Annotated in this window: 45 protein-coding genes (1 of these 45 running past the window's edge); 9 read left to right on the top strand and 36 right to left on the bottom strand. The window is 62.7% G+C overall.

Going from position 1 to position 57,671, the window contains the following annotated elements; genetic code table 11:
• Both BMZ17_RS21090 and BMZ17_RS21215 read right to left on the bottom strand, forming a co-directional pair.
• Window positions 1–716: the 5' portion of an MvdC/MvdD family ATP grasp protein gene (locus BMZ17_RS21090; protein ID WP_139203035.1), read on the bottom strand. 388 nt of this gene lie to the left of the window's left edge; 716 of the gene's 1,104 nt are visible here — the first part of the coding sequence; its start codon is at window positions 714–716; its stop codon lies beyond the left edge, outside the window.
• A 77-nt stretch (window positions 717–793) separates the two neighbouring features.
• Window positions 794–970 (bottom strand): hypothetical protein, encoded by a 177-nt coding sequence (locus BMZ17_RS21215; RefSeq protein WP_175485708.1) that lies wholly within the window; start codon window positions 968–970, stop codon window positions 794–796.
• A gap of 1,010 nt (window positions 971–1,980) precedes the next feature.
• On the opposite strand from BMZ17_RS21215, the gene BMZ17_RS21085 reads away from it, so the two are divergent.
• From BMZ17_RS21085 to BMZ17_RS21080, 3 genes are all read left to right on the top strand, one after another.
• On the top strand, window positions 1,981–2,889 hold the full coding sequence (locus tag BMZ17_RS21085; protein WP_139203033.1) for a hypothetical protein: 909 nt from the start codon (window positions 1,981–1,983) through the stop codon (window positions 2,887–2,889).
• A gap of 83 nt (window positions 2,890–2,972) precedes the next feature.
• Complete coding sequence (locus tag BMZ17_RS21210) at window positions 2,973–3,140, top strand: hypothetical protein (RefSeq protein ID WP_175485707.1); 168 nt, start codon at window positions 2,973–2,975, stop codon at window positions 3,138–3,140.
• A 104-nt stretch (window positions 3,141–3,244) separates the two neighbouring features.
• Window positions 3,245–4,351 carry an MvdC/MvdD family ATP grasp protein gene (locus BMZ17_RS21080; protein WP_139203031.1) on the top strand — a complete coding sequence of 369 codons (1,107 nt, stop codon included), beginning with the start codon at window positions 3,245–3,247 and terminating at the stop codon, window positions 4,349–4,351.
• Window positions 4,352–4,717: 366 nt separating this feature from the next.
• On the opposite strand, the gene radC is transcribed toward BMZ17_RS21080, so the two are convergent.
• Window positions 4,718–5,227, bottom strand: coding sequence for a RadC family protein (gene radC, locus BMZ17_RS20515; RefSeq protein ID WP_093144357.1), 510 nt, complete (start codon window positions 5,225–5,227; stop codon window positions 4,718–4,720).
• A 682-nt stretch (window positions 5,228–5,909) separates the two neighbouring features.
• Here radC and BMZ17_RS20510 point away from each other — a divergent pair.
• Window positions 5,910–6,179: a helix-turn-helix transcriptional regulator gene (locus tag BMZ17_RS20510; protein ID WP_093144355.1), complete on the top strand. Its 270-nt coding sequence runs from the start codon at window positions 5,910–5,912 to the stop codon at window positions 6,177–6,179.
• 1,157 nt (window positions 6,180–7,336) lie between these two features.
• Here BMZ17_RS20510 and BMZ17_RS21075 read toward each other — a convergent pair.
• The 8 genes from BMZ17_RS21075 to BMZ17_RS20465 all read right to left on the bottom strand — a co-directional run bounded on the left by BMZ17_RS21075 (window position 7,337) and on the right by BMZ17_RS20465 (window position 22,393).
• Entirely contained in the window at window positions 7,337–8,266 is a 930-nt protein-coding gene (locus BMZ17_RS21075; protein WP_139203029.1) for a hypothetical protein, read from the bottom strand.
• Between the two features lie 420 nt (window positions 8,267–8,686).
• Window positions 8,687–9,958 carry a three-Cys-motif partner protein TcmP gene (locus BMZ17_RS20505; protein ID WP_093144353.1) on the bottom strand — a complete coding sequence of 424 codons (1,272 nt, stop codon included), beginning with the start codon at window positions 9,956–9,958 and terminating at the stop codon, window positions 8,687–8,689.
• Between the two features lie 12 nt (window positions 9,959–9,970).
• The gene (locus BMZ17_RS20500; RefSeq protein ID WP_093144350.1) at window positions 9,971–10,714 is read right to left on the bottom strand and encodes a DUF5131 family protein; all 744 of its coding nucleotides are present in this window, start codon (window positions 10,712–10,714) and stop codon (window positions 9,971–9,973) included.
• 462 nt (window positions 10,715–11,176) lie between these two features.
• Window positions 11,177–12,007 carry a three-Cys-motif partner protein TcmP gene (tcmP, locus tag BMZ17_RS20490; protein WP_093144346.1) on the bottom strand — a complete coding sequence of 277 codons (831 nt, stop codon included), beginning with the start codon at window positions 12,005–12,007 and terminating at the stop codon, window positions 11,177–11,179.
• Between the two features lie 245 nt (window positions 12,008–12,252).
• On the bottom strand, window positions 12,253–15,249 hold the full coding sequence (locus BMZ17_RS20485; protein WP_093144344.1) for a type III restriction-modification system endonuclease: 2,997 nt from the start codon (window positions 15,247–15,249) through the stop codon (window positions 12,253–12,255).
• Window positions 15,250–16,458: 1,209 nt separating this feature from the next.
• Window positions 16,459–18,378 carry a site-specific DNA-methyltransferase gene (locus BMZ17_RS20475; protein ID WP_093144340.1) on the bottom strand — a complete coding sequence of 640 codons (1,920 nt, stop codon included), beginning with the start codon at window positions 18,376–18,378 and terminating at the stop codon, window positions 16,459–16,461.
• A gap of 23 nt (window positions 18,379–18,401) precedes the next feature.
• Window positions 18,402–19,199 (bottom strand): DUF4391 domain-containing protein, encoded by a 798-nt coding sequence (locus BMZ17_RS20470; protein ID WP_254775506.1) that lies wholly within the window; start codon window positions 19,197–19,199, stop codon window positions 18,402–18,404.
• The gene (locus BMZ17_RS20465; protein ID WP_093144338.1) at window positions 19,196–22,393 is read right to left on the bottom strand and encodes a helicase-related protein; all 3,198 of its coding nucleotides are present in this window, start codon (window positions 22,391–22,393) and stop codon (window positions 19,196–19,198) included. Before BMZ17_RS20465 ends, BMZ17_RS20470 begins: the two co-directional genes overlap by 4 nt.
• 816 nt (window positions 22,394–23,209) lie before the next feature.
• Between BMZ17_RS20465 and BMZ17_RS20460 the strand changes: the two genes are divergently transcribed.
• On the top strand, window positions 23,210–25,426 hold the full coding sequence (locus tag BMZ17_RS20460) for an AAA family ATPase (protein WP_093144335.1): 2,217 nt from the start codon (window positions 23,210–23,212) through the stop codon (window positions 25,424–25,426).
• Window positions 25,427–25,439: 13 nt separating this feature from the next.
• Here BMZ17_RS20460 and BMZ17_RS20455 read toward each other — a convergent pair whose 3' ends face one another.
• The 7 genes from BMZ17_RS20455 to BMZ17_RS20425 form a co-directional block, all read right to left on the bottom strand.
• Window positions 25,440–25,928 (bottom strand): hypothetical protein, encoded by a 489-nt coding sequence (locus tag BMZ17_RS20455; RefSeq protein WP_254775504.1) that lies wholly within the window; start codon window positions 25,926–25,928, stop codon window positions 25,440–25,442.
• Between the two features lie 5 nt (window positions 25,929–25,933).
• Window positions 25,934–26,659, bottom strand: a complete 726-nt coding sequence (locus tag BMZ17_RS20450) for an HAD family hydrolase (RefSeq protein ID WP_093144333.1) — start codon at window positions 26,657–26,659, stop codon at window positions 25,934–25,936.
• Between the two features lie 224 nt (window positions 26,660–26,883).
• The gene (locus BMZ17_RS20445) at window positions 26,884–27,171 is read right to left on the bottom strand and encodes a hypothetical protein (RefSeq protein ID WP_093144330.1); all 288 of its coding nucleotides are present in this window, start codon (window positions 27,169–27,171) and stop codon (window positions 26,884–26,886) included.
• A gap of 201 nt (window positions 27,172–27,372) precedes the next feature.
• Entirely contained in the window at window positions 27,373–27,732 is a 360-nt protein-coding gene (locus BMZ17_RS20440) for an EF-hand domain-containing protein (protein WP_093144328.1), read from the bottom strand.
• Between the two features lie 241 nt (window positions 27,733–27,973).
• Window positions 27,974–28,345: a hypothetical protein gene (locus BMZ17_RS20435; RefSeq protein WP_093144326.1), complete on the bottom strand. Its 372-nt coding sequence runs from the start codon at window positions 28,343–28,345 to the stop codon at window positions 27,974–27,976.
• Window positions 28,346–28,414: 69 nt separating this feature from the next.
• On the bottom strand, window positions 28,415–28,603 hold the full coding sequence (locus BMZ17_RS20430; protein WP_093144324.1) for a CPXCG motif-containing cysteine-rich protein: 189 nt from the start codon (window positions 28,601–28,603) through the stop codon (window positions 28,415–28,417).
• Between the two features lie 57 nt (window positions 28,604–28,660).
• A complete protein-coding gene (locus BMZ17_RS20425; protein WP_093144322.1) occupies window positions 28,661–29,188 on the bottom strand; it encodes a CcdC protein domain-containing protein in 528 nt (175 codons plus the stop codon).
• A gap of 269 nt (window positions 29,189–29,457) precedes the next feature.
• Between BMZ17_RS20425 and BMZ17_RS20420 the strand changes: the two genes are divergently transcribed.
• Window positions 29,458–30,579, top strand: a complete 1,122-nt coding sequence (locus BMZ17_RS20420) for a PQQ-dependent sugar dehydrogenase (protein ID WP_093144383.1) — start codon at window positions 29,458–29,460, stop codon at window positions 30,577–30,579.
• On the opposite strand, the gene BMZ17_RS20415 is transcribed toward BMZ17_RS20420, so the two are convergent.
• The 5 genes from BMZ17_RS20415 to BMZ17_RS20395 form a co-directional block, all read right to left on the bottom strand.
• Entirely contained in the window at window positions 30,563–31,366 is an 804-nt protein-coding gene (locus BMZ17_RS20415) for a lytic transglycosylase domain-containing protein (protein ID WP_093144320.1), read from the bottom strand. The two genes, BMZ17_RS20420 and BMZ17_RS20415, sit on opposite strands and share 17 nt — an antisense overlap.
• Before the next feature lie 27 nt (window positions 31,367–31,393).
• Window positions 31,394–32,710 carry a PQQ-dependent sugar dehydrogenase gene (locus BMZ17_RS20410; RefSeq protein ID WP_093144318.1) on the bottom strand — a complete coding sequence of 439 codons (1,317 nt, stop codon included), beginning with the start codon at window positions 32,708–32,710 and terminating at the stop codon, window positions 31,394–31,396.
• A gap of 36 nt (window positions 32,711–32,746) precedes the next feature.
• Entirely contained in the window at window positions 32,747–33,652 is a 906-nt protein-coding gene (gene gnd, locus BMZ17_RS20405; RefSeq protein WP_093144316.1) for a phosphogluconate dehydrogenase (NAD(+)-dependent, decarboxylating), read from the bottom strand.
• A 111-nt stretch (window positions 33,653–33,763) separates the two neighbouring features.
• A complete protein-coding gene (locus BMZ17_RS20400; RefSeq protein ID WP_093144314.1) occupies window positions 33,764–33,967 on the bottom strand; it encodes a hypothetical protein in 204 nt (67 codons plus the stop codon).
• 170 nt (window positions 33,968–34,137) lie between these two features.
• Complete coding sequence (locus BMZ17_RS20395; protein WP_175485704.1) at window positions 34,138–34,866, bottom strand: DUF2242 domain-containing protein; 729 nt, start codon at window positions 34,864–34,866, stop codon at window positions 34,138–34,140.
• Window positions 34,867–35,081: 215 nt separating this feature from the next.
• On the opposite strand from BMZ17_RS20395, the gene BMZ17_RS20390 reads away from it, so the two are divergent.
• On the top strand, window positions 35,082–35,978 hold the full coding sequence (locus BMZ17_RS20390) for a TIGR01777 family oxidoreductase (protein WP_093144312.1): 897 nt from the start codon (window positions 35,082–35,084) through the stop codon (window positions 35,976–35,978).
• Between the two features lie 3 nt (window positions 35,979–35,981).
• Here BMZ17_RS20390 and BMZ17_RS20385 read toward each other — a convergent pair whose 3' ends face one another.
• The 11 genes from BMZ17_RS20385 to BMZ17_RS20335 form a co-directional block, all read right to left on the bottom strand.
• Window positions 35,982–37,535, bottom strand: a complete 1,554-nt coding sequence (locus BMZ17_RS20385) for a cryptochrome/photolyase family protein (protein ID WP_093144309.1) — start codon at window positions 37,533–37,535, stop codon at window positions 35,982–35,984.
• A 10-nt stretch (window positions 37,536–37,545) separates the two neighbouring features.
• On the bottom strand, window positions 37,546–39,660 hold the full coding sequence (gene glgX, locus BMZ17_RS20380) for a glycogen debranching protein GlgX (protein WP_093144377.1): 2,115 nt from the start codon (window positions 39,658–39,660) through the stop codon (window positions 37,546–37,548).
• 71 nt (window positions 39,661–39,731) lie between these two features.
• Window positions 39,732–39,929: a DUF2934 domain-containing protein gene (locus BMZ17_RS20375; protein ID WP_093144306.1), complete on the bottom strand. Its 198-nt coding sequence runs from the start codon at window positions 39,927–39,929 to the stop codon at window positions 39,732–39,734.
• Between the two features lie 23 nt (window positions 39,930–39,952).
• On the bottom strand, window positions 39,953–42,562 hold the full coding sequence (treY, locus tag BMZ17_RS20370; RefSeq protein ID WP_093144304.1) for a malto-oligosyltrehalose synthase: 2,610 nt from the start codon (window positions 42,560–42,562) through the stop codon (window positions 39,953–39,955).
• Window positions 42,559–44,481, bottom strand: a complete 1,923-nt coding sequence (locus tag BMZ17_RS20365) for a 4-alpha-glucanotransferase (protein ID WP_093144301.1) — start codon at window positions 44,479–44,481, stop codon at window positions 42,559–42,561. The genes treY and BMZ17_RS20365 overlap by 4 nt, the downstream gene beginning before the upstream one ends.
• Window positions 44,478–46,244: a malto-oligosyltrehalose trehalohydrolase gene (gene treZ, locus BMZ17_RS20360; RefSeq protein WP_093144298.1), complete on the bottom strand. Its 1,767-nt coding sequence runs from the start codon at window positions 46,242–46,244 to the stop codon at window positions 44,478–44,480. The genes BMZ17_RS20365 and treZ overlap by 4 nt, the downstream gene beginning before the upstream one ends.
• Entirely contained in the window at window positions 46,244–48,403 is a 2,160-nt protein-coding gene (glgB, locus tag BMZ17_RS20355; RefSeq protein ID WP_254775501.1) for a 1,4-alpha-glucan branching protein GlgB, read from the bottom strand. Before glgB ends, treZ begins: the two co-directional genes overlap by 1 nt.
• An 89-nt stretch (window positions 48,404–48,492) precedes the next feature.
• Window positions 48,493–50,013, bottom strand: coding sequence for a glycogen synthase GlgA (gene glgA, locus BMZ17_RS20350; RefSeq protein WP_254775508.1), 1,521 nt, complete (start codon window positions 50,011–50,013; stop codon window positions 48,493–48,495).
• A gap of 500 nt (window positions 50,014–50,513) precedes the next feature.
• The gene (locus tag BMZ17_RS20345; protein WP_093144293.1) at window positions 50,514–52,400 is read right to left on the bottom strand and encodes a DUF1302 domain-containing protein; all 1,887 of its coding nucleotides are present in this window, start codon (window positions 52,398–52,400) and stop codon (window positions 50,514–50,516) included.
• Between the two features lie 160 nt (window positions 52,401–52,560).
• Window positions 52,561–53,196, bottom strand: a complete 636-nt coding sequence (locus BMZ17_RS20340) for a Rossmann-fold NAD(P)-binding domain-containing protein (RefSeq protein ID WP_093144373.1) — start codon at window positions 53,194–53,196, stop codon at window positions 52,561–52,563.
• A 77-nt stretch (window positions 53,197–53,273) separates the two neighbouring features.
• Window positions 53,274–54,260 (bottom strand): acrylyl-CoA reductase (NADPH), encoded by a 987-nt coding sequence (locus tag BMZ17_RS20335; protein WP_093144290.1) that lies wholly within the window; start codon window positions 54,258–54,260, stop codon window positions 53,274–53,276.
• Between the two features lie 105 nt (window positions 54,261–54,365).
• Between BMZ17_RS20335 and BMZ17_RS20330 the strand changes: the two genes are divergently transcribed.
• Window positions 54,366–54,767 carry a winged helix-turn-helix transcriptional regulator gene (locus BMZ17_RS20330; RefSeq protein WP_093144287.1) on the top strand — a complete coding sequence of 134 codons (402 nt, stop codon included), beginning with the start codon at window positions 54,366–54,368 and terminating at the stop codon, window positions 54,765–54,767.
• A gap of 113 nt (window positions 54,768–54,880) precedes the next feature.
• Window positions 54,881–55,585, top strand: coding sequence for a DUF998 domain-containing protein (locus BMZ17_RS20325; protein ID WP_175485702.1), 705 nt, complete (start codon window positions 54,881–54,883; stop codon window positions 55,583–55,585).
• 40 nt (window positions 55,586–55,625) lie between these two features.
• Here the strand turns inward: BMZ17_RS20325 and BMZ17_RS20320 are convergent, their stop codons facing one another.
• Entirely contained in the window at window positions 55,626–56,549 is a 924-nt protein-coding gene (locus tag BMZ17_RS20320; protein WP_093144281.1) for a DUF808 domain-containing protein, read from the bottom strand.
• 271 nt (window positions 56,550–56,820) lie between these two features.
• Entirely contained in the window at window positions 56,821–57,177 is a 357-nt protein-coding gene (locus tag BMZ17_RS20315) for a glycine zipper 2TM domain-containing protein (RefSeq protein ID WP_093144278.1), read from the bottom strand.
• Window positions 57,178–57,671: the final 494 nt, after the last annotated feature.

Raw genomic sequence — 57,671 nt, 5'->3', positions numbered from 1 at the left:
ACGAATCCTGCACCGGAGCGGCTATCGATTTTCGCAGCGTAGATCCTGTCGCCGATGATTGTGACTCTGAGTTCGTATTGCTTATCTATGAACTCTTGGTAGATGCAAGGCGTTGCTTCGATTGAATCCCTATTAAAGCTCGCCAAGCTTTCGACCAGACTGGTTTGAACATAGCGACTACTAGAACCGTCGCGGCGTAACCAGTAGTGCGGGGCAAAGTGCTTCACAGCAAGACGATCATGGCCGCTTGCAAATTCCATAATCTGATCGTACTGGTTTGAAATGATCGTTCGTGGAGTCTTAAATCCACATTTCTGAGCCACTAAGAGCTGATATCCCTTGGCGGACGGAACTCGATTCTCAATTTTTCCAACGATAAATGATGCTCTCTCATTGAGAACAGCAGCTGCTGAGACGTAGGCTTCTTTAAGCTCAGTCTCAACAAATGGCTTCGCATCTTGGCTGATTTGAGGATTAACCCGGTAGGGCACGGGACGCCGATACCAAACCGAATTCACGCGATTGACCGTTACGTCGCCTATTCGAACAGAAGCGCCATCGCTGTCGCTCCATAGCGAAATGCCATCCTCCGCAGAAGATCCTATGCCATCCCAAATACTTGCCTGCCGACCGGCTCTTAACAGCGCCCAGAGAACGGCATTTGCGTGGTAGTCATCGGAATTTCCGATAATAAAATTGAGCCCTGGATCTTCCATGACGCACCTCTGAGTTCATCGATCACTTGCAGCTATGACCGAGGCCTCTGTTGGGAGGCCTCGGTTTATCGCTCTACTTACCAGTCCGCGTCGATATGGACTTCACCATCCGGTCGGCCAGTAGACACGCTGATGCTGCCACCAGCAGTTCCCTTGGAGGCAGCCACGCCGCCGCCAACGCTGTTCATCTCATCCAGGGTGAGTTCGCGGGCCAATTCAAAGCCCAGCGGAGACACGGTGTCGTTGTTGTTCATCTTCAATTCCTTTCGATTGTGGATGGTGCGGAACAAAGCTACTTCTCTCATGCAGCGCTGCATGACTATCGCTTACCGCAAGCGATAATTTCCCGATCGGATTAGTCTCCGTCGAAGCCTCGAGCGCAACCCGCTTTATAGCGATCGTTCGCGCCTCAACAACTCCATCAAACGCTACGGGCTTCATGGTTGCAAGCACGCGTGCGCGGTGATGCGACATCGAGGACGATCGTTGTCGTGCTCATGCGACAAGCGCTATGCATCGAGATATACAGTCGCACTCTCGAGCAGAGTTACCACATTAACGAGCACAGAGACTGGCACATGCTTGGACACGCTCATCAAGCGCTCTTCCAGCTCATGCCTCGTGTTGGGTCGTGTAGCTGCACTCGTGGCCTGCTGCTCATTTCGACCCACAAGCCACGCTACTCCCACGTCAAGCTCATGACTAAGCGCAAGCAAATGATCGAGGCTTGGAACAAAGCTCGGGTCACTTTCCCAACGTCCAAGCGTCGCTCTGTGAATTCCAAGTCGCTTGGAAAGATGCTCTTGAGACATCGCTAACTCTTTTCGCGCGGCGCGAATGCGCGCGCCGGTGTTACTGACTTCCATGCCACTTCCTCAAATCAAAACACGGCGAAACCATCCAAGCCCGGGCGTTCTTGGCGCAGGCTCTTCGACCGTGAGGTATCCCCATCCACTTCACATTACCCTACTTGGTAGTTCACTAATAGGACTTCGGCCGTCTATTTATCGTTTAGATTGTGTAAAAAATTAGCTAATTCCCACGATGGCACCAATAGTCACCCGGGAGAGAACATCGCTCACCCCGTTGACTAGCAGCTCAACACTGCAAAGCAACGAACCTCTTCCAACGCCTAATGACGACGCTCAGAACATCCTCTTTGTCTTCTTGCCAAATTTGGTGACGTCGACCAATGCGCTATGCAAGGTTGACGCTTCGACCAATCGGGAGAACATTGACTAATTGCTTAGCCAGGAAATAAAAAATGAAAAAAGAAATCAGAGCGACAAGAAATTTTTTCCTAAGACTCGGCATATGCGTTTCGCTCTGTGCGCTTACTGCATTTAGTGCAAGCGCAGTTTCTCGAGGCCAATCGGCTGAAGATCGATGCCTATTCAACCAGCCCCAAGTCTTTGGCTCTTGGAGCAGCGAGGGGCTAGCTAAGGCGATTAGTCATATCGACTGTGTTTGGTCCGAACGCCCAGTGCTTCTTATCGGAGAAACGCACGGGACGGACGAGACACTTGCGCTGGTGACAAGTCTTCTCGAACAGCAGCCGATCACAAGCAAGATAGCGGTTGGCTTAGAAGTCCCGTCTTCGGAAGATGCGCGCATTAGTGAATTTCTGAAATCCTCGCCCACCAAAGAGGCAACTGACAGGCTTCTCAACAGCGATTTCTGGTCCTACAAAGATGGAAGAGCCAGCCAAGCACTATTGAGATTTCTAACGAAAATTAGCGCACTGAACGAGAACGGGCACGATATCGAAGTGTTTGGAATTGAGGATGTTCAAAGCGGGCGGAGAAGCAAAAATCCTATCGCGAATAAAGAACTCGGCATGTCAGCGATTTTGAAGAAGAGAGCCGGGCTTGGACAAAAGTTGATTGCCGTAGGTGGAAATTTCCACATAAGAATCGAGAGCCCGCCGAGCGCCAACTCGACTACAGTTCCTAACCAACTGCGGTCCTTCTCACCGTATGTTCTTTTGCCTACTTCTAGCTATGGCGAGGCTTGGACATGCCTGTCGATGAGCGACTGCGCGGTCCACCAACGGCCACAGGGCGCGAAGTCTTCGAGCGATGACGCGGTGATCAAGCCAGAAGAGGAGAACGGCATTTATGCCGAGATCCTTGAGCTTCCAGTCCTAACAGCCTCCCCGCCTGCAAAAAAATAGGGGCTGTTCGATCAACCAATTCAAGCGAAATTTGCGCTGAATGCGTTACGCGGCCGCTTGCCCGCGCTCCTAAAGGAATAGTAATGAATAATCAGTTCAAGCCCGAAGGCGAAGAGAAGATCCGAGTGCTGGGCCAGCAGAAGGCCCGCATGCTCTCGGAAGAAGAGCTCAATGCAGTTGCGGGCGGCGTTATGTATACCAATTGCAATGATCCGACCACCCCGGGCGGCGCTCTGGCCGACGATTTCTGATCGAGCCATAAGCTGAAATTAGCTCGAAATAGCAATACATAGTGTACTGGGGAGGGGCCGCCCCCTCCCCATCTCTTACCAAAACGATTGATAGGTCGTTCTTAATGTTTATCATTATTAGTCGATATGAGGATGCACATGCCCTCGCAGTGAAGTGGGCATTAGAAAGGTCAGGAGTTGAATGTAAGATCCTAGACTTCTTCGAAATCGTCCAGGACGGATGGGCTTCTCTAGAAGATGACTTATCCTCATTCCGTTGGTGGGACCCTAAAGAAGGGCGAGAAGATTCACTGCGCTTCAAGGACGTATCCTGCGTATGGAAGCGGCGCACCACTCGCATATTCAACATGGGATCTATCCACGAAGACGACGCGATCCCGGTCCAGCGAGAGTTGCTCTCTTTCGTGGCATCAGTCGAGGCGCTTCTCTCTTATCACGCAGGAAGCAACGTCAACCCAGCGCGCATCAAGGGCGCCGGCGATCAAAAAACCGTGCAACTTGCTGCTGCGGCCGCAGCTGGGCTGAAAGCTCCAAGGACCATCGTCTCTAACGAGCCCTCGGCCATCCGATCTTTCTATGATGGCGTCTCAAAATGTCTGATGAAGCCGTATAACCAGAACACCTGGATTACGAACGGCCAACACTTCACCCAGCACGCGGTTACTTTGGACGCGGCCGATCTCTCTAACGATCGAGCGCTCAGAAATTGCCCCGCAATCTACCAAGAGTATTCTGAGAAATCCTTTGAGCTTCGCGTCATTGTGTTTGGCGACATTGTTCGTGCTATCAAGCTTGACTCTCAGTCGGTCGAGACTGCTCTAGTAGATTGGAGAGATGACTACTTGGGAAAAATGTCCGTCGAGGAAGTCCCACTGCCACCAAAGTTGGTAGCGAACATCCTCAAGATGATGCGCTCGTTAGATCTCAGGTTCGGATGTCTAGACATGATCTGCGAGCCCGATGGCTCTTACACTTTTCTAGAGATCAACGAGCAGGGCCAATTCCTATGGCTTGAGGAAAAAAATCCGTCGCTAGATCTTCTGAAGAGCTTCATCGAATTCATGTCGGCTGAGGCTGGAATAGATCACGAGATAGCAGATGTGAGCTTGTCTCGGTATTACGCGGACAGCACCTATCGAATTGACACCGACTATGTCCAGCTAAGAAGTGAGATCAGATGTAACGATAAGAATCGGCAACCAGCCCTGTGATCGGCGGGTCTAAGGCGCCAGTCTCTGCGCTGTCAGTGCGCTCTCCATGCGCCGAGTCCTGCGCCACGCACCAGCGACATCAGACGCGAGCGCGACTTCGATGTGACAAAGCCAAGGCAGCCAAGCAGACGCCGCTCGGGCAGTGGCGAGCTCTTGAGAACACGTGCACCAGACTGAGCCGTTCATTCAAACAGCTCGTGGAGAGATTGCAATACCGGCTGCACCAGCGTTGCTTCGGCTAGAACCGACATCACGCGTGAGCGACGGCATATAGCCAGAAGACAACCCGCCTTGCTCCAAGCCCTTGCAACGCTTATCCCGCCGCCCATGGCGCAGCAAAAAAGGGGCCCGAAGGCCCCGTGTGACTCACATCAGCCCCCGCTCTGCGAAGGACGTCGTCCTCTGCCCAGCCACCACGATGTGATCCAGCGTGCGCACATCCATCAGCATCAATGCCGTCTTGAGTTGCAGCGTCAGCACCCGGTCCGCACTGCTCGGCTCCGGGTCCCCGCTCGGGTGGTTGTGCGCCAGGATCACTGCCGCCGCATTGACCCGCAAGGCTTCCTTGACCACCTCGCGCGGGTGCACCGAGGCGCTGTCGATCGTGCCGCGGAACATCTCCTGGTAGGCGATCAGCCGATGCTGGGTATCCAGGAACAGGACCGCGAAGACCTCATGCTCGAACCCGCCCAGCTTGACCTGCAGGCAGCTCCTGACCGTTGCCGGCGAGTCGAACTTGATCCCCCGCTGCATCTTCTGGTCGATGGCATCGCGCGCCGCTTCCAGGATCTGCTCAGGCGACGCCAGCAGGTAATGGCCCTTGCTGTCGCGAACGTGGAGCAGGGACTCGAAGGAGGAAAAGGACAGTTGCGACATGATCGTGCTCCGGTTGCTCGGGCGGAATTGCCCGGAACCGGCCCTTCACGGCGCAGCGCAAGCCGTCACAGGGTCCAGCGGACGGCCATGGCCGCAAGCGTGCCGCGCACGCGCAGCCCTTGACGGCGAGAACGCCGTGATACGGTGAAAGGGACAGCAAGCACCGCCACCCATGCCTCATCCGGCAAGACCGGCAAGCGGAGCGCGCAGGCATCAGGGATCGCCGCCGCATGGCCGCGACCAACAGGCGCGGGCGCAGCCCAAGAGCCCGTCAAGATGCACACGCCCACGAACCGATACGCACGCTGGCGATCGGCCGCAGCAACCAAAGCAGGCAACAAAAGAGGCGAGCCAAAGACAGCTCGCGCTGGCCCGGCCAGCGCCTTGTCTTCGACGCAGAAAGGCTCCGACGAACGCTCGCCCATCGGGCGAGCCGTTCCCGGCGATAACTCAGACAGCAAGTCAGTCGCGAGCTACCGGCCCAACCGGTTACTCAAGGCGATCTGCGCTGCCTTCCTAGACAACGCAGGCGTCAAAGACACTGGACCGATCGCTCGCAGGCCCATCTTACTGGCCCGCCATGGCCGTTCGGTCACAGGGAGCCAATACCCGCCTCAGATGTATTTGCGATTTACCCGCATCAGGAGTAAGCCGCGAATACAACCCTGAGGAGTGCCCAACGATGGCCACCATCGCCCTGCTCAAACCTGCCCAACTGAGCGAGATCATCAAGGGTGCACGCCGGGCCAAGGGCATGACCCAGGTTGAACTTGCCCAGCGCCTGCAGGTCAGCCAGCAGCGCATCTCCTCCATGGAGAACGATCCATCGAGCATGACCCTGGAGCAGGCGCTGAAGTTGTGCGCCTTCCTCGACCTCGAGCTGGCCATCAGCACGACGACGCGCCAGAAGAAACCCACCACACCAACAAGCCGCGCCATCGGGGACTGGTGAGATGGGCAGGCGATCGCACAGCCGCGCCCTTTCCCTTTGGGTCGACGGCGTCCACCTGGCGCAATGGATCCTGCGCCCAGGCGGGAAGATGGAACTGCGCTATGCCGACAGTTTTAGCAGCCGGCTGTTGTTGCCGATTATTTAAATAAAAACACTGTATCAACCGCACTCGTGTAGTGCAGTCAAGACCATATGAACATCGACTCCTCGGAGTCGATAGATCCAAGAGCCAGTATAAATTACATCCAAAAAGCCAAGGCCAATAAAAGGCCTTGGCTCATAATTAATAAAACCTATTGCTCTTGAGTCTTCGGCTTAAAAGGTATTCGCTGCGTGTTTTGAGATGCAAAAACCCAATTCGTCCCATCGAATCTCATAACCGTTACAGTGATGTCGCAGTAACCAAAGAAAGCACTGCAAGATGCGAAGCTAGTCGTTAATGTATCGCCAGCATTTGCCGCCATAGCGGGCAGCGTCACCAATGAAAGAATGCCAAGCGCGAAGCCGGCCCGAACCCTCCTTAGAAAACTATTCATCACTGTTCCTTCCTGTAATCTGGATTAGGCACAACCTTTGTTGACGAGCTGTAGAGCCATGTTCCGTCCGCCTGCAAGGTCGCAGTGGTGGTTATTACGGTGCAGGATGCGCCCGAACAGTTTCGGATCACATAAACCATTACGTCCCCCGTGGCTGCGCATACAGAACTGATCCCCAGGGATCCCAGCGCAATCGCCACCAATAAAACGGCTCTTTTAATCACGTAATTTACCTTCCTGGTAATACAACATTGGGAAACGAACAATCATCGCTCTTGAGTGAAACACTTGTCACGGTAATCTCGTGCTTGTACATACCTCCCTGACCATACATGCCTTCAGATGAAACATTTGCGTTAACTTCTATCGCCGAACCAGGCCGTAATCCTAACCTAGCGAGCTCCGCCCTAACAAAACCCGGATTATTTACCCAATACATTAGCAACGGCCCTTGACACCCAACTAGTTCGTTGCGCTCAAACTCAGAAAAAAAGTGCCCCGACAACTTCTGACCACCTCTAGCAATATCTTTTTGATTGGAACAAGCCGACATCATGGCCAGAATAATTAGAATATGAATTTTTCTTTTCATCTTTTCGCTCTCGAAATGTCGTCTTTGCATTAAAACAATAAACAATCTTCCGCCCGCTTATCAAACGAAAAATATTTGTTTGTAGAAAACGCATCCATATTGGGCGGATTTCCGTGCCAACCCCTTTCAATATCCACTGGAAAGCCTCCCAACTCCCTCGGCGTAACATTATTTTTATTTTTCCTTAAATTAAGCGCCGCACTACTTATTTCAGCGGGGATCTGAGATCCATTTGCAACAGCCACATCGTAAATAGATAAAAATAATTCATTATTTTCTAGATGAAAGGGCGGACTGAGATTGGATATCTCCTCAGGCGCATAGACATAAAGAAGGGTCGGAATATCATCCAAATTTTTCTTTCTAAGCATCCTGTCGACATACGCTGCCGACCTATTTCGGTAGTCTTGCCAACGCTCTAGATTTTTTATGAATTCTTGCTTATCAAGAAGAGGGTTAAAAAGAATAGACCTCTCATCAAATCCATCTCCCAAAGCAAGCAGCTGATAGTCATAAGCAGAGCTTTTAAGAGCCGCAGGGATTGAAGAGCACTCTTCTTTGGATACCTCTACTGTCTCTTGCATAGACACGATAGTATCGATCTGAGAATCCCCAATCGCGGTTCCCAGGGGGGCTAGAGCTTGAGCCATTACGGCGGATGCTTTATCAATACCCTGCCGCCCAATGCATTTCCCCAAGGTGACGGCAACTTCACATGCAGCCCTACTATCCCCCTGTTTTGCCTTGACTGCCATAGCCTCAAATGCTGTCCCGCTAGGCGAACTAACAGCCCCCCCGGAATTCACCTGATCCAAGGGCGATAAATTGACCGTGACAGCCTGAGCTAGCACCGCCCGCTGCTGACCTTGTTCATTAGTACTTTTAAAGACGATTATTAAAGATCCAACGACGCAATAAATAGTTAATGAGACCAGCGCCAGTCTTTTTAAATTAGCCATTGAATAATCTTGACCTCCTTTCCAGAAAAACTATGGACATTGCCCTGCAGGCTGACTCGCTTCGATTATTTGCACCTTTCCAGAGCATCCCTTCAAAAAGTACATACATTTGGCACAAGACCCCACTTAATTCGAGAGTTTCAACCTCTAAAACAGCTTGGCTGGGGTTAAAATAACTTCATAGCATATCTTCAGCCACCTTGGCTGTCATACCGTACGCAACTTGCTTGTCGACGCCCGGCAGCAACATTGTCAGCCGAGCCCTAGCTTGGTCTTGCTCCCCTATCAGTCGAACTGTAGGCCCCAATGGGCCCGAGTGATTTCACTTAGGAATTAGCACCATTGGAGCAACTGTTCCCAAACGCCTTGACGTCGGCAGGAGGCTTAGAGCTCAACGTCCGTGTGGCGCCTCAGAAAATCCTAGGAAAACAGGAAATATTTCTGCTGTGACACTGACAATACGTCGGCACCGCTGATGGTCGAAGCTCGGTATCGCCGTGCTCCAGATGCGGACGTCGCCACCACCTCCTTGTGCCCGATCAAGCGCTCCAAAGCTTGTCGGTACTTCTGGCTATCCGCTGGTGAACTGTTGCAGTGAGTCGCAAAGATCTCTGCAAACGTGACGCCCTCGGGACGAGCGTGAATCAAAGGAGAGAGCTGGTTTGCTAGCGCCGTGACGCTGGCCTCACCGGCCACCTCATCAAAGCAAAAGCCAAGTGCACTTTGGCCAGTAAAGCTCGCATCATCCCGAGCGGTGTATCCCAGGGTTCGAAACATGTCCAAACCGGCGCCTCCGTAATGGATGAAGTGATTGTTCTTGTTCCAATGCACCTCCGTCATGACATCACGGGCTTTAGGGTGCTGTGACAAATGGACAAGCCAATAGTCGCCGTGACCGGTAGTCCTGATGAAGAACACGGTGAAGAACTTTGCACCACACTGCTCGACGAGCGCCTTGTAAAAGCAGCTCTGGATGTACAGTCGGAAGTCCTTCTCTTCTCTTTTGATCTCTTCGAATGTTCTGCCACGCAGAACATCAGGGAGATCAATTTTTCCGAGGACTCGCTGCGTGGCGGCGCTGTCGCTAGCAAAGTTGATGAAAGCATCGACAGCAAAGGTGAGGATCACTTCTGCAGTCGGCAGCTTTTGGAAGATCGCTCGTATCTGAGAGACAGGAACCTGCGAGTACCCGTACTGATCAAGCAGGAAAATTGAACGCCCTTTCCTGGGGCTTTTAGCTTGGACAGCTTTCATGAGCTGTTCCGAGTTCGCCTCAAACGATCCTTCGATCAGATGGATATCCCTGCCGATCCGCTCACCGTAGCCTCGCTCACCTAGCGAAACACGGAGGTGCTGCCTCGCATTTAAGTTCTTCTCAACAAAGTAGTAGTCGAGGTTCCAAGCTAACGGCTTCTTGCGGCCGATCGCTACAAGCGCAGCCGCTTCTTGGGCGGCCTCAAGGAAGATGAAAGGTGAACCCAGCACCAGTTCCTTGGTGTCTTGATGAACGTAGACGCCACCACCTGCGAAGCCATCCACCAGGGTGACGTTCAACGCCTCCTGTGCCGGTGTGACAATCAAGGTCTGCAAGTACGCGACCAAGTATTCACGCAAGACATCGTGCTTGGCGATGCTGTGTTGCTGGATGATCGCGGGACGCCCATCGTCCCATCGGTACGGCGATAGCGTCATCTTGCTTCCGCTCTACATCGGTGCGTGGGCTGGCATCTCGTCCCAGGTGCGGCCGTTCAGAAGTCGACCATTTTTAGCTTTGGCACGGCGCTTCCCGTCAGCGCCCCAGCCTCCCCACTGTTTGAAGAAGAAAGCAACGTCTTGTTCTGCACATTGGATCCTGACGGCTTCAGCCCACTCAGGCTTCATCGGGCGTGCCTTGGGTCCGGACTCTCCTCCAACAATGACCCAATGGATGTCAGTCAGGTCCACCTTCCCAACATTCTCGAGCAAAGGCTCCACTGATAGAAACCGGATCTTGGCTTCCACGGTTCGAAGGTAGTCGATTCGGGGCACGCCATGCCGTCTGTTCTCAACTGAAACGCCAAGCCAGACATTGTCTGGCACAGGGCGGTTCTTGAAATGGCGCGCCATGCGCGCGGCTCGCTTAGTCAGGATCTGGTAGCTATGCCACGGGGTCTGGGCGATCACATCCATCACCCGATCTATGTACTCAGAGGGGACCTTTTCGTGGAACAGGTCAGACATCGAGTTGACGAAATAGATGGTTGGCTTTTTGCGCTTGAGAGGGTCTCCCAGACGCTCCTCAATGAGGCGTAGGGCAAAGCCATTCTCATAGCCAGGCGTCCCCATCGCCTGAAGCCTGCGCGCCATGAGCTCGGCATAGCAATGTTTGCATCCAGCAGAGATCTTTGTGCAACCCACGATCGGGTTCCAGGTCTGCTCGGTCCACTCAATGCGGGACGTCGTGGTCATTGCGAAGCCTCTGCGGTTTCGCGCATGTTACCTGCCGGCCTTGGCACCCCGTTGCCGCGCCAACCATGCGCATAATTGATGCAGTATATGCGCATGCAAAAGCTCCTAGCTACTGTCGCGATATCCCGCGGTCAGGCCGAGGACGTAGGCCGGCGAATCGAAGCCTGGCGGATAGACTCCGGCATGACACGTGCTGATCTGCAAAGGATCTCAGAGGTCTCCCAAGGTCAGGTCAGCCGTATCATCTCAGGGCAGTTCACTAAGGCCGGACCAGCGATACACCGCTTGTGCCGCGCCGCTGGCATTGACATCTCGAGCATCGCGCAGATGCCTGGGCGAGCAGATCGCCCGAACCAAACTCCATGGGGAGCTCGACAAAGCTTGGGATGCAACCCTGGAACACGCGGAGTTGCTCACGGAGCTGCTGCGTGTAGCAAGACGTCTTAGCAGCAGAGGCCAGCTTTAGAAGAGTCTTTGCTGAGCCGTAACGTTGCTCACCTCGCCCCAAAATTTTGTGCCAAGTGCATTCCTAGAGGCGAGGACTAACCAGTAAAGAGGCTGGTTCTTATCGCCGGACACGAGTTCAACCTTTTCGCTCACATCCTCATAGCCAAGTCCGCGAATGAGGTTGCACCAGTGCTGAACTACACAGCGGACCGCGATGTCGTTTCGATCAGCAGGATTGGCATGTGCTTTCCAGCCAGGAGCAAACTGATCTAACTCTCCGTTGGCCATGATGCGCTTAACGTTACGAGTTAGATCCATCGCACTGAGATGGATCAATAGATCCATCCTTGGAGCTTGAGCTAACGTGCTTATCACCGCGAACGGCAGAGTGAGAACGTTGTAAGGATCCAGAAACGCAAAGTGCAAACCAGATGGACTGAGCTTGGATACAACCTGCTTGGCCGTCTGCTCGGCGGTGCCTACGTAAGAATGAAGTGGGCCGAGCCTGTCGCGCTCCAATCTGGTTTTACATGCGTGCACGTTGACCGGATCCAGATCGGCGAGATGAATCTGCCCGAAGGGCACCGACCGGGCAGCCTCTGTGGCGGCGACCAACGTACCCCCTTGCAGAACAATCTCTGTATCTCTTATTCGCGCGCGACCCGGACCGCAATACAGGTCAATGAAGCTCGAGTTCCCATCGAACTTGCGCCTAGCGGCTCTACTGATGTTTACGTAGTGAGCCAGACGAAGATGTTTTTCTCTCGCCCAGCTACCCACTAGCTCACGGCTTAGTCCATCAACGGGATCGATCTCGTAACGGTCTTCCTTGGACCTCTTCGGCATTTCTTCCCCTGTGGCATTGGCGTCCCCGACGCAGAGCTGCGTATCTCTAGCAGTTAAAAATCAACATGCAAGAGCTCTTTGACCCGCGCCGCCGCGGAAACGAAGGCACGAGGCGAGCTGGACGCCCCGTCTCGTGTTCCCAGGTATCAACCGACCAGAGGAGTGCAAGCTGCGTTCCGCCTGTGCGTGACGGCGAGCCTTGGCAACCTTGGCAGTCGCTACGCAGCCCCTAGCGTTAGGTTTCATCATTCAACCTTATTCAGCACATCTTGGAACGAACTCGCAAACATGTAACGCGCGGGATTCTCGCCAACCCCTAGCGCTTCAAAGTGAGCGCTACCACATTTGATCTTCGCATATTCTTTGCTACGGAGATCATCCGTGAAAAGGCTGCCTTTAGTCTCGACCACGAAGTACAGCCGCTGCGTGCCTTCCTGGTCAAATAGGATAGCCCAATCGGGATTGTAGGGTCCGAGTGGAGTAGGCACCTTGAACCAGCTTGGCAGCTTGGCGTAGAGCACAACACCTTCGTTCATTTCCAGCGCTTCGGCGAATTCTCGTTCGGTGTTCGAGTCGAAAATCACATGCTCATAAATGGAGCGCTTCGTGTCCAATAGCATGTTGCGCAGATAACCGGTCAGCTCCTCCTCGGCGAATAGCTCCTGTGCATAGAAATGCTCGTCGCCAATCTTCTGATACTTGATCCCGTGCACCAGCGCGAGGCGCTTGCACCGATTGATTATTTCTGCAGTCTGCTCGATGAACTGCTGAGGATTACGCTTGAAGTCGTCTAATCGGCCGCTCTCGGTCAGAATAGTGATGATGCTGCGGCGCGTGAGCTGGGTGCGGCCCTGCAAATCGGTTAACAGATCCGGCAGCTCGATGTCCGTCTCATTGATGATCACCGGCGCTAGAACGCTCGTCGCCACAGCCCGCAACCCGGCCTTGCCGATGGCAATATCAGCTTTGCGCCACTGCAGTCGCGCCTTGGCGATGGCCGGTGCCTTCTGCAGCCCAGCAATGCAATCCTGTAGCAGCCTCACGTTATCGAACTGCACCCGGTAGGTCGTTTGATACTTGATACGGTCCCACAACGCCTTGAAGTCTTCAGACAAGTAGAGGGCCTTGCCATCTTTGCCTTTTCGCAACGGCACTGCCTTGCGCTCGTCGGCATTCTTAATCTCCAGCCGACCTGAAACCTTGCGTAGTATTTCGATAATTAGGCCGCGCTGAGCCTCGAAGGAAGCTGGCAACGCTAGCGTGCCGCTCTTCAAAGCCAGCTTCAACGAATCCTGCACCCTCCCTTTAGCATCGACATGCCCGGCTGCTCTAAAGTGATTCCATAGCGCCGTTGACTGGTCCACGCCCAGCAGCGTTAGCGTGTCATCGTCCGCCTTGATGGCGATGCCAGCGAATTGGTGCTGCTCCAGAACGCCAAAGCGAATGCCCGTGTCGGCCTCGATTTCCTTCTGGAGGTTCTCGGCGAACTGTTCGTACGACTCGGTCGCGATGACAGTTAGCCGGTTTATCTCAAAGCCACGCACACGCTCGCCGTTCTGGTCCACGCAGAGCCTCAGTCCCCGACCAATAGTTTGCCGGCGCTCGCGCTCGGTACCCATCTCCCGCAGCGTGCAAATTTGGAAAACGTTGGGATTGTCCCAACCCTCCTTCAGTGCTGAATGCGAGAAAATAAATTTCAGCGGCGTCTTAATGTCAAGCAGCTTCTCCTTGTCCTTCATGATCAAGTTATAGGCTCGCTCAGCGTTGTCGCGGTTTCCGGCGTTGTTTTCAGCCGTGTCCGACCAGTTGCCCTTCTTGTCGATAGAGAAGTAGCCGTTATGTACGTCCTCGACGGCGCTAGCCAGATCTATTTCGGCAAACAAGCTTTGATAGGCCGGAAGCTTGGCCGCACGCCGATACTCTTCTTCGAAAATGCGGGCGTAGTCGCCCTTCACCGGGTTACCGTCCTTGTCGTACTGACGGTAACGTTCCACGGTGTCGATGAAGAACAGTGACAGCACCTTGATTTTTTTCGGCCCGAGCAGCTTTTCCTTGTCAAGATGTTCGCGAATCGTGCGGCGAATCATTTCGCGCTTCAGAGCCAGCGCGTCGACATCGCCGTAGGCTTGACCTATGGCAAGCAGTACCTCTCCGCCCGGGTAGCGCAGCTCCAAGAATTCTTCGCTCTTTTTGGTGTTAATCTCGCCTACGATAAAATCAGCGTAAATTTCGCGCCCCTCGGCGGACTGCTGCAGGTCATCGTTGTGGTTTACCTCCACCACTTTCGGCTCTACCCCTCTTGCTTTCTTCAAGTGAAGCTCGACCTTGGCACTGATTGCCCCGCGCTTGTTGCTGACCGAAACAAGCCTCACGTAGGGTTTGTTGTAAGCATCTTCGATGGTGGCTGCCGCCACTTCGATTTGTTTGACCAGCTTGCGTTCGTAGGCGTCCAACGCATCAAGCCGAAACACCATGTGATGTTTGTCGGCGTGCGTGGCGGAATAGCGCAGCGTGCAAAGCGGATTCATTGCATCAAGCGCAGTCTTACCGGCCCCGGTCAGGCCCCCGTCAACGCTCTGCGGCTCGTCCACGATGACGATGGGCCGAGTCGCTTTGATGAGGTCAATCGGTTTCTCGCCACCCGTCTTCTCGCTGTCCTTATAGAGGTTGTTCACGTCCTTTTTGTTGATGGCGCCGACCGTGACCACCATCACCTGGATGTTGGAACTGGTGGCGAAGTTGCGCACCTGCCCCAACTTGCCGGAGTCGTATAAGAAGAAGTCCACCGGCACGCCGGCGTAGATGCCCTTAAAGTGCTCTTCGGTGATCTGCAGTGACTTGTAGACGCCTTCCTTGATGGCAACCGAGGGCACGACAATGACGAACTTGGTGAAGCCGTAGCGCTTGTTCAGCTCGAAAATCGTGCGCAGATAGACGTAAGTCTTCCCAGTGCCGGTCTCCATCTCCACGGTGAAGTCACCCGAGGCCAATACGCTGGAGGGAGCCAGGCCGCCGCGCAACTGAACGTCGCGCAGGTTGTGCAATATTTGGTCGTCTAGCAGCGTGAGACGGTTGCCAACTCCAAGGTCAGTTTCGGCCACTCCAAGCGTCAACTGATGGTCAGGCAGCTTCATCGTGACCGTGAACTCGGTGCGGCAGATCTCTTGCCCTCGGAACAGGTCGCAGACCGCATCGATGGCCTGAAGCTGGTAGTCGAGACGTGGCTCAAAGTGAAGTTTCATGGGCTATTTCTCAATCTCGTCATATTGTCGGCAACTCGTCCCCCTGATTGACCACAGCCCCTAGTACCAACCATATGGACGTGTCGTCGTTCTACCCCATGTTCCCAACATTGCCGATCGACCAATGATTTCTCTTGCATCGGCACCAGGCCTAAGCAGGCGTATTCTAAGCAACGCACCGCCAGCCGGGCCTTTTTCAACAATTGCAACTCCATCTTTGTGCGCTCTTGCCCAAGCAATTCCAGGCACATCATTCGGTATATTCAGACGAAACATGCTGTTTTGGGCGTAATACTTATACTGCATTGAGCGCGTACTCTCATCATCAGGGCAATAGACATCAATCCTCCCGTCACCGTGAGCATGTGCTGAGACCAATTGTCGAACTACCTGGCCAGCTCCTTTAGGAAATTCGAGTTGAAATCTATACTGCCCAGTAAATGATTGAAGTCCAGCCCAGGCAGCCACTGCGAATTCCGTCCCCATTGCGGGCATTGCAGGCGGCTGTAGGGCCCCAAGGTCAATATCGCCTACCGGTGCCACGTCTCCATCACTGACACCCAGGTCGGCAAGCTCGGCAATTGACCTAATTCGAGAGCGCTCGGCAAACCGCGCTGCATAGTTTCTGAGATCAGCATCGGTAGCGGGACGGGCAGCTTTCCAAATCTCTGCGAAAGCCAGAGAAGCTGACTCTAGGCAGCCCTCGGAGCTTGCGATGAAGCCGCATTCGACATTTGAAGTTAGGCCGCCCTTCGTAAGATTTGAGGACCCAACATAAACGGTAGACAGATTCGATACTCCGCCGTTCCGAGCGAACCTATCACCGGCAATCATCAACTTGGGATGAAAGATTCCGCCGGCTGATTTACCCAGGCGCAGGTCCCAGCCTTGCTCTCGCGCAGCGAAAAGTGCCTGAGGGTGCGTTACAGCATTATCAGTGCCCGCAACTAGGCGGCACGCTGGTTCGCCACAAGCTCGCAGTATGCGAATGAGCTGTCGGACGCCTTCGGTTGAAACAAAAGCCGCGGCTATACCGACGACAGCAGGTCTCGCACCGGAAAGCGATTGCTGAAACTTCTCCCTGAAGCTCTCCTTACCGGTGCCGCTCAACGTGATCTCTTGCGCCAACTTACAATCCTCTTGCGTCGCAGTCGTAAAAATTGATTTCAAACAATGGCGCGATCAAGTTAACTCAACAGCCTTGACCTCCTAAAGACTGTGAACATTCGCCATTCCGCTTTGCTCAAGAATTGCGGCCATATTGACCTTAACCACATCATCAGAAAAGGCACCATCTCTGAATATGCACGTGGCCTCACCCACCGGGCTGAGCTCTTGGTGCCACTGAACGATGCCGCGGGCCAATTGCTCAACGTCTTCGCTAGAAATCTCTTCACTCAAACAAGCAATAAGAACACCGCCACCGACGGCATACACGTCTTTCGATGCTATTTTTCTAACTTCCATCGGCACGCACAAATCCAGCCCCCGCTTTAAAATAAGCTCGTAAAGTACATCTCGCTGAGTTCTGCCAGCCTGAATATTTTCCTCATGATCTAGCAGCGTCTTGACAAGATCTGTTCGATCCGGACTCCATGCGCGGATATTTGTGGCACCCAACTTGAACGCTCGAAAGCCAAGATCTCCACCAAATATAGGATTTTCGTCCTGTATCTTCTTGCCGACTCTCCTTAAACGCTCCTTGGTGATTTCGGCGATGCTAAGCGGGCGATGAATTTGCGCGCAGTAGTCAGCAGCAGCCTTTTGAAGTTTATCTCCTTGATCGAGAGGCTCAGGAACTTGGACGAGTATGTAACGACGCGTTCCACCATCGATCGCGTTCTGGGACAGCACCGCCTGCCCGGTAGTCCCAGAACCCGCAAAGAAATCCAATATAATGGAATCCTTGTCGCTTCCATGCTCAATAACTCTATTGATCAACTGCACTGGTTTTGGGTTGTCAAATACCTTTTCACCCAATATTTTCTTCAGATCCCTTGTGCCATCATCTGTGTTCCCGGCATAGGTGTGCTCCCACAAATTTATTGGAGTAATATCCCTTGCGTCCGAGAGAAACATCTTGATCGCAGGCAATGGTTGCTTACCATCAATCCCCCAGTAGAGCCTTCCTTCCGACTGAAGCCTTTCAAATTCCGAACGAGACCTTCTCCACGCATTTGTGCTTGGATTTGTTACTTGACCGGTATTCGGATTTTTTATCGGATAGCAAAGATTGGGGCGTTGTTGGGGCGTCGCGGGATTAAGAATCGAAGCACCCTTCCATGGTCCGCGAGGATCTTTGTCAGGGTTGGTATATCGAGCATCAGCATCTTTTGTTCTATCGAGCAAGTTGACTGAAAAACTCTCGCTTCTGGAATACACGAGAATATGCTCAACAACCGTAGTGAAGTCGACAGTGTTGTTACTGCGCGTATATCTTTTTTGCCAACTGATGTTTGCTTGAAAGTTCTCTTCGCCAAAAATTTCACTCAAGAGACATTGCAAATTTGCAAGCTCCGTATCGTCAATGCTAACGAAAATCACCCCATCTTCCCTGAGCAGCGCTCTCGCGAGCTTTAGCCGCGGGTACATCATGTTTAGCCAGTCAGTGTGAAAACGCCCTCCAGCCTCGCTATTGCTGGAGATCTTCCGCGCATTTTCGAGCTGCCCAGTAATTTCAAGGTAATTCTTGATGTTGTCTCGAAAATCATCTGGATATACGAAATCACTACCGGTATTGTAAGGAGGGTCGATGTAGATGAGCTTGACTTTACCGGCGTAACTTTTCTGCAAAAGCTTCAACGCTTCCAGATTGTCGCCTTCGATTACCACATTCTGGGTAGTGTCCCAATCGACACTTTCATCTGGGCATGGGCGCAGTGTTCCAGTGCTGGGCGTCAGCGCCAGCGTTCGTGCTTGGCGTTTCCCATGCCAATTGAGGCCGTACTTCTCATCGGCATCGGTTGCCGTTTTGTCGCCTACAAGCGACTTAAGTACGTCCACATTAACGATCACGCCGCTCGACCCCTCGGTGATCAACTCGGGAAACAGCACTTTGAGCTGCTCTATATTGGCCGCCGTCAGGTCAACTGATTGCGCCTCCGCACTGGTTGCGACGATCTTCTGCATCGTGTGCTCCGGTATCTGTTTGTTCAAAGTTGTTCTCGAGCCATTGCCAGGTCAGCCTGCAGGCGCTTGAGCGCGAGGTTCAGGTCTACCTGTTTGGCCATCTGCTTTTCCTTAGCCGCTAGCGCGCGCAATCGAGCGCCCTCCAGCTCCAGCCGTTGGCAGGTGCGCAGAGCTTCGCGGCGTGCAGCAGTCTGCGCCGGTGTGGTGGCGGCGGTGAAGGTGCCAGTAACTTTGGCCGCCTGCCAGTCGGTCAGGCAGTCCATCCAGCCCTGGTAGAGGACCAGCAGGTTGGCCTGGGGCTGGCGGGCCAGGGCCAGAGCCTGCACAAATGGGTGTTCGGCCGTTATATCAAGTGCCAGGTCCACTGTAGCCGGCTCGCCATCCAGCACTACTTTGCCAGCCTCGTTCTGCGCCCAACGCTTGTGCGCCAGAGACAGAAACAGGCCCTGAGGTGCGGCCAGCAGCAGCAGCGCGGGGTAAGGCACAGCCCGATGCAACAACTCGGCCAGGCGGGTGATATTGGGCGACCTGGTGGCGTTGCCGCCTTCGCCCTGCGGTGCATGCCTTGCGGTGACACACAACACTGCCACTTCTAGATACTCGCGTTCGCCGTCAAGGTAGTCGGCTACGCCCACGGTGTTTGGCTTCAGAGCGGCAAGCCACTGGACTTCTTCAACACAGTCGTTGATTAGTCGTCTGTCTGCGCTGGTGGGCGCGCCATTTTCGACCAGCATCTTCTTCGGGACGCGCTGATCCACCCGACAACTGGCGGGCAAGCCAAGTGCCGAGACTACAAAGCTCGTGGGCGCGCGCAACGTCACGCAGCAACTCCTGGGAGCACCACCATGAAGGCAGCCACCTCGAAGTCGTTACTGCCGGCGAACTCGCCTTTCAGCGCATGGGTGCCGCCAGGCGAGAACAGACTAGCCACGGCGCGCTCTTCGCTCTTTCCTACAATAGACGCCACGGCAGCGGCAAGCAGCTTCTGTGCTTGCTGCATGTCCTCGCCTCGCTTGGTGTGCTTGTCGAACGTGGCGCAGGCGGCGGCGTCTGGCAGCTCGCGCCCGAGCGCCAGCCGCTTAAGCCTGTCCAGGATGCGCTTTGCCTGCGGGTAGGGAAGCAACACAGCTCCGTCATTACCAACATGGGCCAAGTAAATAGGGGCTAGCGGGTAATCAGACTGTTGCCCATTGGCTGCCGCGGTACCTTCGGCCCGCAAGCAGAAAATGATGCCGGGCTCAATGTCGGCTTCAATGCTAGTGGTGACGGCATAGCTGCCCAGCGGGAGGGCGTCGAGTTCACCTGGGTTTTCTTTTAGGTATTGCGCCAGGTCGATGCGGAAATCCGTCAACGTCAGGTCGGTAATGGACACACCGTTGCTCAGATCTTCCATGTCGATGACCGTGTCTTGCAGTTTGAGCAGTTGCTTGCGCCTATATTCAAGGTCATTCATCGGGTCGCCCGACTGCTGCTCGATCAGGTTTTCCTCGCCGGTAGCCGAGACGTCTAGAAGCACCATGCGTCCGCTAACGCGCTGCTCCAGGCCGATGTACTCCTCAAGCTCCATGTTGGGCCAGAAGTTCACCAGTTGGATGCTTTGGTTCGGTGAGCCGATGCGATCGATACGACCGAAGCGCTGGATGATCCGAACCGGATTCCAGTGGATGTCGTAGTTGACCAACCAGTCGCAGTCCTGCAGGTTCTGGCCTTCAGAGATACAGTCGGTGGCAATAAGCAAGTCAATCTCGCCCTCGTCCGCCATGTCGACCGGGCGCTCTTTGGCGCGCGGCGCGAAGGCCGATAGCACGCTGCTCATGCTTTTGCGCAGACCTGGCAACGTGGTCTGGATGCCAGCACTGCCGGTGACCAAGCCAACGTCGATACCGAGCGTTGCCTTGGCCCAGAATGCGAGATTGGCGTAGAGATATTGCGCGGTGTCCGAGAACGCCGTGAATACGATAATTTTGCGGTTACCGGCGTTGATAGGCTGGCGGCACTTCTGCTCGACCATGTCGCGTAGCTTGGCCAACTTGGCGTCGCGCGCCGCGTCCACCTGCTGTGCAGCGGCCAGTAGCGTAGCTAGTCGGTTACGATCCTCGATGAGGTCTTGCTTCCAGCGGATGAGGTCCACGTCAGTCAGCAAGACCTTGACCTTGCGGCCGACCAATAGGGACTCGAACGCCGGATCGTCGATGTCCACGTCGGCGATGTCAATTTCTTCGATGCCTTCGTGGTGGGCTTCGATATGTGCCAGCACCGCTTCCACGTCCTTGAGCTGTCGTTGAATTGTCAGCGCGAACGAAGACACGGCGCTCTCCATGCGCTTGAGCACGTTGACCCGCAGCAGATGGATCAGGCTTTCTTCACGGTCGGTCTGCCGGAAGAAACTTTCGCCGCCCCGGATTTCGGTGCTGTACTTGGCGTCGTAGGCCGCCTGTTTGTGCGGCAGCACATAACGGAGTGGGGCATAGCTGGCCAAGTTAAGGCGCCGAATCTCGAGGTTGATGTCCTTAATTGCGCGGAACTGACCTGCCAAGTCCACGTCTGCTTTGATGTTGATAGGGGGCAGGCGCCCAGGAAATTTACCAGTCTCGGAGGTGCCGTAATACTTCTCTACGTGCCGGCGTGAGCGCGCGATGGTCAGGTGATCCAGGAGCGTGAAGTAGTCAAAGCCCAGCATTTCAACAAGGTGGCCGGGCGTGCGCTCGGCCTCGTCCATAGCCAACCAGCGATTGAACTGGATTTGGGCCTTACGAGTCGTCTGCTCGATGCTGTCGATACCATGTGCGACCAACGCAGTGTCTTCGCCCTCGGTAACGAACGCGATCTGGTTCTTCAGGTCGGCCAAGCGATTGTTCACTGGCGTTGCCGACAACATCAGCACACGCGTCTTGACGCCATCCTTGATGATCTTGCGCATGAGCCGGTCGTAGCGGGTTTCAGTGCCCTGACGCGGCGACTTCTTATTGCGAAAGTTATGGCTCTCATCGATGACAACAAGGTCGTAGTTGCCCCAGTTCACTTGGGCTAGGTCGATGTCCCCGGAACTACCGCCATCACGCGACAGGTCGGTGTGGTTCAGCACGTCGTAGTTGTAGCGGTCCGCTGCCAGCACGTTACGCTTGTCGTTGGACTTGTAGAGCGTCCAGTTGTCGCGCAGGCGCTTGGGTGCTAACACCAGCACGCGGTCGTTGCGAAGCTCGTGGTACTTGATCACCGCCAAAGCTTCGAAGGTCTTACCGAGACCGACGCTGTCCGCGATGATGCACCCTCCAAAACGGGCCAGCTTGTCGATGGCGCCGACGACACCATCACGCTGAAACTTGAACAGTTTCTTCCATACGACGGTATTACGAATGCCCGTTGCAGACTTGACGATCCGCTCTTCGTCCATCTCGTCGCCTCGACTCCCGAACAGATGGTTCAAGATGGCGGCGTAGAGGGTAGATGGTGCGCGGTGCTGGCCCATGCCGCGCAGAGCTTCGATCAGCGGTAGCCGACTGTCGGGCTGCCCCTGCAGTGCTGCCCATTGCTGTTCAAGCCAGCGAGCGAGCTGCGCAGCCTCTTCAGCAGACTCCGATGCTTGGATCAGGCTTAGTGGGTTCCCAGGCGTCAAGCCGAGGCCGTCCGTACTGAAGGCGAACGAACCCATTACTACTTGGTCGGCCGTGCCGTCCGACGCATGCACAATAGCCGCACCTTGCGGCACCCGGCCGCGTGCCCGGCGTACTTCGACGTTACCGTCGAGCCACTTTGCACACTCGTTTGCCAGCCATCGAGCCTGCAATTTATTACGCGCGGCACGATCAGCCTCTACACCAAGGAAATCGAGTGCGTCATCGACCGGGGGCAAGATCAGCTGCACACGATCCAATCCAGCAAGCGCTTCCTGCAGTTCCTGGAAGGCGAACAATGAAAGCGCTGGCGTCATGCACCCTAGCTGTTTGCCAGATTTCAGGAATGGGCCTAGCAAATCGACGACACGGTCCGTGCCACTGTTTTTGACGAGCCTCATGCTCTTCTTTGCTCCTCAGTTGCCTTGATCGCGCCGTGTGGCTTCATCACTTCCACCTGTCTAACGACGCGGCATGCATTTTTTCGAGAAGCATAGCTTCAGGCCGAAACAGTATTTCTGTCACTCTTTCTGTGGCCATGCAGACAGCATGCTTAAGCCTGCGTCACCTTTCCCCGCTCCCGGAAGCGCGCACCGTCCGATGTAGTCTCCGCCTGGCGGATCACCTACAGCGGGGTGCGGTGGTGGTCTGCGCAGTCTGTCCTCAACAGAAGCACCCCATCCGGCACTGTCCTGACCAGCGCTCTAAAGCTTCGCCCGATAACCAGAATTCCAGCGAACCCAGCGCGCGGCATTGCCGAAGTGACGGCATTTTCGCTCATGTTCAGCGGCACGCTACGGAAACGTGACAAGCAACTGATCTAGCTTTCGCCAATCGCCGTGCGCGCAACTTGCAGCTCCTAGCCCTTCTGCATCAGACGCTCATGGCGGTCAAACGCCCCGGTTCAATACACAAGGCGCTGAACCCAATTGCACAAAAAATGCACACGAACAAACGCAAGCAATTGTTTTATATGACAATTATTCCCGCTCCATCATCGGCGCGACTTGAATCAAGGGGTGGGTCATCGGCGGGCACGGAAGCGACGCGTCGTGTGACGGGCCGCGGCGGGAAACGGGAAGGCCGCCATTATGCCCGCTTGCCGCGCGCGGCCTTGCGACCGGCGTCCCTGCGCGCGACTGGCGCGCTTGCACGTGTCACCGGCACGTCCTATACCGGCTGCTGCGCGCCGGCATGGTGCGGGCGCTGGAACTTGCATGGATCGCACGACGCCCTCCTCCCGCGCCGCCGCGCACGCACAGGACCTCAAGGCCACCGAGGCCGAACTGCTGGCCTTCTCGCGCGGCATCGACCGCGTGCTGCGGCGCCAGTTCGCCACCCGCCAGATGCGCGCGCTGCTGCAGCCACCGCGCTCGGGCGCTGAACGCGGACGCCCGGCGCCGGCCTGGCAGGTGTCCTGGTGGACGGTACTGGTCGCCGCCTCCGGGCTGGGCTGGGTCTGGCATATCGGTCTGAAACAGCCGTGGCTGGCGTACGCGCCGGTGCTGCTGCCGCTGGTTGCCGCGTGGTGGCTGGAAACCTGGCTGCGGCCGCGTCTGTCGCTGGCCGGCCATCGCTTCCGCCTGATGCGCCTGGAGAGTACCGACGGCAGCGGCCTGCACCCGGATGCGTATCTGGTCGCGCCCTCGCCCGACACGACCAGCGGGTTCGGCAAGGTCTACTGGCGCCGCGCACTGGGCGTGGAGGATGGTGACATCGTGGTGTCGATCAGCGCGCGCGGCGAACGCGGCGTGGCGATCATCCCGCTGCGCACCGAAGGCCGGCTGCCGGTCAGCGTGTGGGACCGCGAGCTGCACCAGGACAACGTGTTGCCGCCGCTGCGCGAGGCCACGCACACGCTCGCCCATGCCTTCGACGAAGCCTGCGATCGCTACCTGGCCAACGCCGCGGCGCTGGAACGCAGCCGCGTACTGCGCTCGACCCGGCGCGATCGCGCGGCGGTCGATCCGGAGATTGCCTGGGCCGGGCTGCATGTGCCCGCCGTCGTGCGGCTGCGCGTGCAGTCGCTGGCGGCCCACTTCGACGCCGGCAGCGCCTCGGCCACGCGCGGCCTGCTGTTGTACGGGCCGCCCGGCACCGGCAAGACGCGCGTGGCGCGCGCCCTGGCCGACAGCATGGGCTGTGCGTTCTTCCCGCTGTCGTTGCCCGACCTGAAAGCCGGCCATATCGGCCAAAGTTCCGAGCGCGTGCGCGAGCTGTGGGATCGCGCCCTGGCCGAGCCGCGCGCGGTGATCTTCGTCGACGAATGCGACGGCGTATTCGCACGGCGCGGCGCGGTCAATACTGATGGATTCGTCGAGGACATCGTCAACGCGTTCCTGGCGCGCTGGGATGGGTTTTCTCAGCGGGTAAATGTGTGGGTGATCGGGGCGACCAACCGCCGCGACCTGCTGGATGCAGCTGTGCTGTCGCGCTTCGACGAACAGATCGAACTGGGCCTACCCGACCGCGACGCGCGCCTGCAGATCTTGCAGGACGAACTGCAGACGCTGGGTGCCGCGCACGTCCTGCCGCCGAACACGGCACAGTTCACCCAGGGCCTGTCCGGGCGCGAGCTGTCCAGCCTGGCCCGGCGCCTGCATCGCGAACACGAGGGGCCGCTCACCGATGCGGTGCTGGACGCATTCACCAGTCGCAGTCGCGCACAAGGCTCGACTGCGACCGATGCCAGTGCACGCTGGTCATCGTTGGTACTCCCCGCAGAAACGCTGCAAGCGCTGCAGACCACTGCAGGTCTGCTCAGGGATGCCGAAACCTTCGCCGCGCGTGGCATCAGCGTGCCGCGTGGGCTGCTGCTCTACGGACCGCCCGGCACCGGCAAGACCCAGATCGCGCGCACCCTGGCCAACGAGACCGGGCTGCGTTTCATCGCCGCTTCCACGGCGGAATTGAAGCAGGGCTTTGTCGGCCAAAGCGGGCAGAAGGTGCGCGAGCTGTTCGAGCGCGCGCGCGAATCGGCGCCGTCGCTGCTGTTCCTGGACGAGCTGGATATCGTCGCCGGCGCGCGTGGCGGCGACGGCGACAGCTTCACCGCCGAGATCGTCGGCCAGCTGCTGCAGGAGCTCGATGGCTTCGCCGCGCATGGGCAGCATGTGTTTGTGCTGGCGGCGACCAACCGCGTCGATCAGGTGGATGCTGCGGTGCTGTCGCGCTTCCCGCGCCGGATGGAGATTCCGCTGCCCGATGCCAACGCGCGCGTGCAGCTGCTGCGGGTGCTGCTGCAGGGCAAGCCGCTGGGCTTCGTGCTGGACGATGCTGCGAACGTGCTCGCCCACCACAGCGAAGGCGCTAGCGGTCGCGACCTGCGCAGCTGGGTCGAACAGGCCGAGCAGCGCGCGGTCATTCGCGCGGTGCAGGCCGGCGATGCGGCTTCGGTGCAACTGCAGCTGGAGGACTTCCGCACCGCATCGTGATGCGGCGGCGGCTTCAGTTCAGCGGACGATCCCAGTGCGCGTAACTCGTGCGCAGCAGCTCACGCAGCGCACGCGTCGGTATCGGCTTGCCCGTACCTGCAACGCGGCTGGCCACGCCTTTCCAGCCATCTTCCGCGTCCTGCGAACGGGCGCGCACCACGACCCGGCACGGCTGCGCCAGCACCTTGCCCAGTGCGCAGGCGTAATAGACATCGCCCGGCGACCAGCCCGGCTGCTGGCCGAGCGCGACCACATAGCCGCGCGGCACATCCAGATAGCGCGCGATCTCATCGACGAACGCATCGGGGTAGCGCGGCGCGTAGGCGTTGAGATCCTTCAATCGCGCATCGATCCAGGCATCGCCGCTATTGGCGTCATATGGCGGCGGGGCTGGCGGACCGGCCGGCACCGGTGCATCAGCCTGCGCCGATTGCCACGCGAACACCGACGACACCGGCAGCACGACCAGCGCCAGCAGCAGTAGTCCCGCAGCGTGGCGCATAGGCCTCATGCATCCACCACCGTGGCTTCGATCTTTGCCAACGCAGTGGGCAGTTCCGACGCCGCCTCGACCTGCAGCAGGCGCGGCGTGTTGTCGGCCAGATCGTGTTCGGCCTCGTGCGCCCAGGTTACGTGGTAGGGCATGTGGATGCCCCAACCGCCCAGGCCGACGATCGGCGCGATGTCCGAACGCAGCGAGTTGCCGATCATGGCGAAGTGTTCGGGCACCACGTCCAGCTCGCGCAGCACGCGGGTGTAGGTCGGCGTGTCCTTCTCCGACACCACCTCGATGCGGTGGAACAGATCCGACAGCCCGGACTGCACGATCTTGGCTTCCTGGTGGAACAGGTCGCCCTTGGTGATCAGCACGATGTTGTGCGCGGCGGCGATCGCGGCGACGGCTTCGCGGATGCCTTCGATCAGTTCGACCGGATGGTCCAGCGTGGCCCGTCCGATGGCGATGATGTCCTGCACGTGGCGGGCGCTGATACGCTCCTCGGTCAGCTCGATCGCCGACTCGATCATCGACAGCATCATGCCCTTGGCGCCGTAGCCGAAGATGCGTAGGTTGCGCCGCTCCACGGCCAGCAGGTGCTGCGCCGTGCGCTTGTCCGACAGGTCGATGTAGTGGCCGACGATCTGCTCGAAGGCGGCCTCGGCGGCGCGGTAGTAGTCCTCGCTTTTCCACAGCGTGTCGTCGCCGTCGAAACCCACCCAGTCGATCTTGCTCATGGTTCTTTCCATCTGCCCAGACCGGCCAGCATACCGGCCACGCATGCACCGGTCGCGCATGAAAGAATGGCAGGACAGCCGCTTTTCGCGGCAGCGCCACCTGAAGACCGAAGGGTGGCGCACCAGGATGTGCGCTATGAAAAAAAGGGCGGCCCGTGAGGGCCGCCCTTTCGGTTCCGCGCGGCGCCGCGATGTTCCGCGGCGCCAGCAGACCGGTCAGTCGATTACGACTTGGCCGGTTCGGAAGCCGGGGCTTCGGTCGACGGCGGGGTCGATTCAGCCGGAGCGGTGGACTCCATCGACGGCGGGGTCGATTCCATCGGGGCGGCTTCGGTGGTCGGCGGGGTGGTTTCAGCCGGAGCTTCGGTGGCCGGCGGAGCAGCTTCAGCCGGAGCTTCCGAGGCAGCCGGAGCAGCTTCTTCAGCCTTCGGGCCGCAGGCCGACAGCATCAGCGAGCCGGTCAGAACGACGGCCAGCGCGGCCGGTGCCATAAACGTGTTGCGAATCTTCATCAGATGCTCCTTGTTGCTTGATGGGTCTGCGCGGTCAGGCGAAGACGGGACATGGGGTAGACAGCAGTGTGGGTGGTCGCAATGCAAGGCACCGCAACCGGCATGCCCTGCCCGCATGAAACGATGTCCTGCGGTTGCGGTCAAGTGAAAGCCTTGCGCCAGATCAAGTTCCGCGCGGCTGTTCCCCACCGGCTGCCGGGTTTACTGCCCCGACGACTGACCGGCGCCGCCGCCATAGTTCTTGACCACGAAGGCCTTGTATTCCTCCTGGGTCAACTTGCCATCGCCATCGCCATCGGCCTGGCTGAAGATCTGCGACAGGCCCGGGTTGGCCGTGGATTCGGACTTGCTGATCGCGCCGTCCTTGTCGGTATCCAGATCATTCCAGCCCTGCTGGCCCTGGCCGGAGCTGGTCGCGCCCGACTGGGTCGGCGCACCGGTGGCCGGCGCGGCGGCATCGGCCTGCGGGTCCTGCTGCATCTGCTGGGCAAAGGCCGGCGCGGCGAGGGCAGCGCTCAGGGCGATCATGGCCAACAGCGGCTTGCGATTGAGGGTCTTCATTGGTGGAGGTACTCCTGTGATGTCCATGCGGGTCGATGCGCAACTGCAGCGCACGACGCCACCTTGGCGCGGCCTGCCTGAATGCTCTTTTCCCGCTGGAAGCACGCGCAACGGACTGTTAACCCACGCCAAGCGAAGAGCCGCTAGGCCCGCCGTTAGCGTTGCGTGGCGACGATGTCAGGCCCTCGTTGGGCGTGTGACACGCTTGCGGATTCCAGCGCGCATCAGCGCCTTGCGCGACTCAGGCCACGTCTTCGGCGCGGGAACGCGGGCTGAATGCAAGCCGCGACAGGATCACGCCGACCACCGCGCCGACCGCTTCGAGAATGACGCGCGCGCCCAGGCCTTCCGGATCGTGGATCTTCTGCAGGGCGATGCGCGCATAGACCGGCGACTCCAGCTTGACCATGCCCAGGTAGAACATGTTCCACAGGTCGATGCCGCCGGCGATGGCCACGGCCATCAGGCAACTCCAGCCGATGGCATGCGCATGGTGGATGCCGGCACGCGCCGCCACCCAGTGCCACACCGCGTAGACCAGCAAACCGATCAGGAATGCGATCGCGCCGGCTTCAAGTGCGCCGAGCAGGCCGAAATGCAGCGGGAGATTCATGCGGAAGCGACTCGTGGGAATGCATCGAGGCGATGCAGGCCACTACTGTAGCGCAGCGACGCGCATGGCCTAGGCGTCGTTCTCGGCGCGCGCGATGACGTGGGCGAATTCGTCCTCGTCCAGGGTCACGCTCATGTTGATCGGGCGACAGCACACCTGGCAGTCCTCGATGTACTGCTGGTCGCCGGCCGAGACATCCACGGCGATCTCCAGCGGCTCGCCGCAGTACGGGCAATGGATGGTCTGAAAATCAAGCATGCGGGCGAGCTTCCACCTGCGGCCGTGAGCGTGCGGTCACGTGCGCGAGGAGGCCGGTCAGGCCACCGTCGCCGGCGGCACGGTCGGCGGACGCAGCTGGCGCATACGCAGCCACAGCCCGCCGACGTGCACCAGCGAATACACCACCAGCGCCGCGGCGATGCCCAGGGTCAGCGGGCTGGCGTTCTGGCCGTTGCCGGCCGCGCCCATCGAAAACGCCCCCTGCGAATAGCGCCAGACCAGGCGACCCAGCAGCACCGCGCTGAGCGCGCCGCCGATCCACGGATTGGGCGTGTACCAGCCGCTGCCATCGGCCCATTCCGACTGCGTGTGCCGCAGCGAGAACAAGCCCAGACCCGCACCCAGCACCGCACCGACCGCCACGCCCGGCGCGACATGCGGCAGGAAGCACGCCGCCAGCACCAGCATCGCGAAGGCCAGGGCCAGCACCGACAAACGAATCACTGCGCGGGTCGGCTTCCACTGCTGGCGGCCGAAACTGCGGCGGATGCGCCGGTAATAGATGAAGGCGAAGGCCGCCATCGACAGGTACGGGGTCAACGGCGAAATGGCGTGGGCGGGCATGGCGTGGGTCCTTGTCTGTCAGGCGACAGACGCAGAGTGAAACGGCCCGGCCGCGCGCACAAGGTGCCAAGTGTCACCTCTTGCGATGACACCGGCCGATGGCGGTGGCTGACGATGCCGTCAGAACGACGTGGCCTGAACAACTGCGGCGGCGCCAGCCGCTACAACCGCTGGCGTTGCCGCGATCGCGCGGCCCATCCCATCAGGAGTGTCCCGTGTCCCAGCCCAAGCGTCGTGTCCTCGCCGTCCTGCTGCCCGCCCTGCTTGCGATGGCCGCCTGCAGCAATGCGGCCGCGCCCCAGGCCGATGCGCCGGCCGCCGGGGCCAAGGCGGAAAGCGGCCTGCCGTTCGCGGTAACGCCGGTGCATGCCTTCGCCGAGCCCTGGGCGATGACCTTCCTGCCCGACGGCCGCCTGCTGGTCACCGAGAAGCGCGGCCACCTACAGCTCTACGACTTCAAGACCGGCAAGGCGGGCGAGATCACCGGCGTGCCGAAGGTGGCCTACGGCGGCCAGGGTGGCTTTGGCGATGTGATCCTGCATCCGGACTTTGCGAAGAACCAGGTGGTCTACGTCAGCTATGCCGAGGCCGGCGATGGCGACGACACGCGCGGCGGTGCGGTCGCCCGCGCGACCCTGGCGCTGGATGCAGCCGGCGGCGGCGCGCTGCAGGACCTCAAGGTGATCTGGCGCCAGGTGCCCAAGGTCAGCGGCCAGGGCCATTACGGCCATCGCCTGGCGTTCGACAGCGCCGGCAAGCTGTGGATCAGCTCCAGCGAACGGCAGAAGTTCGACCCGGCCCAGGACATGGCCAGCAACCTGGGCAAGATCGTGCGGCTCAACGACGACGGCAGCGTACCGGCCGACAACCCGTTCGCGTCGCAGGGCGGCGTGGCCGCGCAGGTGTGGTCGCTCGGCCATCGCAACGTGCTGGGCATCGCCTTCGATGCGCAGGGCCGGCTGTGGGCGCAGGAGATGGGCCCCAAGGGTGGCGACGAACTCAACCTGATCGAGCGCGGCGCCAACTACGGCTATCCGATCGTCTCCAACGGCGACCATTACGACGGCCGCGAGATCCCCGACCACGACACCCGCCCGGAATTCGCCGCGCCCAAGATCACCTGGAATCCGGTGATCTCGCCGGCCGGGTTGATGATCTATTCGGGCAGCCAGTTCCCGGATTGGAAGGGCGATGCCTTCATCGGCGGTCTGTCGTCGGAAAGCCTGGTGCGGATCGAATTCGACGGCACCAACGCCAAGGAAGCGGCGCGCTACGACATGGGCCAGCGCATCCGCGAGATCGAGCAAGGCCCCGATGGCGCGCTGTACCTGCTGGAAGACGGCGAAGGTCGCGACGCCGGCCGCCTGCTCAAGCTCACACCGGCGGCGTAACCGCACCGGCAGGTGCGACCGGCACGCTGTCGGCCGGTCGCAGCGGCGCAGTGCCCAGCGCCTGTCGATAGCGCGCCAGCAACGCTTCGACCTTGTCGACGTAGGCGCGCGTTTCCGCATACGGCGGCACGCCGTCGAAGCGTTCCACCGCGCCGACGCCGGCGTTGTAGGCGGCGACCACGCGGGTGCGGTCGCCCTGGTAGCGCGCCATCAGCCAGTGCAGGTGGCGCGCGCCGGCGGCAATGGACTGGCTGGCGGAAAACGGATCGGCCACGCCGTACTCGCGCGCGGTCTGCGGCATCAACTGCATCACGCCCTGCGCGCCCTTGGACGACACCGCCTTGTCGTTGAAGCCGCTTTCGGCATGCGCGATCGCGCGTAGCAGCGCGTCCTCGACCTGGTTGCGTTTGGCGGCGGCGGCGAACAGCTTGGGCCAGGCATCGAGACGCGGCGTGCCCACCTGGCCCAGACCTTCATGCGCGGGTTCGCCCGGCGGCGTGGTCACTGTGAAACGCAGGTACGGCACCGAACCCGGCAGGTTGCGCGTGCTGTAGACCTTGGCGCCGTCCTGCTCGCGTTCGTACAAGGTGCCGCTGAAGATACCCATGCGACCCCACAGGTCCGGGGTCTGCGGCGCGTTGTCGTCCAGCTGCACCGCCTCGCACTTCGAACCCGGCTCGGGCGCGGTGGCCAGACTCAGGGTTCCGGCGCGCACGCAGCGGTACACCGTGCGCGCGGGCGCCGGCAGGGCGATCAACAGCGAGGGCAGCAACAGGAAGGCGCGCATGGCGCGCGGACCTTCCTTGATCCGGCGTCAGCGCGGCGTGTTGGCCGCGCCCGGGCTGACCCGCCAGATCGCATTGCCTACGTCGTCGGCCACCAGCAGGCCGCCACGCGCGTCGAAGGCCACGCCGACCGGGCGCCCCTGCGCCTGTTCGTCCTTGTCCAGGAAACCGGTCAGCACATCGACCGGCGCGCCCTGTGGCTTGCCGCCGCGGAACGGCACGAAGACCACCTTGTAGCCGCTGCGCGGCTTGCGGTTCCAGGAGCCGTGCTCGCCGACGAACGCGCCTTCGCTGAAGGGCGCCGGCCAGGCGCCCTGAGTCGGCGTGAACGTCAGGCCCAGCGCCGCTACATGGGCGCCCAGCGCGTAGTCCGGCGCGATCGCCTTGGCGACCAGGTCAGGCCGCTGTGGCTTGGGCCGCGGGTCCACGTGCTGGCCCCAGTAGCTGTACGGCCAGCCGTAGAAACCGCCGCGCTTGACCGAGGTCAGGTAGTCCGGGACGAGGTCGTCGCCGATTTCGTCGCGCTCGTTGGCCACCAGCCACAGCGCCTTGGTGCGCGGCTCCCAGGCCAGGCCGACCGGGTTGCGCAGGCCGTTGGCGAACACGCGCTTGGCGCCGGTGGCGGTGTCGATCTCCAGCACGGCGGCGCGGTCGACCTCCTCGTCCATGCCGTTCTCGCCGACGTTGCTGTTGGAGCCCACGCCGACATACAGGTGCTGGCCATCGGCACTGGCCAGCAGGCTCTTGGTCCAGTGGTGGTTGCGTGGACCACCGGGCAACGTCGCCAGCTGCGTGGGCTTGGCGTCGATGGTCTTGTCGCCCGGCTTGAACGGCACCCACACCATCGCGTCGGCATTGGCGATGTAGAGCCGGCCGCCGACCAGCGCCATGCCGAACGGCGAGCGCAGCCCATCGAGCAACACCGCGCGCACGTCGGCATGGCCGTCGCCGTCGGTGTCGCGCAGCAGGGTGATGCGGTTGGGGCTGTCCCCGCCGGCGCCGGCATTGGCCATCACCTTGCCCGCCACCCAGGCCTTGAAGCCGCGATCGCCTGGCTTGGGCGGCGCATTGGTTTCGGCCACCAGCACATCGCCATTGGGCAGCACGTACAGCCAGCGCGGATGGTTGAGGCCCTCGGCGAACGCGCCCACCGCCAGGCCCTTGGCCGCAACCGGCTTGGCGCCCTGCTTCCAGCCCACCGCCTTGGCCGTGTTGACCGTGGGGATGGTCTGCACGTCCGGCGGCGGCAGTTGCGGATCGGGGCCGGTGTGGACCTGCGCCAATCCATTGCCGCCACAGGCGACCAGCAACACGCTGCTCAATGCGATCCAGGTGGAACGATGCATGGCTTGCTCCCAGTGGCGCCGCGCGCGGCGCGGTGCTTATTCCTTGGTGATCTTGTGGCCGCCAAAGCCATTGCGCATGGCCGACAGCAGCTTGTCGGCGTAGGAATCCTTCTCGCGCGAGCGCAGGCGTTCCAGCAGCGACAGGGTGATCACCGGCGCGGACACGTTGAGGTCGATCGATTCGGCCACCGTCCAGCGGCCCTCGCCCGAATCCTCCACGTACGGCGCGATGCCGGCCATGGTCGGGTTGTCCTTCAGCGCATCGGCGGTGATGTCCAGCAACCACGAGCGCACTACGCTGCCGGTCTGCCAGACCTGCGCGACTTGGTGCAGGTCGAGCTTGAAGTCTTCCTTGCGCTCCAGGATCGCAAAGCCCTCGGCGTAGGCCTGCATCATTCCGTACTCGATGCCGTTGTGGACCATCTTGGTGAAGTGGCCCGAGCCCACCGGTCCGACATGGCCCCAGCCGGTGGTCGGCGACGGCGCCAGGGTTTCGAACAGCGGCTTGAGGTGGGCCATCGCCGTGTCGCCGCCGCCGACCATCATGCTGTAGCCCTCGGTCAGGCCCCAGACACCGCCGCTGGTGCCGCAGTCGACGAAGGCGATGCCGCTGGCGTCCAGGCGCGCGGCGCGCGCCACGCTGTCCTTGTAGTAGGAGTTGCCGCCGTCGATGACGATGTCGCCGGCCGAGAGCATCGGCAGCAGCACATCCAGCGTGTCATCGACGATCTTGCCGGCCGGCACCATCAGCCAGACCACGCGCGGCGTGGGCAGCGCGGCGACCAGCGCCTGCAGCGACTCGGCCGGGGTAATGCCGTGGGTGGCCGCACGCGCGCGCGCTTCGGGCGACGGGTCGAAACCGCCGACCGTGTGTCCGCCCTGCGCCAACCGCTGGGCCATGTTCGCGCCCATGCGTCCCAACCCCACCATGCCCAGTTCCATGCTGCCTCCGCCTCGTGCCGCGTCATCGCGTGGGGCGCATGATCCTCGCTGGAACGTAAGCGGGCGGTGTGCGTCGGCGCTGGTGCATGGCACGGACCGTGCCGCCGGCGGCTATTCCGGGACGCGGGTGATGTAGGCGCCGCTGCTGACCACTTGGAAGGTGTCGTTGTCGACCCGGCGCACCGGGCTGCCGTCGTCCAGCGCGTAGCCATCGCGCGGGTGGCCGCTGGCGATGGCGTCGTGGCCGGTGGAAACGATGCGTACGCGGCGGCGTTCGCCGGTGCTGTCCTGCGCGGTGAAGTAGCGGGTGTCCATCGTGAAGTCCCTCCCAGGATTCGATGTGCCCCGGAGGGTAGGCCCGCCTGGATGAAGATCGCCTGCACGGGCGGCGGGCGCGGCATGCCAGACGCAGGCGCTGGTCCACCCAAAGAAAAAGGCCGACTCACTGAGCCGGCCTTCTCGATCCGTTGCCGTGGCGCCCCGCGTTACGGCGTGTTGGCGCTGTCGGCATCGCCCTTGGGCTTGGCATCGGTCGCCGGCGCGGCCGGCACCACCGTGCCCGAGGCCGAGGTTTCCACCGGCATCGGGATGGTTTCGCCCACGGGCTGCGGCTGCAGCGGGGCGGGCGCGGGCGGCGGCGCCTGCTCGACCGGCTTGGCGGCCGGGGCCGGCGCGGGCTTCTTCACCTGCGGTGGCAGGTAGCGCTCGACCAGCTTGAAGAACGATCGGTAGAAGTTGGGGTCCTGCACGGTCAGGCTGGCCACGCGCACCAGCGAATCGTCGGTGCTGCCGAAGGGCAGCGACAGCGAACCCAGCGCGGTGCCGACGCTGGCCGAGGTGTTGGATTTGCGCAGGTTGTAGCGGTCCTGGGTGGCGCTGGCAAACACCCAGGCATCGCCCGAGGCTTGGCCGACGCAGGAGACGCGGATGGCGACCTGTTCATGCACTTCCGGCTCGGGCTGGAAGTTCTTGTTGGCTTCCACCATCGAGGCGTCCGAGCGGCTGACCACGTAGCCCTGGCTCAACAGCGCGCGGCGCGAGGCCTCGCAGACCTGGTCCGGGCCGCGGTCGAAGGTGCGCGAATAGGTCCCGTCAGAGTCGAACGTCTCGGCCGCCAGCATCTCGCCCCGCTTGGAAAAAGGCACATGACCGCAGCCGGAGAGCAGGACGATGATGGCGGCCAGGGGAACGCAGCGCAGCAGGGAAGTTCGCATGGGGGATGGGCGGTACCGGAACGGGAACCCCCGAAGCATAACCCCGACCCACGAAAACGGTTTCATCGGAGTGCACGGTTCGCTCAGTTTTCGTTGTGCCTGACACCACCATTCATGTTCCTTGCCGCCGGCGACATACCCGACGATTCCGTCACACTCCCGCACCTAGGCTGGCGCCAGGCTTTCGCCATTACTCCCGTCACAACGAGGTTTCCATGCAGGTGTTGATCACCGGCGGCAGCGGTTTCATCGGCCAGGCCCTGTGCCCTGCCCTGCTGGCGGACGGATGGCAGGTCACGGTGGTCTCGCGCGACACTCAGGCCGCGGCGCGCAAGCTGCCGGGCGCGGTGCGGGTGCTGGCCGACATCGAAGGCGCCGGCGGCGCCGATGCGGTGATCAACCTGGCTGGCGCACCATTGGCCGGGCGCCGCTGGAACGACGAGTACAAGCAGACCCTGCGCGAATCGCGCCTGCGCACCACCGAGGCGCTGATGGCCTGGATGGAAAGCCTGACCGTGCGCCCGGCAGTTTTGGTGTCGGGCTCGGCCCTGGGCTACTACGGCCCGTCCGACGACACGCCCCTGAGCGAAACCGCGCCGGCCGGCAGCGACTTCGGCGCGCAGCTGGCGGCGGACTGGGAGGCCGCCGCCCTGCCCGCCCGCGAGCTGGGCGTGCGCACGGTGCTGCTGCGCACGGGCGTGGTCCTGGGCGCGGGCGGTGGCGCCCTGCAGCAGCTGCTGACGCCCTACCGCATGGGCCTGGGCGGGCCGATCGGCGATGGCGAACAGTGGTTCAGCTGGATCCACCTGGACGACATCGTCCGCCTGATCCAGTGGCTGCTGGACGAGACCGCGGTCGAAGGGCCGGTCAACGGCACCGCGCCGGAGCCGGTCCGGCAGAAGGCCTTCGCCGCCGCGTTGGGCCGCGCCCTGCACCGCCCGGCGATCATGCCGACGCCCGCCTTCGCGCTGAAGGCGGCATTCGGGGAAATGGGCCAGATGCTGATCGATGGCCAGCGCGTGTTGCCGGCCCGGGCGCAGGGCCAGGGCTTCCAGTTCCGCTATCCGGACATCGACAGCGCCCTGGCGCAGATCCTGGAACATCAGGGCTGAGATCTAGCTGGCGGCCTGGTTCGCCAGCAGACGCCTGATCTGCTCCGCGCGGGCGGCGATCTGCACGCGCGCATCGGCATCCCATCGTTCCAGGCTGCGCCATTGCGCGCCCGCGCGGGGATGGTCGGCAAAGCGCCGCTGGTGGCGCATCAGGAAATCCCAGTACAGCGTGGTGAATGGGCAGGCGCGTTCGCCCAGCGCCTCGCCCGGGTCGTAGCGGCAGCCGTCGCAGTAATTGGACATGCGCTGGATGTAGCGGCCCGAGGCCACGTACGGTTTGGACACCATCCGCCCACCGTCGGCGTACTGGCTCATGCCCAGCACGTTGGGCAGCTCGACCCACTCCACCGCATCGACATACACGGCCAGGTACCAGGCGTGGATCTGCGCCGGCGCCACGCCCAGCAGCATCGCGAACAGGCCGGTCACCATCAGCCGCTGGATGTGGTGCGCGTAGCCCAGCTGCAGGGTCTGCTGCAGCGACTCGCGCAGGCACGCCATGTGCGTGCGCGCGTCCCAGTAGAAGGCCGGCAACGGCTGCTGCGCATCCAGCGCGTTGTCTTGGGCGAAGCCCGGCATGCGCAGCCAGTACACGCCGCGCACGTATTCGCGCCAGCCGATCACCTGGCGCACGAAACCTTCGACCGACGCCAGCGGCGCATGCCCATCACGCCAGGCCTGCACCGCTGCAGCGACGACGGTGCGCGGCGAGAGCAGCTTGAGGTTCATCGCCGCCGACAGCAGCGAGTGGAACAGCCACGGCTGGCCGGCCCACATCGCATCCTGGTGGCGACCGAAGCCCGGCAGCCGCAGCGCGATGAAATCGTCCAGGGCCAGCAACGCCTGTTCGCGCGTCAGCGGCCAGTCGAAGCGCGACAGGTCGCCGGGATGTTCACCGAAGCGCGCCTGCACCAGCGCAATCACCTCGACCGTCACCGCATCGGGCGGAAACGCCGGCGGCAGCGGCAAGCCTTGCGGGCCGGTTTTGCCGAAGGCCTTGCGGTTGTCGGCATCGAAATTCCAGCGCGCGCCGACTGGCTCGGCGCCGTCCATCAACACGCCTTCGCGGCGCCGGATCCAGCGGTAGAAATGCTCCATGCGCAGCTCGGGCCGACCGCGCGCCCAATCGGCGAAATCAGCCGGATCACAGAAGAAATGCAGGTCCGGTCGCTCGGCCCACATCACGCCGGCATCGGCCGCCACCTGCGGCAGCGACTGCGCCAGGCGCCACTCGCCCGGTTTCACCGCGATCGCCTTGGCTGGCTCCAGCTGCGCCAGGTCGTGGGCGAGTGCGGCTTCCAGGGTGGCGTGGTCGTGCGTGCCCAGCGCGCGGTATTCCACGCGCCAGCCGCGGGCACGCAGCGCATCGCGGAAGTGGCGCATCGCCGCCAGGAACACCGCGATGCGCGGCTGCGTGCTCCACACCTGGGTCGCTTCGTGCGGCACTTCGGCCATCCACACCGCATCTCGCCGGGGATCAAAGCCTTCGAACGCCGAAGACGCCAGGTCGAGCTGGTCGCCGAGCACGACGACCAGATGGCGCACCGCTTGCGACATCGCCAGACCGTCAGCTATCGAGGTGCGCGGCGACGCTGTCCGATTCCACCGCCATCAACGCCAACGAGCGGCCGACCGCGGTCCACTCGGCGCCGGCCGGCACCGCGCGTTCGGCATGGCGTTCGGCGGTGTCGATCTGCACGCGCCAGTGTTCGCCCTCGACCACGGGCAGGTGGAACACCACTTCATCCGGGCTGGCATTGAGCAGCATCAGCAGTGTGACATTGGCGCCGACCTGGCGCAGGCCGCTGGAGGGCGCGCGGCCATCGAGCCGCATCATCAGCGCGCGCGCGACCGGGTTGTGCCAGTCCTCCTCGGTCATCTCCGAACCATCGGGCGCCAGCCAGGTGACGTCCTTGATACCGAGTTCCTCGTCGAACTTGCCGTCGAAAAAGCGCGCCCGGTGCAGCAGCGGATAGCGCCGACGCAGCGCGGCCAGGCGCTGCACGAAGCGGGTCAGCGCCACGCCTTCAGGCTGGCTGGCCGCATCCCAGTCCAGCCAGCTCAGCTCGTTGTCCTGGCAGTAGGCGTTGTTGTTGCCCTGCTGGGTGCGGCCGAACTCATCGCCGGCCTGCAGCATCGGCGTGCCCTGCGACAGCAGCAGCGTGGCCAGCAGGTTGCGCTGCTGGCGCGCACGCAGCGCCTGGATGCCGGCGTCGTCGGTCGGGCCTTCGGCACCGTGGTTGTAGGAGATGTTGTTGTCGGTGCCGTCGCGGTTGTCTTCGCCGTTGGCCTGGTTGTGCTTGTGGTCGTAGCTGACCAGGTCGCGCAGGGTGAAACCGTCGTGCGCGGTGATGAAATTCACCGAGGCGCTGGGTCGGCGACCGCGGCGGTTGAACACATCGGCGCTGCCGGTCAGGCGCGTGGCCAGCTCGGAGAGCTTGCCTTCGTCACCACGCCAGTAGGCGCGCACGTTGTCGCGGAACTTGTCGTTCCACTCCACCCAGCCCGGCGGGAAGCCGCCCACCTGATAGCCGCCGGGGCCCACGTCCCAGGGCTCGGCGATCAGTTTGACCTGGCTCAGCAGCGGGTCCTGCCGGCACGCATCGAGGAAGCCGCCGGAGGGATCGAAGCCGTGGCGCTCGCGCCCCAGGATGGTGGCCAGGTCGAAGCGGAACCCATCCACGTGCATCTCGGCCACCCAGTAGCGCAACGAGTCCATCACCATGCGCAGCGCGCCGGCGTTGGTGAGGTCGAAGGTGTTCCCGGTGCCGGTGTCGTTGATGTAGAAACGGCGGTCGTCAGCCAGGCGGTAATAGCTGGCGTTGTCGATGCCCTTGAACGACAGCGTCGGGCCCAGTTCGTTGCCTTCGGCGGTGTGGTTGTAGACCACGTCCAGGATCACTTCCAGGTCAGCGTGGTGCAGGCGCGCCACCATCTGCTTGAACTCGTGCACCGTGCCGGTGGCCATGTAGCGCGAGTGCGGGGCGAAGAAGCCCAGGGTGTTGTAGCCCCAGTAGTTGGAGAGGTCCTGTTCCAGCAGGTGCTGGTCATCGGCGAAGGCGTGGATCGGCAGCAGTTCCACCGCGGTCACGCCAAGGCTGCGGATGTGCTCGACCAGCTCGTCGTTCTTCAATCCGGAGAACGTGCCGCGCAGATTCTCCGGCACGCCGGCGTGGGTCATGCTCAGCCCGCGGATGTGCGCCTCGTAGATCACCGTGCGCTGCCACGGCGTGAGCAGGCGCTTGTCATTGCCCCAGGTGAAGGCCGGATCGATCACCGCGCACTTGGGCATGTAGCCGGCGCTATCGCGCTTGTCGAAGGACAGGTCCTTGTCCTTGTGGCCCACGGTGTAGCCGAACAGATGCGGCGCCCACTTGGGCTCGCCGACGATCTGCTTGGCGTACGGGTCCAGCAGCAGCTTGTTGGGGTTGAAGCGATGGCCGGCATCGGGCGCGTACGGCCCGTGCACGCGATAGCCGTAGAGCTGGCCGGGACGCGCATCGGGCAGGTAGCCGTGGAAGATCTCGTCGGTGTATTCGGGCAGCGCGATCCGCTCGGTCTCGCGGCCGCGCTCGTCGAACAGGCACAACTCCACCTTGGTCGCATTGGCCGAATACAGCGCGAAGTTCACGCCAAGCCCATCCCAGGTCGCCCCCAGCGGAAACGGCCGGCCTTCGCGGATGCGGGAACGATGGAAGGCGCGGCGGAGCGGCGTCGGCTGACGCGGCGGGCGGTGCTTGGTGGGGGCGGAACTCACGAGGGGTCTGGCTCCTGTTGGGGACGTAGTGGTTTGACGGTGGTGCCGGCCTGCTCGGCCGCGCGGATCTCGGCATCGGTCAGGCGCTCGGCCATGGCCCAGTGCCGGGCCGACTGGCCATCGGGCCGGCCTTCGGCTTCCCAGATTTCATGGGCCAGTTGTTCGATGCGCTGCTTGCGGGCGGTGGCGTCCATGGCGGGATCTGGGTCGTGATGAGCTAAGGCAGGGTGGCCAGGACGGCCACGGGCGAATGGAGGAACAGCTCGGCCAGCGCGATCTGCCCGCCTTGGACCTGCAGCACACGCCCGTCGGGCAGGTGGCGATAGGCGCCATCGGGCAGCGCGAGCGTGCCGTCCTGCCAGTAGCCTGCCGGCAGCAGGGGGACGGCGATGTCGAGGCCGTCTTGCGCGACGTGTCGGACGGTGGCGACCACCAGCGTGTGGCCCTCGTGCTGGCGACGGAAGGCCAGCACCTGCGCCGCCCGTTCGCCGTCGGCCTGCAGCGGGCGATAGTCGCCGCGCGCGAACAGTTCCGGCAGCGCGGCGCGCAGCTGCAGCAGCTGGGTGGTGAGCCGCGCCTTGGGCCGGCCAGTGCGCCACACGTCCATCAGCTCAGGCCAGGCGGAAGGATCGTCGAGCCATTGCTGGCGCAGGGCGAAATCCACCGGCCTGCGGTTGTCCGGATCGACCAGCGACAGATCCCAACCTTCGGTGCCCTGGTAGAGATCGGGCACGCCCGGCGTGGTCAGACGCAAGGTGACCTGGGCCAGGCTGTTGATCGCGCCGGCTGCGCTGACCGCTTGCGCCGCAGCGTGCAGCGCCTCGCGCAGCGCACGGCCGGCGTCTTCGATCAGGGCGACATCCAGCAGCGCGCGCGCGGCGGCTTCGTAGGCGGCGTTCGGCTCGGTCCAGGTGCTGCGCAGTTTGGCCTCGCGCAGCGCCTTGGTCTGCCAGCCGGCCATGCGCTCGGCGTAAGCCTTCAGGCCTTCGGCATCGTCCGCCATCAGCGTCAGCGGCCAGGCGCCGACCAGCATCTGCCACAGCATCAAGGCATCGCCGGGCGCGCAGGCGCGATCGCCGATCGTCTTGCCGGCCAGCGTGTTGAACGCCGCCACCTGCTGCGCCCACCACGCTGGCCGTTCGCTCAGCACGGCCAGGCGCATACGCACGTCTTCGCCGCGCTTGTGGTCGTGGGTGGCGGTGGCCAGCATGGCGCGCTGATGCCCCGCCGCGCGCGCCTGGCAGGCCTGGTGGAAGTCGTGCGCGTCGAGTGCAAGGTGCAGCGGATGCGAGCCGACCTCGTTGCGCGACAGCAGCACGCCGTGACGATAGAAGCCGGTGTCTTCCACCGACTTGGCATTCAGCGGCGCGGAGAGCTGTTCCATGCGCCGGCGCAGGATGCGGCGCAGGCTGCGCTGTACGGTTGGCGTGGCCGGGTCGTCGTGCATCCAGCGCAGCAGCGCATCGATGGCGGCCTGCACGCGCGGGTTGGCGTCTTCGCGCGCGGCCTGCGCGGCGGCGGCAAACAGCGCGCCATCGGCCGCATCCAGTCCATCGTTGCCAGCATAGGTGCGATACACCGGGAAACGCCGCATCACCGCCGCCAGCGCCGCGCCCAGCATCTGCGGGCTGAATTCGCGGCAGGCTGGATCCAGATGCGCCGCCGCGGTGGCGGCCTGCAGCGCGCGGACGAACTCGGCCTGCAGCGGCCCGTCGAGGATCTCGGCGCGGGCCTGGAATTCCTCCTGCGCGAAATCACCGCTGCGGCCGCTGTGCTGCTGCCACAGCGCGCGCAGCGGCGCTTCGCCGGCCGCGTCGTGCAGCACGCCGGACACCTGGTCCATGAAGTCGTAGCCGGTCGTGCCCTGAACCGGCCAGTCGCGCGGCAGGCGCTCGCCGGGCGCGAGGATTTTCTCCACCAGCAACACGACCTTGCCCGGGCGCAGGCCGCGCTTGCGCCCGGCCTTGTCCACCTGGGCGCGCAGCCGGCGCAGGTAGCCGCGCGGATCGGCCAGGCCGTCGACGTGATCCAGCCGCAGGCCATCGAGCACGCCTTCGGCGATCAGCCGCAGCGGCAGCGCGTGCACGGCGTTGAACACCTCCGGCCGCTCCACGCGAATCGCCGCCAGCGAGGTGATGTCGAAGAAGCGTCGGTAGTTGACCATGTCGTTGCCGACCCGCCACCACGCCAAGCGATAGGACTGGCGTTCCAGCAGCCGATGCAGCGTGTCCTCGCCGCGGGCGGTGCCCTGGCTGATGCGATGGGCCCAGTCGCGGCGCAGCTGCAGGTCTTCGGGCACCGAGGCGCCATCGAGCCGTACCGGGAAACAGGTGTCGTGATGCTCCAGCTGCAGCTCGCCGGTGGCGCTGACGCCGAGCTTCAACGCGCCTTCGGCCAGCGCCTGCGCATACGGGCGATCCAGCACCGGCAGCCACAGCTTGCCGTCGTGGCCGGGGCTGCGCCAATCGATGTCGAACCAGTCCGCGTGCTTGCTGCGACGGCCATGCTTGAGCACGTCCCACCACCACGCGTTGTGGCCATGCGCGGCCATGTGGTTGGGCACGATGTCCAGCAGCAGCCCCATCTCGTGCGCCTGCACGGCGGCATGCAGTTCGCGCATGGCCGCTTCGCCACCGAGCTCGGGGTTGACCGTGCCCGGATCGGTGACGTCATAGCCGTGCGTCGAGCCCGGCACCGCGGTGCCGATCGGCGACAGGTAGAGATGGCTCACGCCCAGCTGCGCGTAGTACGGCACCTGCGCGGCGGCATCGCGCAGGGTGAAGCCGGCATGGAGTTGGAGTCGGGCGGTGGCGCGCAGCTCGGTCATGCGTTGGCCTCGCGGACGCGGGCCGCGGCGAACGCGTGCAGCGTGTCGTCCAGCTGCGGCGGCGCGGGCGCGGGCAGGCGCCGGCACCAGTTGGGATGGCCGTCGACCACGCCCGGCAGATTGGGCTGTTCTTCCAGCGCCAGCGCGTCCTCGGCCGGCAGCAGCGCCAGCGGCGACGGGCTGCGCGCGGCAAACGCCAGCCAGCTGGCGAACGCGTCGCCGTCATCAAGCTGCTCGGCCTGCACTGCCTCGGCCAGCCGCGCGACCTCGTCTTCGCGCTGCGCACCTTCGGCCGCGCGATCGACCTGGCCGCCGGTGCCGAGCTTCGCCCGCCAGTCCAGGTCGCGGCCGATCCGCCAGCCAGCCAGGGTCGGCAGGTCATGCGTGGTCGTGGTGGCCACCGCCGAGTCGCGCCACTGCGCCGGCGGCAGGAACGCACCGGCCTTGTCGCGGGTGAACATCAGCACGTCGATCCCCAGCACGCCGCGCTGGGCCAGCGTGTCGCGCAGGCCATCGGGCACCACGCCCAGGTCTTCGCCGATCACGATGCAGCGGTTGCGCCACGATTCCAGCGCCAGCAGCCGCAGCATGTCCTCGAACGGATAGCGCAGGTACACGCCATCGCCCGCGCTGCCGCCTTCGGGCAGCACCCACAGCCGCAGCAGGCCGAGGATGTGGTCGATCCGCACGCCGCCACGGCCGTGCATCACCGCGCGCAGCAGCGAAATGAAAGGCGCAAAGCCCGTGGCCTTGAGCGCAGTCGGCGAATACGTGCCGATACCCCAGGCCTGACCGTCGGCATTGAACGCATCTGGTGGCGCGCCCAGCACCAGGCCGGGCAGTACCGCGTCGGGCCAGGCCGCGGCTTCGGCGCCGTGCGGATCGAAGCCCACTGCCAGGTCGCTGATCAACCCAATCCGCATGCCGGCATCGCGCGCAGCCTGCTGCACGCCCGACCAGCTGCGCGCCGCCAGCCACTGGGCGAACAGCTGGAATGCCACATCGCCGTCGCCCGCATCGCGCGCGGCGAAGGCCGCATACGCAGCCAACGCATCGCCGCCTTCGCGCACGAACGCGTCGAAGTCGCGCCGGCGCGTCGCATCATCGAACGCCACATGCAGCTGGCGCAGCCAAACGCCCTTGGCCTGCGCGCCGCCCTGCCAGTCGACCAGCTTTGCTGCGTGCAGTTCGGCAAAGCGCGGGGCCAGGCCGCAGGCGTGCAGCGCGGCGCGCGCGGCGGCTTCGCCCAAGACCTGCACGGGTGCGGCATGCAGCGGATCGAAATAGCGCCGGTCGCTAGGCGAATACGGGCTGTAGTAGCGCCCGACCGGACGGGCCGCATGCACCGGACTCAGCGCCAGCGCATCACCGCCGGCCGCGGCGATGCGCCGTGCCCAGTCCAGCGCGCCATCGGCATCGCCAATGGAAGCATCCAATGCGCTCGGCGCCGAATACACCTGCAGGCCCACGCCCCAAGCACGCGGATGGATGGTGTTGCAGGCATCGGCCACCGACCAGCAGCGCGACGGCGCCACCGCGAGCTGCAGCGGCGCAGTGTCGCCGACGTGGAGCTGGTAATAGCCCGGCGTGGCCACGGCAGCGGCGTGGCCGTTCGCATGGAAGCGGCCCTCCTGTACGCGATCTGCTTCGTCGATCAATTGATAGCGCACGCCCGGCGATCCATTCACTGCGATCGACGCATCGATCACCGCGGTGAACAGCGCCGGCACCTGTTGCGAGGACGCCAGTGCGCGCTGGCTGTCGCGGCACTGTGCCTCGGTGGCGCATGCCAGGCCCATCGCCTGCAGCGCGGCGCGCAAGGTCGGCGGCGCCACGGTGCGCGGCTTGCTGGCCACGTCGATCCAGTCCACCAGCAGGCCGGCGCTGTCGGCCAGTGCGTTGAGCGCGGGCGGACTCATGCCAGCGCGTCCCGCAGCCAGACGCGCAGCGCGTTGGGGCCAAGCCGGCTGTCCTTGGCCGTGGCGTTTTCCGCGTGCAGCAACGCGCCAGCGGCGGGCGGTGCGGGAATGTCGGCCTTGCCGAAGTTGAATTCCACCTGCAGCTCGCGCGTCCCCAGCGCCCAGCGCGCGACGATCGCGCCCGGTGCCAGCACCTGCGCGCCGAGCATGCGCGCGTCGTCCAGCGCCGGCACCAGCCGCGCCTGCCGCAGCGCCATCAGGCCGGCGAACCACTGCGCGAATGCCGCGCCTTCGCCCTGGCGCGATGCGGCGATGTCCGACTTCGACGCCTCGAAGGTGGCCGGCAGGTTGGGATCGGGAATGCTGGCGCGCGCCGCTTCATCGGCGAAGGCGGCGAAGTGCGCGAACTCCTTGCGCCGGCCCTCGCGCACGGCTTCGTCCAGCGGCGGCGCGTAGTCGGTGAAGAACAGGAACGGCTCGCGCGCGCCCCAGGGTTCGCCCATGAAGAACAGCGGGATCATCGGCGTCAGCGCGGTCAGCGCCAGCGCCGCGCGCAGCGCTTCCGGCGCAATCAGCGTGGAAAGCCGATCGCCCTTGGCACGATTGCCGATCTGGTCATGGTTCTGCGCGAACACCACGAACTTGGTCGGCGGCAGGTGCCCGGACGGCTCACCACGGCGATGCCCTCGATGATCGGCTTGGCCCTGGTAAGCAAAGCCTTCGCCCAGCACCCGCGCCAGATGCGCGGTCGGATCGTCGGAAAAGCCTGCGTAATAGCCCTCTTCCTCGCCGGTCAGCAGCACATGCAGCGCGTTGTGGAAGTCGTCGTCCCACTGCGCGGTGTAGCCATCAGCCAGGCGGAAGGCCTGGTTGGCTTCGTTCTCCAGGACCAGATGCACATGGCGCCCGGCCGGCACGCTCGCGTAGATGGCCTGGCGCAAAGTCTCCAGGAAATCGTTCGGCACGATCGCGTGCACCGCATCCAGGCGCAGGCCGTCGAAGCGGTACTCGTGCAACCACATCAGCGCGTTGTCGATGAAGTAGCGCTGCACCGCTTCCAAGCGGAAGTCGATCGCCGGTCCCCACGGGGTGGGCGCGTCGGCGTTGAAGAAAGTCTCCGCGTACTGATGCAGGTAATTGCCTTCCGGTCCGAAGTGGTTGTAGACCGCGTCGAGGAACACCATCAGCCCGTGGCCGTGCGCGGCGTCGATCAGCGCTTTCAGCTCATCGGGTGAGCCGTACGCCGACTCGGCCGCATACGGCAGCACGCCGTCGTAGCCCCAGTTGCGCCGGCCCGGGAATTCGTTGAGCGGCATCAGCTCGATCGCGGTGATGCCCAGCGCCACCAGCTGCGGCAGCTGCGCCATCACCCCGGCGTAGCCGCCGCAGGTGCCGACGTGCAGCTCGTAGAGCACCGTCTCGCGCCACGGCCGTCCCTGCCAAGCCGCGTGTTGCCAGGTGTAGGCGTGCGGATCGACCACCACACTGTGGCCGTGCACGCCATCGGGCTGCCAGCGCGAGGCCGGATCGGGCACCGGGTCGCGCCCATCGATGCGATAGCGATAGCGCGCGCCGGGACGCACCGCCAGGGTGATGTCGAAGCTGCCGTCGTCGTGCCGCTGCAGGCGATGGCGCGCGCCATCGGCCAGTTCCAGCAGCACCTCGCGTGCATCTGGCGCCCACAGACGGAACCGCGTGCGCCCCTCTCCGGCCGGCATGGCGCCCAGCCAGGGGCGACCGGCCTGCGCCGCAGGCGGCGCCATCAGTCCGCCTTCAACCAGAGCGTCGACAGCGGCGGCAGGGTCAATGCCAGCGACTGCGCGTGGCCGTGCATCGGCACGGCCTGGGTCTTCACCGCGCCGGCGTTACCCACGTTGGAGCCGCCGTAATGGCCGCTGTCGGTATTGAGGATCTCGCGCCACTGGCCGGCGCTGGGCACACCGACGCGATAGCCGTAGCGCGGCATCGGGGTGAAATTGCTCACCGCCAGCACCGGCGCGGCACCGGTATCGCGATCGTGGCGGATGAAGGCAAACACGCTGTTGGCGTGGTCATCGCCGACTGACCACTCGAAGCCATCGCTGGTGTGGTCGTTGCGATACAGCGCCGGCTGTTCCTTCAGGCGCGCATTGAGGTCACCGACCAGCTGGGCCAGGCCGTGGTGCTCGTGCTGCTGCATCAGCGGCCATTCCAGCTGGGCATCGTGGTCCCATTCGCTCCACTGGCCGAACTCGCCGCCCATGAACAGCAACTTGCGACCCGGATGCGCCCACATGAAGCCGAAGTACGCACGCAGGTTGGCCAGCTTCTGCCAGGCATCGCCGGGCATCTTGGTCAGTAGCGAACCCTTGCCGTGCACCACTTCGTCATGCGACAGCGGCAGCACGAAGCGCTCGCTGAAAGCGTAGACCATGCCGAAGGTCATCTCGCTGTGGTGGTGCTTGCGATGCACCGGATCGCGCTTCATGTATTCCAGCGTGTCGTGCATCCAGCCCATGTTCCACTTGTGGCTGAAGCCCAGGCCGCCGTGTTCGGTCAGCGCCGTCACCCCGCCCCAGGCGGTGGATTCCTCGGCGATCATCATCACGCCCGGGAAGCGGCGGCCCACTTCGCAGTTGAGGCGCTTGATGAACTCGACCGCTTCCAGGTTCTCGCGCCCACCGTGCTGGTTGGGCACCCACTCGCCTTCGCTGCGGCTGTAGTCGCGATAGAGCATCGAGGCCACCGCATCCACGCGCAGGCCGTCGATGTGATAACGCTCGATCCACTCCAGCGCGCTGCCCACCAGGTACGCCGACACTTCGTGGCGGCCGTAGTTGTAGATGAGCGTGTTCCAGTCCTTGTGGAAGCCCTCCTTCGGATCGGCGTGCTCGTACAGCGCCGTGCCGTCGAAGCGCTGCAGGCCGTGCTCGTCATTGGGGAAGTGCGCACTGACCCAATCCAGGATCACGCCGATCCCCGCGTTGTGGCAGGCGTCGACGAAACGGGCGAAGCCTTCCGGCGTGCCGTGCCGCGCAGTGGGCGCATACATGCCCAGCGGCTGATAGCCCCAGGACCCGCCGAACGGATATTCGGTGATCGGCAGCAGCTCGATATGGGTGAAGCCCAGCCACTGCACGTAGGGAATCAGTTCGGCCGCCAGCTGGTCCCAGTCCATCGGCTGGCCGGTCGCGGTGTGCCGCCAGGAGCCGGCATGGACCTCGTAGATGGAGATCGCCTCGGGCGTGGTCGCCCGCGCGGCACGCTGCGCCATCCACTCCACGTCGCTCCAACCGAATTCCTCGGCTTGCGGCACCACAGAAGCGGTGGCCGGCGGCAGCTCGCACTGACGTGCGGCGGGATCGGCCTTGTGCGGCTGGCGCTCGCCGTCATTGGCGGTGATCTCGAACTTGTAGTGCGCGCCCGGCGCCATGCCCGGCATGAACAACTCCCACACCCCGCCCGCATGGCGCAGGCGCATCGGATTGCGGCGACCGTCCCAGCTGTTGAAATCGCCGACCAGCGATACGCGCTGCGCATTCGGCGCCCACACCGCAAAGCGCACGCCGTCCACGCCTTCGTGAGTCATGCGATGCGCGCCCAGCGCCAGCCGCGCCGACTCGCCATCACCCGACAGGATGCCGTGCAGCCAGCCTTCCTCCAGCACCGGGCCGAAGGCGTAGGGATCATCGATTTCCTGCATGGATTCGGGCCAGGCGATGCGCAGGCGATACGGGATCGCCGCGCCGAGTTGGGCCTCGAACAGGCCAGCAGGATCCAGGCAGCGCATCAATGCGACGACTTTCCCCTGAGCATTGAGCAGCGCCATGGCCTCGGCGCCTTGCGCCATCGCCCGCACGCGCATCGCACCGTCGGCGGTGGCATGCGGACCCAGCAGGGCGAACGGATCGCCGCCCTGCCCGTGCACCAGGGCTTCCAACATTGGATCCAATCGCGTTCCAGCGTGCTGCTCGTGCGCCTCACCCTGTCCCGTGGCCTGCCTTACCGCCTGCATTGCCGACATCCGTTCGCTCATGCCAGGGCCGTGGTCCGGTCGTACAGAGCCAGGTATTTGCCGCCCGCGATGTCCCAGCCGCTGGGGCGCAGCATCGCGGCGCGGCGCATAGCCGTCATCAGGCCCGGCAGGCGGAAGGTGCGGAAGGCGCGCTGCAGGCAGCGACGCAATGCATCGGCCGAGGCATCCTGGAACAGGAAGCCGGTCACACCGTCGTCCACCGTATCGATCAGGCCGCCGGTCGCGTGGGCGATCGGCAGGCTGCCGAAGCGCTGCGCGTACATCTGGCTCAGCCCACATGGCTCGAAGCGCGAGGGCATCAGCAGGAAATCCGACCCGGCGAACATGCGCCGCGCCAGCTGTTCCTCGAACCCGATGTACGCGCCCACATGGCCGGGATAGCGATGCGTCAGCCGCGCCACGGCCTGTTCGATCTGCGGCTCGCCGCCACCGATGATCACGATCTGGCCACCGGCCGCCACGATCTGCGGTGCGACCTCGCAGATCAGGTCCAGACCTTTCTGGTGCACCAAGCGCGAGACCACCGCGAACAGCGGGCCATTGCGCTCTGGCAGGCCGAATTCGCGCCGCACCTGGCGCGCATTGGCGTTGCGCCCGGCCCAGTCGTTGACGCCGAAATGCGCCTGCAGGTGGCCGTCGGTGCGTGGATCCCAGCTGGCATCGATGCCGTTGAGGATGCCGGTCAGGCCGCCGGCCGCAGCGCGTCGTGCCAGCAGGCGATCCAGGCCGCAGCCCAGCGCCGGCAAGGTGATCTGCGCGGCGTAGCTGACGCTGACCGTGTTCACGTGCGCGGCATGGACGATGCCCCCGCGCAGGAACGACATCTGGCCGTAGAACTCCAGGTCGGTCAGGCCGGCTTCGGGAATGCCCAGCAGCGGTGCCACCGCATGCGGGAACAGCCCTTGGTACGCGAGGTTATGGATGGTGAGTAGGCATGGTGTCTTGCCGCCGGACCACTTCACGTAGGCCGAGGCCAGCGCGCACGGCCAGTCGTTGAGGTGCAGCAGGTCCGGCTTCCAGTCCAGGCCGGCACGACCGCCGGCGATCTCGGCCGCGGCGTGGGACAGCGTGGCGAAGCGGATCGCGTTGTCTTCCCACTCCGCGCCCAGGCTGGAGACGTATGGCGAGCCTTCACGCTCGAACAGCTCCGGGCACAGCAGCACGTACACCGGCAAGCCATCGGCGCGAATGGTGCGGCCGATGCGGCACTCCGGTAGGCCGGCGTGGGCTGGGATCCGGCCGACGATATCCAGCGCACCTGAACGCGCCAGCACGGCGCGATACCCGGGGATCAGGACGCGCGCGTCGTAGCGGCTGCGCAGTGCGCGCGGCAATGCGGCGGCCACATCACCCAGGCCGCCGGCCTTGATGAAATCGGCCATCTCCGAGGTCACAAACAGCGAGGTGCGGCGCGCGGTGGTGCCGATTCGCAAGGTGTCCGGATCATTGGAAGCGCGTGGTGCGAAACGCCCCCGGGCATCGCGCTTCTGGCCGATGGCAGGCGGAACGGGGAACACCGCCTGGCTGCCGTCGGGCAGCGGCGTGGCGAGTTCGGTCATCGCGGGCGCGATCATGGCGGGGGAGTATCCGTCGAAGCGAGGAGGGGAGACGGAACAGCAAAAAACGCGGATCACAAACCGTCGCCAGGCGGTTGGCCGGCGACGTGAAGCGTAAGAAGTGGTGAACAGCGGACCGTTCCAGAAGACCCGACGGCGCTGCTCGGATCGAATCTACGAACGCATCGATAAAGGCGATGTGAAACGTCTACATCATTTCGATGACGCCATGCAAGCGCTCGACCAGACCAATCGAAGGCCGCCCGATGAACGGGCATTGCCTGCTGGCGCTCCGGTCATTTCGACCTTCCAAGCCGCCTGCAAACTGACCTGCCGGTCAGCGTCACCACACGCGCCGTGTCCAGCGAATAGACAGGATCAGGACGCCCAGAATGCAGAACGCCGCCATCGCACGGGGGCGATGGCGGCGCTCGAAGGCCGCATTCAGCGAGCCGGACGACTCAGAAGGTCGCGCCGATCGCCATCACCACGTTGTCGTGGTCGGCCAGCACGTCGTAGTCGTTGTTGCCCAAGTAGTTGGTGTAGGCGACCGAGGCGAAGTAGTTGCCGGCGAACTTCGCCGCCAGCCCCACGGCCACGGTCTTGCGGTCTTCCACCAGCGCGCTGTCCACCGAGTAGCCATGCACGTCCTGGCCCCAGGTCAGGCTGGGCGAGAGCGTGGTGCTGCCCACGGCGTAGTTGAGCTGGCCGCGCACGCGGTAGCCCCAGGCCATCTTGGTGAAGTAGCCCTTGTTCACGCAGCCCTGCGGGTTCTGCACGGCGCCACAGCTGCCGTCGAAGCCCTGCGGCGAGTAACCCCAGGCGAAGCCACGGCCGTAGCGGGCGGTGTCCAGGCCTGGCAGGTTGACGTGCTGCCACGCCGCTTCGCCGATCAGCACGCCGCTCTGCGCGCCCAGCATCGGGCCCAGCGCACGCGTGGCCGACAGCTGCGCCTGGACCTTGTCGAAGCGGTCGTAGCCCTTCAGCAGGAAGCCCTCTTCCTGGCCCAAGGTGCGGTTGCCGACCGGGCCGCCGTTGGCGGTGAGCGCGCGGAACATGTCGGCGGTGTTGATCTGCACCGGCAGGTCCTGGGTGTAGCTTGCCTCGCCGGCGAACTTCCACTTGCCGGCCTTGTGCGAGGCGGAAATACCCATCAGGTGCAGCGCGTCCGGGTATTCCCACGACTCGGTGATGGTGGACAGGCGCGTGGACAGCTGCGCGTAGGCCAACGGCACGCCATCGGCCACCATGCGTGCGGTCAGGGTCGGATCGGTCAGCGCGCTGTTGGGCGTGGTCGCGTTGAGGATCGGCGTGCGCGCGTTGTAGCGCATCCAGTACACGCCCACGTCGGTGGCGATCGGCTGGATCGTGTAGTGCGCGGCGAAGCCGAACTGGCCACTGTCCTTGCCCTCAATGTCACGGCCACGCGGCAGATAGGCGCCGACCGCGTCCATGTAGCCATCGCTTAGCCACTGGGCGGCGCCGGCCGACTGCGCGTTGATCGGGTAGTACGCGTTGGACTGCAGGCCCGAGCAGCCGTTGTCGATGCCGATGTCCGCACCGGACCAGAAGGTGCCGCACGGGTCCAGCTCGGTCGGACGCCACTTCCACTGGTAGAAGGCCTCGACGCTGACGCCGTTGTCGAAACTCAGCTTGTTCCAGAACAGTTCCACCGGCAGCTGCGCCTCGGTGGCCGGATCGGTGCCGGGACGACGCAGCGTGGTCACGTCGGTCGGATTGACCTGGTTGAGGCCGGTGAAGAACACGCCCTCGCCCCACTTCACCCGCTGCTTGCCCACGCGCGTGTCCCAGTGCGCGGCGTCGCCCAGGTTGAAGCGGCCGTACAGATACGCGTCCAGCAGCATGCCGCCGGAGAACTGGTTGGACTGCGAGAAATTGTGGTCGCCCAGCGGCGCGTTCGGCTCGAAGCCGCTGGGCTGGTTGCCCTGCGGCACGTCGTTGTCCTTCAGCGCGGTGTCGTACCAGGCGCGGCCGCTGACAGCGGCGCCGAAATTGCGCCACTTCAGGTCCACGCCAGTGGTGACCTTGAACAGCGCCGAGTACACATCGCCCGCGCCGTAGTTGAGGTTGCCGTCGTCGGCCGTGTCGGCGCCGTCGCCACCCTTGGCCGCGCCATCGGAGCGAAAGCCCTTGCCAACCAGATGCTCGGAGCGCCCCGTGGTGCGGATGCCGGTGCCGAAGGTGACGCGCGTGTTCCAGGTGCCGGTCACTTCGCCATCGGCCAGCTTGAACTCGGCCGCATGCAGCGGTGCGGTGATCGCCAACGCCAGCGCGCACAGCGCAGGCATGGCGACACGGGAGCGACGGGAAGCGCGAATCTGGGACATCGTTTTCGTTACCGCAACGTTAAAAGCGGCGTGCTTTATACCACCGGTGGCGGCGCGTGCCGACTTTGGTTGCAGGGGTTACCAAAACCCCTGCAAATCGTGCGGTTTGCTCGCCTGCGGCATGCGCGATGGCTGTCCCGGAATCGCGTGCTTTTTCAACTCAGGCGGCGAGCTGTTCGGCCTTGACCACGTGCGTGCCCGGACGCGCCTGCAGCGCGGCATCGACCAGCGCCGTGGCGATGCGTTCGGCCGGATTCACCCGCATCCGCCGCGGCAGCAATGGCGCCAGCGCACGCAGCGCAATGCCCCCCAGATGCTCGGCCGGACGCAGTTCACTGCGCGCGCCATCGATGAGCCCCGGCCTCACCAGGGTCAGCGACACATAACCCAGCGCGGCGAGATCGCGCTCCAGTTCGCCCTTGACCCGGTTGTAGAAGAAGCGCGAATCCGCATCCGCGCCGGCGGCCGAATTCAGCGCGTACGACAACGCACCACCGCGCAATGCCTGGCGCGCGACGGCCAGCGGATAGGCGTGATCGACGCGGCGGAACGCCTCGCGCGAGCCGGCCTGTTTCATCGTCGTGCCCAGCGTGCAGACCACGCTATCGACCTGCCACCACGGCGCGTCCACCGGCAGCGCGTCGAAGTCCACTACCGGATTGAGCAGCTTGGCGTGGACCAGTTCCAGCGGCCGGCGCGTGGGCGCGACCACGCGCTCGACGCTGTCTTCCACCAGCAATTGCGACAGCACGTGGCGACCGACCAAGCCCGTCGCCCCCACCAGCATCACCTGCATCATCGTGCGCGGCACCACACTTGCACCCAACAGGCGCCCAGCCTAACCCAGGCGCCCGTGCAGGCCACGCCACGGACTCAGGCGTTGACGTCCACCACCACGCGGCCGCGCACCTTGCCGGCGAACAGGTCTTCGACCACGCGCGGCACGTCCGCCAGGCCCACCTGCGTGGTCATCGCTTCCAGCAGCGCCGGATCGAGATCCGTGGCCAGGCGCTGCCACGCGGTCTCGCGCAGCGCCTGCGGCGCATTGACCGAATCGATGCCCGCCAGGGTCACGTTGCGCAGGATGAAAGGCGCCACCGTCATCGACAGATCTATGCCCTGGGCCAGGCCGCAGGCGGTCACCGTGCCGCGATAGCGGGTCTGCGCCAGCACATTGGCCAGGGTATGGCTGCCGACGCTGTCGACCGCGCCGGCCCAGCGTTCCTTCTGCAGCGGCTTGCCGGGCTCGCCCAATGCGTGGCGATCGATGACCTCGGCCGCGCCCAGCGATTTGAGGTGCTCGGCTTCCTCGGTGCGGCCGGTCGAAGCGACCACGCGGTAACCGAGCTTGCTCAACACCGCGATCGCCACCGACCCTACGCCGCCATTGGCGCCGGTCACCAGGATGTCGCCATCGCCGGGGTTGACGCCGTTGTGCTCCAGCGCCAGCACCGACAGCATCGCGGTGTAGCCGGCGGTGCCGATCGCCATCGCCTGGCGTGCATCGAAGGCGGCGGGGCGATGCACCAGCCATTCGGCCTTCACTCGCGCCCGCTGCGCGTAGCCGCCGTGGTGGGTCTGGCTCAGCGCCCAGCCGTTGACCAGCACCGGATCGCCGACCTTGAACGCCGCGTTGGACGATGCGACCACGCTGCCTGCCAGGTCGATGCCGCCAATCAGGGGAAACACCTGCACCACCGGCGACTTGCCGCTCAGCGCCAGCGCGTCCTTGTAGTTGACCGTGGAGTATTCGACCGCGACGGTGACATCGCCTTCCATCAGGTCGCGGTCTTCCAGCGTCACCAGCGTCGGGGCCAGCCCCGCATCGGTCTTGGTGACCTGCAATGCCTTGAATGCCATCTACCTGCTCCTGTGCATGGGTGATGTGCGCATGCTAGACATCACGGTGTGAGTGCGACAGAACGTACAATCGTGTGCGTTAGGATCAACGGTGTGCCTGTGGCCATGCGCAAGCAACTGGATTTCAAGAGTGGTTGTACCGTCGAAGTCACCCTGCACGTGATCGGCGGCGTGTGGAAACCGCTGATCCTGTTCCACCTGCTCACCGGCAAGAAGCGCTTCATGCAGTTGCAGCGACGCGTGCCCAACGCGACCCAGCGCATGCTCACCCTCCAGCTGCGCGAGCTGGAAGCCGATGGCGTGATCCACCGCGAAGTTTTCCCCGAAGTCCCGCCGCGCGTGGAGTACGAACTGACCGAATTCGGCCGCACCCTGGAGCCGGTGCTGCTGATGCTGCGCGACTGGGGTGCGGTCCATATGGACGCGCTTCGTCCGGCCGAGGGCGACGAAATACGAGAGGTGAATCGCTGCAAGCCCAACCAGAGCGCCAGCGCAGCACCGGCCTGAAGGCGCGTCACGGCACCCGAATGCAGAAAAAGCCGCAAATTCGGCAGAGCTGAACACGCAGAACCGGGACACCTGCATCGCGTGCACACACGCCGATGACTAGAATCTTGGCCTTGCAAGAAGCAGCCGCCAACAAGCCAACCACCATGCCAGGACCGGCACCTCTGACCGATCTTTCCCCTGTTGTTGCCCATGCGTCGCGCGCCGGTGCGCTGTTGCCGCGCCTGGCGTTGGTCAGCCTTGCCGCATTTGTCGCGATCACCGCCGTGGTGCACCTGCTGCGTCCGGACCTGGATCTGGTCCGCGACCAGATGAGCCTGTACCTGATCGGGCCGTGGGGGCATCTGCTGCAGTCGGGCTACTGCATCCTCAGCTTGGGGATGCTCGCGCTGGTCTTCAGCGTGCAGGGCAGTCTGCAGCCGCGCGCGCGAAGCGTGATGCCGCCGCTGCTGTTCTGCGTGGCCGCCGTGGCGCTGTGCGTGACGGCTTATGCCTGGATGGACATGCCTAACGTGCCGGTGTCCCTGCAGGGGCGCGTGCATGGCGCCGCCGCGTCCACCGCGTTTCTTGCGGCGATCACCGGCATCAACTGGCAGGTCCACGGCTTCCTGCGCGACAGCCGCTGGCGTCCGCACGTGGTGTGGGCGCTGCCGTGGGCGCTGGGATGTTTCCTGGCGCTGTCGCTGCTGGGCCTCTGCCCGCAGCCGATGATCGGCCTGGGCCAGAAGTCGGTGATCGCGGTGATTCTGGGCTGGCTGTGTCTGGTGTCGCTTCTGCAGCTGCGCATGAGCCAAAGGCCGGAAGCGCTGCCGACCTGATCGCGCTGGCCGGCGCATGTGCGCCCGCCGGCTGATGGCTTCAATGCGCGGCGGGCTTGCCGCGCAGTTTGCCGAACAGTTGTACGGCGACCAGCACGATCGCCCCCGCCGCGATGCCGACCGCCGCATTGAACAGCGTGCTCGACACGGTGCCCAGCATGCCTTCCGGCAACACGCCTTCGATGAAGTGGTGCAGCGGCCCGATGTTGTGGACCAGGATGCCGCCACCGACCAAGAACATCGCGATCGTGCCCGCGATCGACAGGAACTTCATCAGCAGCGGCGCGGCGACCAGCAGGCCACGGCCGATCGCGGCCAGGCCCTCGCCCTTCTTGCTCAGCCACAGGCCCAGGTCATCGAGCTTCACAATCGCCGCGACCAGGCCATAGACGCCGACGGTCATGGCCAGCGCGATCACCACCAGTGAGATCACCTCCTGGATAAACGGCGGCGGTGGGACCTGCTCGCTCAACACGCCCAGCGATAGCACGATGATCTCGGCCGAGAGGATGAAGTCGGTACGGATCGCGCCCTTGATCTTGTCTTTCTCGAAGGCCACCACGTCCACGCTGTCATCCGACAGCGCCTTGACCTGCGCGGCGTGGCGCGCGGCGTCGTCTTCCTTGGAATGCAGGAACTTGTGCGCCAGCTTCTCCACGCCTTCAAAGCACAGATAAGCGCCACCGATCATCATCAGGTACGGGATCGCGGCCGGCAGCCACACACTGATCGCCAGCGCCGCCGGCACCAGGATCGCCTTGTTGAGCAGCGAGCCTTTGGCCACGCCCCACACCACCGGCAACTCGCGATCGGCCTTCACGCCCGTGACCTGCTGCGCGTTGAGCGCCAGATCATCCCCCAGGACACCGGCCGTTTTCTTGGCCGCGACCTTGGTCATCACCGCCACGTCGTCGAGCATGGTGGCAATATCGTCAAGCAGGGTGAACAGGCTGGCTCCGGCCATGTGATGCATCGTCCAAAAGTGGGGAGCACGCATTGTGCATGGCCGTCATGGCCAGCGGGAGCGCGCGGGAGGCGGGGACGGCGTTGGCTGACGGATTCCTGCCATCGCCTTGGTGACAGAGAGGACAGGAAGCGAATGCAGGGCGTGCCACGCATCAGTCATCGATCAACAGACGTTGATCGCGCACCGCACCCGGTTCCTGGGATCAGCGACTTAAACGCAAAGAGCCGGGCGATGCCCGGCTCTTCGAAAACGCTGCGAGTGAATCGACTCAGCGACGCACGCACTGTTTCTCAACGACGCGATCGCCGTTATCGATCTGACGATTGCCCTGGATCGTGCGGCCCGCGGCGCCACCGGCAATCGCGCCGCCCACGGTCGCCAGCTTCTTGCCGTTACCGCCGCCGACCTGATTGCCCAGCAGGCCGCCAATCACCGCACCGGTTGCGGTACCGGCGATGCGGTTCGGATCCTTGCTGTTCTTCTGCACTTCGACATTGCTGCAGACCACGCGCGTCCCGTCGTTGAAACGGCGTCCCTCATCTTCCGGTCCATAGGTGCGCTGGGCAGAGGCCGCAGACGCAATCCCCAACAGGCCCGCACACAGAATCAGTTTGCTCGCTTTCATGGCACACCTCGATTGACTGCTTTGAAACGTGCAGCCATGAAGCCATCCCGCTGTGCAACTTGCAGTGAAAATGCGCGCATATTCGATGAACGCGCACCTTTGATTCAGCGCTTGGCTCGAGACATCAGCCGCGCGTGAACGTTGAAACCACACTCTCGCAGTGATTCAGACCTGAGCATCTTCGAGTCATGCGTTCGAATAACAGGTGTGCGGTACCGGGTTGATCCGAGATGCTTCGCTCGAAAGGCGTCGATCTCAATCCGTAGGAAGTACTCGCAAGCTCACTTCCGGAACGCCGCGCGCCCGAGCACTCTCCAAAAGTTGGCTGCTGCAAGCCTGCGACCCGGATTTATCGGGCCGATTCACTTCCCAGCTCGTCTGAGCAGTTGCTTTTCTTCCGCGCAAAGAAGAACCCCGCAGATCTTTCGATCTACGGGGTTCTGGGGTAAGGCCCTGGCGATGACCTACTCTTGCATGGCTTAAGCCACACTACC

Origin of the sequence: Pseudoxanthomonas sp. GM95 (assembly GCF_900109775.1) — a bacterium.
In the GTDB taxonomy this organism is placed as follows: Bacteria; Pseudomonadota; Gammaproteobacteria; order Xanthomonadales; family Xanthomonadaceae; genus Pseudoxanthomonas_A.
This window is presented reverse-complemented; position numbering and strand designations above follow the sequence as displayed.

Coding starts and splice junctions, on each gene's coding strand:
- BMZ17_RS21215 (WP_175485708.1), bottom strand. CDS start 970: ATGAACAACAACGACACCGTGTCTCCGCTGGGCTTTGAATTGGCCCGC.
- BMZ17_RS21085 (WP_139203033.1), top strand. CDS start 1,981: ATGAAAAAAGAAATCAGAGCGACAAGAAATTTTTTCCTAAGACTCGGC.
- BMZ17_RS21210 (WP_175485707.1), top strand. CDS start 2,973: ATGAATAATCAGTTCAAGCCCGAAGGCGAAGAGAAGATCCGAGTGCTG.
- BMZ17_RS21080 (WP_139203031.1), top strand. CDS start 3,245: ATGTTTATCATTATTAGTCGATATGAGGATGCACATGCCCTCGCAGTG.
- radC (WP_093144357.1), bottom strand. CDS start 5,227: ATGTCGCAACTGTCCTTTTCCTCCTTCGAGTCCCTGCTCCACGTTCGC.
- BMZ17_RS20510 (WP_093144355.1), top strand. CDS start 5,910: ATGGCCACCATCGCCCTGCTCAAACCTGCCCAACTGAGCGAGATCATC.
- BMZ17_RS21075 (WP_139203029.1), bottom strand. CDS start 8,266: ATGGCTAATTTAAAAAGACTGGCGCTGGTCTCATTAACTATTTATTGC.
- BMZ17_RS20505 (WP_093144353.1), bottom strand. CDS start 9,958: ATGACGCTATCGCCGTACCGATGGGACGATGGGCGTCCCGCGATCATC.
- BMZ17_RS20500 (WP_093144350.1), bottom strand. CDS start 10,714: ATGACCACGACGTCCCGCATTGAGTGGACCGAGCAGACCTGGAACCCG.
- tcmP (WP_093144346.1), bottom strand. CDS start 12,007: ATGCCGAAGAGGTCCAAGGAAGACCGTTACGAGATCGATCCCGTTGAT.
- BMZ17_RS20485 (WP_093144344.1), bottom strand. CDS start 15,249: ATGAAACTTCACTTTGAGCCACGTCTCGACTACCAGCTTCAGGCCATC.
- BMZ17_RS20475 (WP_093144340.1), bottom strand. CDS start 18,378: ATGCAGAAGATCGTCGCAACCAGTGCGGAGGCGCAATCAGTTGACCTG.
- BMZ17_RS20465 (WP_093144338.1), bottom strand. CDS start 22,393: ATGAGGCTCGTCAAAAACAGTGGCACGGACCGTGTCGTCGATTTGCTA.
- BMZ17_RS20460 (WP_093144335.1), top strand. CDS start 23,210: ATGGATCGCACGACGCCCTCCTCCCGCGCCGCCGCGCACGCACAGGAC.
- BMZ17_RS20455 (WP_254775504.1), bottom strand. CDS start 25,928: ATGCGCCACGCTGCGGGACTACTGCTGCTGGCGCTGGTCGTGCTGCCG.
- BMZ17_RS20450 (WP_093144333.1), bottom strand. CDS start 26,659: ATGAGCAAGATCGACTGGGTGGGTTTCGACGGCGACGACACGCTGTGG.
- BMZ17_RS20445 (WP_093144330.1), bottom strand. CDS start 27,171: ATGAAGATTCGCAACACGTTTATGGCACCGGCCGCGCTGGCCGTCGTT.
- BMZ17_RS20440 (WP_093144328.1), bottom strand. CDS start 27,732: ATGAAGACCCTCAATCGCAAGCCGCTGTTGGCCATGATCGCCCTGAGC.
- BMZ17_RS20435 (WP_093144326.1), bottom strand. CDS start 28,345: ATGAATCTCCCGCTGCATTTCGGCCTGCTCGGCGCACTTGAAGCCGGC.
- BMZ17_RS20430 (WP_093144324.1), bottom strand. CDS start 28,603: ATGCTTGATTTTCAGACCATCCATTGCCCGTACTGCGGCGAGCCGCTG.
- BMZ17_RS20425 (WP_093144322.1), bottom strand. CDS start 29,188: ATGCCCGCCCACGCCATTTCGCCGTTGACCCCGTACCTGTCGATGGCG.
- BMZ17_RS20420 (WP_093144383.1), top strand. CDS start 29,458: ATGGCCGCCTGCAGCAATGCGGCCGCGCCCCAGGCCGATGCGCCGGCC.
- BMZ17_RS20415 (WP_093144320.1), bottom strand. CDS start 31,366: ATGCGCGCCTTCCTGTTGCTGCCCTCGCTGTTGATCGCCCTGCCGGCG.
- BMZ17_RS20410 (WP_093144318.1), bottom strand. CDS start 32,710: ATGCATCGTTCCACCTGGATCGCATTGAGCAGCGTGTTGCTGGTCGCC.
- gnd (WP_093144316.1), bottom strand. CDS start 33,652: ATGGAACTGGGCATGGTGGGGTTGGGACGCATGGGCGCGAACATGGCC.
- BMZ17_RS20400 (WP_093144314.1), bottom strand. CDS start 33,967: ATGGACACCCGCTACTTCACCGCGCAGGACAGCACCGGCGAACGCCGC.
- BMZ17_RS20395 (WP_175485704.1), bottom strand. CDS start 34,866: ATGCGAACTTCCCTGCTGCGCTGCGTTCCCCTGGCCGCCATCATCGTC.
- BMZ17_RS20390 (WP_093144312.1), top strand. CDS start 35,082: ATGCAGGTGTTGATCACCGGCGGCAGCGGTTTCATCGGCCAGGCCCTG.
- BMZ17_RS20385 (WP_093144309.1), bottom strand. CDS start 37,535: ATGTCGCAAGCGGTGCGCCATCTGGTCGTCGTGCTCGGCGACCAGCTC.
- BMZ17_RS20375 (WP_093144306.1), bottom strand. CDS start 39,929: ATGGACGCCACCGCCCGCAAGCAGCGCATCGAACAACTGGCCCATGAA.
- treY (WP_093144304.1), bottom strand. CDS start 42,562: ATGACCGAGCTGCGCGCCACCGCCCGACTCCAACTCCATGCCGGCTTC.
- BMZ17_RS20365 (WP_093144301.1), bottom strand. CDS start 44,481: ATGAGTCCGCCCGCGCTCAACGCACTGGCCGACAGCGCCGGCCTGCTG.
- treZ (WP_093144298.1), bottom strand. CDS start 46,244: ATGGCGCCGCCTGCGGCGCAGGCCGGTCGCCCCTGGCTGGGCGCCATG.
- glgB (WP_254775501.1), bottom strand. CDS start 48,403: ATGTTGGAAGCCCTGGTGCACGGGCAGGGCGGCGATCCGTTCGCCCTG.
- BMZ17_RS20345 (WP_093144293.1), bottom strand. CDS start 52,400: ATGTCCCAGATTCGCGCTTCCCGTCGCTCCCGTGTCGCCATGCCTGCG.
- BMZ17_RS20340 (WP_093144373.1), bottom strand. CDS start 53,196: ATGCAGGTGATGCTGGTGGGGGCGACGGGCTTGGTCGGTCGCCACGTG.
- BMZ17_RS20335 (WP_093144290.1), bottom strand. CDS start 54,260: ATGGCATTCAAGGCATTGCAGGTCACCAAGACCGATGCGGGGCTGGCC.
- BMZ17_RS20330 (WP_093144287.1), top strand. CDS start 54,366: ATGCGCAAGCAACTGGATTTCAAGAGTGGTTGTACCGTCGAAGTCACC.
- BMZ17_RS20320 (WP_093144281.1), bottom strand. CDS start 56,549: ATGGCCGGAGCCAGCCTGTTCACCCTGCTTGACGATATTGCCACCATG.
- BMZ17_RS20315 (WP_093144278.1), bottom strand. CDS start 57,177: ATGAAAGCGAGCAAACTGATTCTGTGTGCGGGCCTGTTGGGGATTGCG.